Genomic DNA, 57671 nt, shown 5'->3' on the forward strand with positions numbered 1-57671 from the left:
GTAGCCGCAGCGCTCAACCTCAAGGCCCTGCGTGTGGTTGAAACCGGTGGCAACAGCTTCGCCGCCGAACGCGAGCAGTGGGACGACGGCAACAACGTGGTCGCCGTGGAGCCTGGCGTGGTGATCGGTTACGACCGCAACACCTACACCAACACCTTGCTGCGCAAGGCCGGTGTGGAAGTCATCACCATCAGCGCCGGTGAACTCGGCCGCGGCCGTGGCGGCGGCCACTGCATGACCTGCCCGATCATCCGCGACCCAATCGACTATTAAGGAGATCCATCATGGCTTTCAACATGCGCAACCGCAGCCTGCTCTCGCTGATGCACCACACCACCCGCGAGCTCAACTACCTGCTGGACCTGTCCCGAGACCTCAAACGCGCCAAATACACCGGCACCGAGCGTGCGCACCTGAAAGGCAAGAACATCGCGCTGATCTTCGAAAAAACCTCGACCCGCACCCGTTGCGCTTTCGAAGTCGCAGCCCATGACCAGGGTGCCCACGTCACCTATATCGATCCGGTTTCATCGCAGATCGGCCACAAAGAAAGCATGAAAGACACCGCCCGGGTGCTCGGGCGCATGTTCGATGCCATTGAGTACCGTGGCTTCGAGCAGGAAATCGTCGAAGAGCTGGCCAAATTCGCCGGCGTGCCGGTGTTCAACGGACTCACCGCCGAATTCCACCCGACGCAAATGATCGCCGACACCCTGACCATGCGCGAACACAGCGACAAGCCGCTGCATGACATCAGCTACGCCTACCTCGGCGATGCCCGTTACAACATGGGCAACTCGCTGCTGATGATCGGCGCCAAGCTGGGCATGGACGTGCGCATCGGTGCGCCGAAAGCCCTGTGGCCGCACGAAGATTTCATCAAGCAATGCCAGGCGTTCGCCGAAGAAAGCGGCGCACGCATCACCATCACCGAAGACCCGAAAGAAGCCGTGAAAGGCGTGGACTTCATCCACACCGATATCTGGGTGTCGATGGGTGAGCCGGTGGAAGCGTGGGACGAGCGCATCGAGCAACTGCTGCCGTACCAAGTCAACGCCAAGATGATGAAAGCCTCGGGCAACCCACGCGTGAAGTTCATGCACTGCCTGCCGGCGTTCCACAACAGCGAAACCAAGGTCGGCAAGGACATCGCCGCGCGCTATCCGAACCTGGCCAATGGCGTGGAAGTGACTGAAGAGGTGTTTGAATCGCCGGCCAACATTGCGTTTGAGCAGGCGGAGAACCGCATGCATACCATCAAGGCGATTCTGGTGTCGGCGTTGGCGGATATCTAACCCTTAAGTTGGCAATGAGGACAAATGTGGGAGCCGGGCTTGCCCGCGATGCAGGCACCTCGGTCTATCAAGCAGACCGCGGTGATGCTATCGCAGGCAAGCCAGCTCCCACATTGACCGCGTTCCTTCATCAGAACTTTCAGAAGGACACTCTGTATGCGCATCGTCGTAGCCCTGGGCGGCAACGCCCTGCTCCGCCGTGGTGAACCCATGACGGCGGACAACCAACGCGCCAATATTCGCATCGCCACCGAGCAGATCGCCAAGATCCATACCGGCAACGAGCTGGTGATCGCCCACGGCAATGGCCCGCAAGTCGGCCTGCTGTCATTGCAGGCGGCGGCCTACACCCAGGTTTCGCCCTACCCGCTGGACGTGCTCGGCGCCGAGACCGAAGGCATGATCGGCTACATCATCGAGCAGGAGCTGGGCAATCTATTGGACTTCGAAGTGCCGTTCGCCACCTTGCTCACCCAGGTGGAAGTCGACGCCAAGGACCCAGCGTTCCAGAACCCGACCAAGCCCATCGGCCCAGTGTATTCCAAGGACGAAGCGCAAAAGCTCGCCGCCGAGAAAGGCTGGGCAATTGCACCAGACGGCGATAAATACCGCCGTGTGGTCGCCAGCCCACGGCCGAAACGTATCTTTGAAATCCGCCCGATCAAGTGGCTACTGGAAAAAAGCGCCATCGTGATCTGTGCGGGCGGTGGCGGCATCCCGACAATGTACGGCGAAGACGGCAAGCTCCAAGGCATCGAAGCGGTGATCGACAAAGACCTCTGCTCATCCTTGCTGGCTGCGCAACTGGACGCCGACTTGCTGGTGATCGCCACCGATGTCAACGCCGCTTTCATCGACTACGGCAAGCCGACCCAAAAAGCCATCGGCCAGGCCCACCCTGACGAAATGGAAAAACTCGGCTTCGCCGCCGGTTCCATGGGGCCCAAGGTGCAAGCCGCCTGCGAGTTCGCCCGCCAGACTGGCAAAACCGCCGTCATCGGTTCACTCTCGGACATCGAAGCCATCGTCCAGGGCAGCGCCGGTACACGCATCAGCACGGCAAAACCTGGCATCACCTATCTGTGAAGTAGAGGAGAGACGCCTATGGCCACCTTTGAACCCGGTCACTTGCACGTTGAACGTCACGCGCTGAATGCCCAGGACTACAGCTACAACCTGTGCATCGAGTATGAAGTCAGCCAGGACCCCAAGGAAGGCAAGGGGATGCTGTTCACGCTGCATGGCTCGGTGCAGGGCAAGGACCTCAAGGAAGCGTTCTTCCTGCCCAAGGACCAGGCGTTCGACTTTGCGCGGCATGCGATGAATATTGCGCAGAAGTATGGAATGCCCAAGACCGCGGTGTTGAACGGCTCGATGCACAAGCAGTACGACTTGATGTTCGAGGATGTGCGGCATCAGCTGGATGTGAAGCCGGGTGATCCAGTCAAGCCCGAGCACCTGGAGTAACAACACCGCAAATCCCCTGTGGGAGCTGACTGGCTTGCTCCCACATTTTGATCTCCATCATCTCCAAGGCATACTGGCCACCCTCCGCACTCCAGAATCAAGATCCGCCCCATGCGTATCCACGTCAGCTTCATCGACCGCGTCGGCATCACCCAGGAAGTCCTGGCCTTGCTCGGTGGGCGTAATCTCAACCTGGATGCGGTGGAAATGGTGCCGCCTAATGTCTACATCGATGCGCCGACCCTGAGCGCTGAGGTGCTGGAAGCGCTGCGCGACGCCCTCTTCCGCGTGCACGGCGTACAGGCGGTCACGGTGGTGGATATCCTCCCCGGTCAACGCCGCCACCTGCAACTCGATGCCCTGCTGGCCGCCATGACCGACCCGGTGCTGGCCCTGGATAGCGCCGGCAAGATTCTGTTGGCCAACCCGGCACTGATCGCCCTGTATGGCCGCGAACCGGCCGGGGAAAGCATCAGCGAGCTGTTCAACGACCCGACGCTGCTGGACACGTTGCTGGAACACGGCTTTCGCCTGCCGCTGCGTGAGATCAGCGTCAACGGCCAGACCTTGCTGCTGGACGCCACGCCGATCACCGACGCCGGTGCCCTGCTCACCCTCTACCAACCCAACCGTATCGGCGAACAACTGTCGGCGCTGCACCACGACCATGCCGAAGGGTTTGATGCGCTGCTCGGCGAATCCCCCGTCATCCGCACGCTCAAGGCGCGCGCGCAGCGGGTGGCGGCATTGGATGCACCGCTATTGATTCAAGGCGAAACCGGCACCGGCAAGGAGCTGGTGGCACGTGCCTGCCACGCCATCAGCGCGCGTCACAGCGCGCCCTTTCTGGCATTGAACTGCGCGGCGCTGCCGGAAAACCTCGCCGAAAGTGAACTGTTCGGTTATGCACCGGGCGCCTTTACCGGCGCGCAACGCGGCGGCAAGCCGGGGCTGATGGAGTTGGCCAACCAGGGCACGGTGTTCCTGGATGAGATCGGTGAGATGTCCCCGTACCTGCAGGCCAAGCTGCTGCGTTTTCTCAATGACGGCAGCTTCCGTCGCGTCGGTGGCGACCGTGAAGTGAAGGTCAATGTGCGCATCCTCAGCGCCACCCACCGCGACCTGGAAAAGATGGTCAGCGAGGGCACCTTTCGCGAAGACTTGTTCTACCGCCTCAATGTGCTCAACGTCGAAGTACCGCCGCTGCGCGAACGCGGCCAGGACATCCTGCTGCTGGCGCGCTATTTCATGCAGCAGGCTTGTGCGCAGATCCAACGTCCGGTCTGCCGCCTGGCGCCCGGCACTTACCCGGCGCTGTTGGGCAACCGCTGGCCGGGCAATGTGCGCCAGTTGCAAAACGTGATCTTCCGCGCCGCCGCCGTCTGTGAAAGCAGCCTGGTGGACATTGGCGACCTCGACATCGCCGGCACGTCAGTAGCGCGCCAGGGCGACGGTGAAGTCGACAGCCTGGAACAGGCCATGGAAGATTTCGAGCGCAGCCTGCTGGAAAAGCTCTACAGCAGCTACCCCTCGACGCGCCAACTGGCCAGCCGCTTGCAGACTTCCCACACGGCGATTGCCCATCGCCTGCGCAAGTACGGCATTCCCAACAAACCCTGACTGAACAAACGCAGTCTCAATGGGGGAGCTGGCTGGCCTGCGATAGCGGTGGGTCAGCCGGCCCATTTGGGTTTGATGGACCGCCATCGCAGGCCAGCCAGCGCCCACAGGACCGTATTGCAAAAGTTGGTCTGAGAACGACATCGGCTGTACTGAAAGCGCTACAGCGGAACGATATCGCTACAACCTTGTTTTTTGCGCGCCATGCAAGGCTTTGATCCGCATAGGCTTTTTTCTGCGCGTCGGAGTGTAGCGAAATCGCTACAGCCAAATGCCCTATCGTCATAACCATTTTTTATTAAACCCTTGATTTAAAAGGCTTTAACAAGCTTGGCCGCGATATTGCTAAGTAACTCCCCATTATTCCAATCCCGTCCACCAGACGAATCTGGCCCCGAGGAGTTTCCATGAGCGAGTTGCGTTTCACTGAAGATCACGAATGGCTGCGCGCCGAAGCTGACGGCAGCGTCACCGTGGGGATCACCGCTTTTGCGCAGAACGCGCTGGGTGATGTGGTTTTCGTGCAACTGCCGCAGTTGCAGGCTTACGACAAGGGCGCCGAAGCGTCTACCGTCGAGTCCGTAAAAGCCGCCAGCGGCGTGTACATGCCTTTGGACGGTGAAGTGCTCGAAGTGAACGAAAAACTCGATGGCAACCCGGAACTGGTCAACGAAGACCCGATGGGCGAAGGTTGGTTCTTCCGCTTTAAACCGGCCGACGCCGAGGCGGTAGCTAAACTGCTGGATCAGGACGCGTACGACCGCCTGATCAAAGCCAACGCTGAAGCCTGAGGAGCGCGCCATGACGATCAACTTGAGCACTGCCAACGAATTTATCGCCCGCCACATCGGCCCGCGTCAGGAAGACGAGCAGCACATGCTGGCCAGCCTGGGTTTCGACTCCCTGGAAGCCCTGAGCGCCAGCGTGATCCCGGAAAGCATCAAGGGCACCAGCGTGCTCGGCCTGGAAGACGGCCTGAGCGAAGCCGAGGCCCTGGCCAGGATCAAGGCCATCGCCGGCAAGAACCAATTGTTCAAAACCTACATCGGCCAGGGCTACTACAACTGCCACACGCCGTCGCCGATCCTGCGTAACCTGCTGGAAAATCCGGCCTGGTACACCGCCTACACGCCGTACCAGCCAGAGATTTCCCAAGGCCGCCTGGAAGCGTTGCTGAATTTCCAGACCCTGATCAGCGACCTCACCGGCCTGCCGATCGCCAACGCCTCCCTGCTCGACGAAGCCACCGCTGCCGCCGAGGCCATGACCTTCTGCAAACGCCTGAGCAAGAACAAGGGCAGCAATGCCTTCTTCGCCTCGATCCACAGCCACCCGCAAACCCTCGACGTGCTGCGCACCCGTGCCGAGCCGTTGGGTATCGATGTGGTCGTAGGCGATGAGCGCGAACTGAACGACGTCACCCCGTTTTTCGGCGCCCTGCTGCAATATCCAGCCAGCAACGGTGACGTGTTCGACTACCGCGAGCTCACCGAGCGCTTCCACGCCGCCAACGCACTGGTCGCGGTAGCCGCTGACCTGCTGGCCCTGACCCTGCTGACCCCACCGGGTGAATTCGGCGCCGACGTGGCCATCGGCAGCGCGCAACGCTTCGGCGTGCCGCTGGGCTTCGGTGGCCCGCACGCGGCGTACTTCTCCACCAAGGATGCGTTCAAGCGCGACATGCCGGGCCGCCTGGTAGGTGTGTCCGTCGACCGTTTCGGCAAGCCGGCCCTGCGCCTGGCGATGCAGACCCGCGAGCAGCATATCCGCCGCGAAAAGGCCACCAGCAACATCTGCACCGCCCAGGTGCTACTGGCCAACATCGCCAGCATGTACGCCGTGTACCACGGCCCCAAAGGCCTGACCCAGATCGCCCAGCGCGTGCACCAGTTGACCGCGATCCTGGCCAAGGGCTTGACCGCCCTGGGCCTGAAAGTCGAGCAAGCCAACTTCTTCGACACCATTACCCTCAACACCGGCGCCAACACCGCCGCCCTGCACGACAAGGCCCGTGCCCAGCGCATCAACCTGCGTGTGGTGGACGCTGAGCGTCTTGGCGTGTCGGTGGACGAAACCACCAACCAGGCGGATATCGAAACGCTGTGGAGCATCTTCGCCGACGGCAAGCCGCTGCCAGCCTTCACTGCCAACGTTGACAGCGCCCTACCGGCCGCACTGCTGCGCCATTCGCCCGTCCTCAGCCACCCGGTGTTCAACCGTTATCACTCGGAAACCGAGCTGATGCGCTACCTGCGCAAGCTGGCCGACAAGGACCTGGCGCTGGACCGCACCATGATCCCGCTGGGCTCGTGCACCATGAAGCTCAACGCCGCCAGCGAAATGATCCCGGTGACCTGGGCCGAGTTCGGTGCCCTGCACCCCTTCGCCCCGGCCGAGCAAAGCACCGGTTACCTGGAGCTGACCTCCGACCTGGAAGCCATGCTCTGCGCGGCCACCGGTTACGATGCAATCTCCCTGCAGCCGAACGCCGGCTCCCAAGGCGAGTACGCGGGCCTGTTGGCCATCCGTGCTTACCACCAGAGCCGTGGCGATGAACGCCGCGACATCTGCCTGATCCCATCGTCGGCCCACGGCACCAACCCTGCCACCGCCAACATGGCTGGCATGCGCGTTGTCGTCACCGCCTGCGATGCGCGTGGCAACGTCGATATCGAAGACCTGCGCGCCAAGGCCATCGAGCACCGCGACCACCTCGCCGCGCTGATGATTACCTACCCGTCCACCCATGGTGTGTTCGAAGAAGGTATCCGCGAAATCTGCGGCATCATTCACGACAACGGCGGCCAGGTGTACATCGACGGCGCCAACATGAACGCCATGGTCGGCCTGTGCGCACCGGGCAAGTTCGGCGGCGACGTGTCCCACCTGAACCTGCACAAGACCTTCTGCATTCCCCACGGCGGTGGCGGCCCGGGCGTCGGCCCGATTGGCGTCAAGTCGCACCTCACGCCGTTCCTGCCAGGCCACGCAGCCATGGAACGCAAGGAAGGCGCGGTCTGCGCGGCGCCGTTCGGCAGCGCAAGCATTCTGCCGATCACCTGGATGTACATCAGCATGATGGGCGGCGCGGGCCTCAAGCGCGCTTCGCAACTGGCGATCCTGAATGCAAACTACATTTCCCGTCGTCTGGAGGAGCACTACCCCGTGCTCTACACCGGCAGCAACGGCCTGGTAGCGCATGAATGCATCCTCGACCTGCGCCCACTCAAAGACAGCAGCGGCATCAGCGTAGATGACGTGGCCAAGCGCCTGATCGACTTCGGCTTCCATGCGCCGACCATGTCGTTCCCGGTCGCGGGCACGTTGATGATCGAGCCGACCGAGAGCGAATCCAAGGAAGAACTGGACCGCTTCTGCGACGCCATGATCGCCATCCGCGAAGAAATCCGCGCCGTGGAAAACGGCACCCTGGACAAGGATGACAACCCGCTGAAGAACGCGCCGCACACCGCAGCCGAGCTGGTGGGCGAGTGGACACACCCGTATAGCCGTGAACAGGCTGTGTACCCGGTGGCTTCGTTGATCGAAGGCAAATACTGGCCGCCGGTTGGCCGGGTCGACAACGTGTTTGGCGATCGCAACCTAGTGTGTGCATGCCCGTCGATCGAGAGCTACGCATAACTGAGGCTGTGCTCGATTAGATGTGAAAGCTGGCTTGTGTGGGAGCTGGCTTGCCTGCGATAGCCTCACCTCGGTCTGCCAGATGGACCGAGGTGCCTGCATCGCGGGCAAGCCCGGCTCCCACACACACCTCTTCCACAGTTGAATCGAGTACCTCCCACACATAATAAGAAACCGGAGAACAACCATGTCCCTTAGCGTGTTCGACCTGTTCAAGATTGGCATCGGCCCCTCCAGTTCCCACACCGTCGGCCCGATGCGCGCCGCAGCCCGGTTTGTCGAGGGCTTGCGCCGTGACAACCTGCTGAGCGCCACCACCACCGTCAAGGTGGAACTCTATGGATCGCTGGGCGCCACCGGCAAAGGCCACGGCAGCGACAAGGCCGTGCTGCTCGGACTGGAAGGCGAACACCCGGACACCGTCAACACCGAAACCGTGGCGACGCGCCTGGCGCAGATGCGCAAGGACGGCTGCCTGAATTTGCTCGGCGAACACAGCATTGCGTTCAATGAGAAAGAACACTTGGCGATGATTCGCAAACCCCTCACCTACCACCCCAACGGCATGATCTTTCGTGCCTTTGACGCCGCCAACATCCAGATCCGCAGCCGCGAGTACTACTCGGTCGGTGGCGGGTTTGTGGTAGATGAGGACGCCGCAGGCGCTGACCGGATTGTCGAAGACGCCACGCCGCTGACCTTCCCCTTCAAACACGCCAAAGACCTGCTCGGTCATTGCACTACCTATGGGTTGTCCATCAGCCAGGTGATGCTGACCAATGAAAGTGCCTGGCGCCCCGAAGCGGAGACCCGCGCAGGCCTGTTGAAAATCTGGCAAGTGATGCAGGACTGCGTCGACGCGGGCTGCCGCAATGAGGGGATTTTGCCGGGTGGCTTGAAGGTCAAGCGGCGCGCTGCTGCGCTGCATCGCCAGCTGTGCAAGCACCCGGAATCGGCGCTGCGCGACCCGTTGTCGGTGCTGGATTGGGTCAACCTTTACGCCCTGGCAGTCAACGAAGAAAACGCCAACGGCGGGCGCGTAGTCACGGCGCCGACCAACGGCGCGGCCGGGATCGTGCCAGCCGTACTGCATTACTACATGCGCTTTATCCCCGGCGCGAACGAAGACGGCGTGGTGCGTTTTCTGCTCACCGCCGCTGCCATCGGCATTCTGTACAAGGAAAACGCCTCGATTTCCGGCGCCGAAGTCGGCTGCCAGGGTGAAGTAGGCGTGGCCTGTTCGATGGCGGCGGGCGCGCTGTGCGAAGTATTGGGTGGCAGCGTCTCCCAAGTGGAAAACGCCGCCGAGATCGGCATGGAACACAACCTCGGCCTGACCTGCGACCCGATTGGCGGGCTGGTGCAGGTGCCCTGCATCGAGCGCAATGCCATGGGTTCGGTCAAGGCGATCAATGCGGTGCGTATGGCCTTGCGCGGCGACGGCCAACATTTCGTCTCGCTGGATAAAGTCATCCGCACCATGCGCCAGACTGGCGCCGACATGAAAAGCAAATACAAGGAAACCGCCCGTGGCGGTTTGGCGGTCAACATTATCGAGTGCTGACGCCTAACGGCGCGCCAGCACGTTTTTCAGGAGCTGAATATGTCCACCGAAACCCTGTTGAAAACCCCACTGCACGCCCTGCACATTGAGCTGGGCGCGCGCATGGTGCCCTTCGCCGGCTACGACATGCCGGTGCAATACCCTCTGGGTGTGATGAAGGAACACCTGCACACCCGTGATCAAGCCGGGCTGTTCGACGTGTCCCACATGGGCCAGATCCGCCTCACCGGCGCCAATGCGGCCAAAGCCCTGGAAACCCTGGTGCCGGTCGACATCATCGACTTGCCGGTGGGCATGCAGCGCTACGCGATGTTCACCAATGACCAGGGCGGCATTCTCGACGACCTGATGGTGGCCAACCTGGGTAACGACGAGCTGTTCCTGGTGGTCAACGCCGCCTGCAAGGATCAGGATCTGGCGCACCTGCGCCAGCATATCGGCGACCAGTGCAGCATCGAACCGCTGTTCGAAGAGCGTGCATTGCTGGCCCTGCAGGGGCCGGCGGCGGTCAAGGTACTGGCACGCCTGGCACCGGAAGTCACCAAGATGACCTTCATGCAGTTCACCACCCTGCGCCTGCTGGGTGTGGACTGCTACGTCAGTCGTTCGGGCTACACCGGTGAGGACGGCTTTGAAATCTCCGTGCCGGCCGCCAACGCCGAAAGCCTGGCCCGCAGCCTGCTCGCTGAGACCGAAGTACAGGCCATCGGCCTGGGCGCCCGCGACTCGCTGCGCCTGGAAGCCGGCCTGTGCCTGTATGGCCACGACATGAACACCGACACCACACCCATCGAAGCCAGCCTGTTGTGGGCGATCTCCAAGGCCCGCCGCGCCGACGGCGCGCGTGCCGGTGGCTTCCCGGGCGCCGACAAGGTCTTCACCCAGCAGCAAGCCGGCGTAAGTCGTAAACGTGTTGGCCTGTTGCCACAGGAGCGCACGCCAGTGCGCGAAGGCGCGGAAATCGTTGACGAACACGGCACAGTGATTGGCAGGGTGTGCAGCGGTGGTTTCGGTCCGACGCTGGGTGGCCCGCTGGCTATGGGTTACCTGGACAGTGCATTCATCGCGCTGGATACCGAAGTGTCTGCGCTGGTGCGTGGGAAAAAAGTGCCACTGCGTGTAAGTAAAATGCCATTTGTGCCGCAACGTTACTACCGCGGTTGATTGACTGTTTCTATAAGTAACGCGGTTGCGCCAGCGTGCACTAATCTGTAACGCAACCGCCACAAAACAGTGCATCACCGATAGTCTTTATTAAGTGTTTAAACCCATAACAAGTGACCAACTCTATCGAATAAGTCGACGCCTCATTATTCGCCAAAGCGTCATAAAGCCCAGCAAACACGGGGCATTTGCCAGGACTTGTTTTTTATCTATTAGTTGGCGTAGAGTTTGCGCACTGTGTTTGCATGGGTCGCTTGGAACCTGGACCTGGGCAGTAGCTGAAGTAGTTGTGCTACAACCCGTTCGACGTCTCTTACTTTCCTGCAACCCAGCCCAGTGCTCTTTCATGTGAAAGAGGCTGTCATTAATTTTAGCGTCAAGGAAATAAGAAAATGTCTGAACGTCAGAGCGGTACCGTCAAGTGGTTTAACGACGAGAAAGGGTTTGGTTTTATCACGCCAGAAAGCGGTCAGGATCTGTTCGTGCATTTCCGCGCCATTCAGGGCAACGGCTTCAAGAGCCTGAAAGAAGGCCAGAAAGTGACGTTCGTTGCTGTGCAAGGCCAGAAAGGCATGCAGGCTGACGAAGTACAAGCAGAAGGCTGATCCCAACTGCGACAAAAAGCCCCTGATGCTGACATCAGGGGCTTTTTTATGTGCGATTGCTCGTAAAATGGCTTTTTCCATTAGAGAGCCCTGCCATGTCGAAACCCCTGCTGAGCCCCACAGGCGATTTCCCCGCCGTTGGCCTGGGCCGTCGCTTGGCAGCGATGTTCTACGACTTCCTGTTGTGCACCGCGCTGCTGATCGTTACTGCGTTCTTCTACAAGCTGATCTGGATCGCGTTTATGGGCGAAGCCAGGATGCGCACGCTCACCGAGTCCGGCGCACTGGATGGCGATCCGCTGCTGTCGACGATTCTGTTGTTTGTGCTGTTTGGTTTCTTCGCCAAGTTCTGGACACATTCCGGGCAGACCCTGGGCATGCAGGTGTGGGGCGTGCGCGTGCAGAACGCCGACGGCTCGCGGATCAGCCTGTGGCAGGCGCTGTTGCGCTTTGTGGTGTCGATTGCGTCGTGGCTGTGCGTGGGGCTGGGGTTTATCTGGTCGCTGTTCGATAAGCAAAAGCGCAGCTGGCACGATATCTATTCGGATACGCAACTGGTGCGGGTTCCGAAGCAGAAGAAGTAATTGCAGACGACACACATCAACTGTGGGAGCTGGTTTGCCAGCTCCCACAGTTTGACAGTGTTCACAACGGGGTCAGGCGTTGCCGGCCAGCTTCAGGCGCGCAGCCTGGGTGAAGTCCAGCATGCGCTTGAGCGGGCGCACCGCATGCGGGATCACCGACGGCTCGACGAAGATCTCGTTGCTACCCTCACGCAGGCACTGCAGCGTGCGCTCCAGCGTGTTCATCGCCATCCACGGGCAGTGTGCGCAACTGCGGCACGCGGCGCCGTTGCCGGCGGTAGGCGCTTCGATAAAGACTTTGTCCGGGCACAGCTGCTGCATCTTGTAGAAGATGCCGCGGTCGGTGGCGACGATAAAGGTCTTGTTCGGCAAGCGTTGGGCAGCCGCGATCAGTTGGCTGGTTGAACCCACGGCGTCCGCCAGTTCAATCACCGCCGTCGGCGACTCCGGGTGCACCAGAATGGCTGCATCCGGGTACAGCGCCTTCATGTCTTCCAACTGCTTGGACTTGAACTCTTCGTGGACGATGCAGGCACCGTCCCACAACAGCATATCGGCACCGGTCTGGCGCTGGATGTAAGTACCCAGGTGCTTGTCCGGGCCCCAGATGATCGTCTCGCCGTTGTCCATCAGGCTTTCGACAATTTCCAGCGCACAGCTGGAGGTCACCACCCAATCCGCTCGGGCTTTGACCGCCGCCGACGTGTTGGCGTACACCACCACGGTGCGCTCGGGATGCTGATCACAGAACGCCGAAAACTCCTCCACCGGGCAACCCAGGTCCAGGGAACACGTGGCTTCCAGCGTCGGCATGAGAATGCGTTTTTCGGGCGTAAGGATTTTGGCGGTCTCGCCCATGAAGCGCACACCGGCGACCAGCACGGTCTTGGCCGGATGCGCGGCGCCGAAGCGGGCCATTTCCAGGGAGTCGGAGACACAGCCACCGGTTTCTTCGGCCAGGGCCTGGATCACCGGGTCACAATAGAAGTGGGCAACCAGGACGGCGTCTTGAGCTTTGAGCTCAGCAGCGATGGCGGTGCGCAGGCTCGCCTCTTCATCGGCGCTCAGGGCCTTGGGCTGCTTGGCGTCGAGATGGGCTTGGACCAGAAGGCGTTCAGAAATTTGCGTCATGTTCGCAAGACCTGCAGGCGCAGTAGCGCGAAAGTCGAGTGTACCACCGGCTCTGGAGCCCTTCGGGCGCCGCCGGACGAAGTGATTGTGTTCATCAAGCACGGGTAAAGGTGAAGCTCGGCAAGGCTACAGAATATCGAATGGATTCAAAAGCCTAATCTGGCATCTGCGGGCGCGTCTGTAGGGCAAAAAACGGGAAACCCCAGGGCGGGGCTGCCCGTTCTCGCAAGCGGTGTCAGCGCACCAGTGCAGATGGGTCTTCCTGCAACATCACCGAGGCATGCACGTCGGCCAGGGCATCTTTCAATGTGGACGCCTGCAGTGCATCTTTGGACTTCTTGCTTTCCTTGGCCGCGTATTCGAGAAGGACGAGGTAATCGCGCTTGACTGAGGCGTCTTTCGGCACAGTGGTGTCCTCCGTCAGCTTGCCCATCACATACTTCTGCGTACGAGTGTTCTGGCTGGCACTCTGCTCGACGGATGCGTTGACCAGCAGGCCGTCCTTGTAGGAGAGATTGGCCGAACTGCTGGCCTTGTCCTGCACTTGCACATAAAGATAGTTCTGCGACTCCAGGCTGCCATCCAGGGCCGGTGCCTTTCCACCCTTAAGGCCTTTATGGAAACTCGCGGAGAGGCTCGACTGCTGGTCCTGGCTGACGTTGCGGTCCAATGCGCTGCCGCCGCCGACGCGGGTCTTTTGCGACACTTGATAGGCAAAGCCGTCCACCTCGGACGGGCGCATCGGGTTGGGTGAGTCAGCGGCCTGCTTGATCGACGCCTTGAAATCAGCAAGGCCGGTCAGCAGTCCCTGGTCGGTCGGGTTGCGGATCAGCGCTTCCGGCAGGGAAATGGCCTGTGGATAATGGCTGTTCATGGCGCGGAACGCGTCCTTGAACATCGCCATCAACTCCGGCTTGGCGCTGCCGCGTTCCTGCGCGCGATCAAACTGGGTGAGGTAGCTTTTCAGCGCATTGGCCTGCTGCTTGGCATCGCCCAGGATCGCGCTGTTTTTCAGGTCAACTGCCACGTTAAGTTCGCCCAGCGGGCCACTCATGCGTGTAGTACGGCTTTGACTGTCGGCGTGGAAGGCCAGGCTCAGGTCCTGACCGTCCAGGCCCTTTAGCGTGGCGTTGAGGTTCACCGAGGCCAGCAGCTTGGAATCAAACTGCGTCAGTTGGCTGAGGTCGAGCTTCGGCGGCGTCGCAGTCACCCCGTCTACGGCGGCCTGGAAGGCGCTGCCCAATTTGCCGACCGCCTCGAGCTCGTCATCGCTCAAGGTGCCGCCATCCACCGTGGCCTGCACACCCAGGCCATCGGCCTGGCTGGAGAGGCTGAAGGTCACGGTCTTGCCGCTGGCGGTCTGGATGCTGAGGCTCAGCAGATTATCGGCCTTGGTGTGCAGCAGACTCTGATCGATCTTGAGTTCGCCAGCGTTTTGCGCCCGATCCGCACTCGCGTACAAAACAGACTGGGAAACCCCCACCCCGCCGCCCTTGACGAATTGCGCAACCAGGCCGGTGCCGAGGCCACTGAAGCGGCTGGCTGTGGACAACGAGTTGAAGTTGGTATTTAGGGTTTTGCTGAGCGCATCCTGGCTTTCGCTCTCCCAGGCACGCACGGTCTCTTGACCCGGTAATTGCCCCCGGCGGGAATACGTGTCAGCAAGCGTATCGGAGACAACATTGCCCAGGCTGACGACCAGGGACGGTCGCTTTACGCTGACGTCCGTGCTTTGCGCCAGAGTGGCGCTCGGCGCTTCTGCCGGACGGGGAACAAGCGTAGTGGCGGAGGTGATAGGCGAAAGCATGGTCATGACGGTCCTTGTCCTGAGCTGTATAGCACTCAATCTACTCGCGGTTCGGATCGTTTGACAACAAACGGGGAGAAAAAGCCTTGCCCCTGTGACGCTTGCCGTCGAACAGATACAAAAATGCCCCAGGCTTCTTGTCCGCCTGGGGCTTTGGGTATGTTCAAACAGGCAAAAAAAAACCCGGAAATCCTCACTTGCGTGGGCCTTCCGGATTTTCTAAACCGCCAAATATGGTGGGTCGTGTGGGATTCGAACCTACGACCAATTGGTTAAAAGCCAACTGCTCTACCAACTGAGCTAACGACCCGCTGTGTGGTGGCGCGTATAATACTGATTTCTAAGGATTATTCAACACCTTATTTGAAATAAATCAGAAATAACGCGTTGGGTCAGCAATTCCGGCCGCTTGGAAGCCTTCTGCACGCAGTCGGCAGCTATCGCATTTCCCACAAGCACGGCCGTCATCGTCTGCCTGATAGCAGGAAACAGTCAGCGAATAATCAACGCCAAGCCCTACGCCAGCCTTGACGATATCGGCCTTGCTCAGGTTTTGCAGCGGCGCGAGGATGCGGAAGCCCTGCCCCTCTACACCGGCCTTTGTTGCCAGGTTGGCCATGCGCTCGAACGACTCAACGAACGCTGAGCGGCAGTCCGGGTAGCCGGAGTAATCCACCGCATTGACGCCGATAAAGATGTCACGGGCGCTGAGCACTTCTGCCCAGCCGAGGGCCAGGGACAGGAACACGGTGTTACGTGCAGGCACATAAGTCACCGGGATACCTTCGCTGGGCGCTTCCGGTACATCGATGCTGCTGTCGGTCAGCGCGGAGCCGCCGATGCCGTTGAGATTGAGGCCGATCACCTTGTGCTCTACCACGCCCATCTCACGAGCGACGCGGGCGGCGGCGTTCAGCTCGGCACGGTGGCGCTGGCCGTAGTCGAAGCTCATGGTGTAGCAGCTGTAGCCTTGCGCTTGTGCCATGGCAACCACTGTGGCGGAATCAAGGCCACCGGAAAGCAGGATTACCGCGCGCTTTTGATCCATTGTTTGTTCTGTCATATCAGCGTCCTGGCTCGTCGTTCCAAAGGTATTTATGCAACTGCAATTGCAGGCGGACCGGTAGATTGTCCGCCACGACCCAATCGGCAAGGTCACGCGCGTTCAGGTCATGGTGGCTTGGCGAGAACAGCACCTCACCCGCGCGACGGTCCAGGCCATATTGAATCAGCTTGGAGTTTGCCCAGTCGTAATCGTCGCGGGAACAGATAACGAACTTGACCTGGTCGTTCGCCGTCAGCAGGTCGATGTTCTCGTAGCGGTTGCGATGTGCTTCCTTGGAGCCTGGAGTCTTGAGGTCGACCACGCGACTTACACGGGGGTCAACCGCAGAGATGTCCAGAGCGCCACTGGTCTCCAGCGACACTTCATAGCCGGCATCACACAGCTGCTTGAGCAAAGGGATGGCATTGGGCTGGGCCAGCGGCTCACCGCCGGTCACGCAGACGTAGCGCGGTTTATAACCGGCAACCTGCTCCAGGATGTCATTGAGGGTGCGCACCGTTCCGCCACTGAAGGCGTAGGCGCTGTCGCAGTATTGGCAACGCAAAGGGCAACCGGTCAGCCGCACGAATACTGTGGGCAGGCCGGCCGTTCGCGTTTCACCCTGCAATGAGTAAAAAACTTCGGTAATTCGTAATGTGTCTTGCATAGTCGCCACGGGCGTAACAGCTAAACAGGCTGTCCGCCTCCGTCAGGCACCTCAAGAGACCCCGCCAACGCGTAGACCCCAGGAAGCGTGTTTCATAAAAGGGCGTGGATTCTAACGAAAAAACCCGCGCCAGGCGCGGGTTTCTTCTAAACGGGCGGCATTGCTTACAGGCGTTGCAGGTCCCGCTGGGCCAACTGGGCAGCTGAAGTACCCGGATATTGGGCGACGACCTGCTGCAGAATACCTTTGACCTTGTCGGTATGACCCAGGCGGCGTTCTACGTCAGCGAGTTTGTACAGCGAATCCGGCACCTTGGCGTGCTTGGGGTACAGCTGGCTGACCTTCGCAAATGCCTGGCCTGCACCCTGCACATCACCTTTGGCCAGGTTGACTTCGCCCAACCAGTATTGGGCGTTGCCCGCGTACTGGCTGTTCGGGTATTTGCGCAGGAAAGCGGTAAAAGCCTGGCTGGCCTTATCGAAATCTTTGGCCTTGATCAGGTCGAAGGCTGCATCGTAGTACAGCTTTTCCTTCGCCGGATCAACCGGTTCGCTGCTGACAGGGGCTTGGCTTGCAGCCCCCGCTGCGGCACCACCGGCAGCAGCGCTAGGCGCGCCACCGGCAGAAGAATTATCAGGAGTGGCGGCAGGTGAAACACCGGTTCCAATACGTCGATCAAGATCCTGGTAACGCTCCAGGCCTTCTTGCTTCAGCTGGTTCACTTGATTCTGCAGTACTTCAATGGTGCCTTGTTGCTGCGCCAATTGATCCTGCATGCGTTGCAGCTGGTTGAACAGTTCGCCCTGTGCCGAGGGAGCGGACGTAACCGCTCCCCCCGCATAGGCGCCGTTCGTACCATAACCCGCTGGTGGATAGCTGCTCCCGCTATTGTTATAGCCTGAGTTGCTATCTTCCACAGGAACCGCAGCCCACACCGCAAGCGGTGCGAGGCTGAGAGCCAATACAGTTAGAGCACGACGGCACGTTCGCATGACGAATTACTTACGCAGTTCGACGCGACGGTTTTGAGCCCAGGACTGCTCATCGTTACCGGTGGCAACTGGACGCTCTTTACCGTAGGAAACCAGTTCCAGTTGGCCTGGAGCAACACCTTGCAGTACCAGGTAGCGCTGAACGGCTTTCGCACGACGCTCGCCCAGTGCCATGTTGTACTCACGAGTACCACGGGCGTCAGTGTTACCTTCCAGAACAACGCGAGCGCCGTTAGCTTTCAGGTCCTTCGCGTGAACGTCCAGAGCGCGCATGGCCTCTGGTTTCAGGTCCGAACTGTCGTATTCGAAGTAGAAAGTGGTGATCGCGCGCAGAGCAGCTTCTTCGCTCAGGGAGCCGTCAACTGCACCAGTGTTAGCGCCGTAACCAGCGTTTGGATCAACAGCTGCGCCTTCACCGGCATTGTCGCCGCCTTTAGACGAGCAACCAACAGCTACGGACAGAGCCAGAGCCAGAGCAGCAAACTTACCAAACTTCAGCATTTCCATCGTGAAACTCCTAATGAACCCCAGTGTGTTAAGTACTTCTTTTTGTAGCGCCGCGTCAGTTCAGGTAAGGGGACCAGGATGGTTCTCTGACTTCGCCTTGTGCGGTAGGAAGCGGGAGCCTTACGCGTCCATTAATGGACACGAGCATCAAGACTCCCCGGCCCTGCTGGCGGGTGGCGTAGATTACCATGGTGCCGTTGGGCGCAACAGTGGCTGACTCATCAAGGTTGGTATCTGTGAGGATTTTTACGGTTCCGCGCTGCAAATCCTGGGCCGCAACCCGGAAATTAGTGAAACCATCCTGACGGTGAATCATCACCAACGTCTTTTCATCGGCCGAAAGCTTAGGGTTGGCGTTGTAGTTACCAATAAAGGTCACACGTTCCGCACCGCCGCCATTCACGTTTGCCTTGTAGACCTGTGGCTTACCGCCACGATCAGAGGTGAAGTAAATGGTCGAACCATCCTTACCCCAGAACGGCTCGGTATTGATGCCAGGGCCATTGGTTACGCGGCTGAGCTGGCGCGAAGCCATGTTCATCACGTAGATATCCGGGTTGCCATCTTTGGACAGCACGAACGCCAGGCGCGAACCATCCGGCGACCACGCGGGTGCACCGTTGAGGCCTTCAAAGTTAGTGATCTGCTCACGACGGCCAGTATCAATGTGCTGCACGAAAATCCGTGGGCGGCGCTGCTCAAAAGACACATAGGCAATACGCTTGCCGTCCGGCGCAAAGCGCGGCGACAGGATTGGCTCACGCGATTGCAGCAGGGTCACTGCGCGTGCACCGTCGTAGTCCGAGCGCTGCAGCGTGTAGCGCGTGTTATCCACGGAAAAACGTTCAGCCGTTACATAAAGCAGACGCGTCGAGAACGCACCCTTGATGCCGGTGAGTTTTTCAAACGACTGGTCCGAGATGTAGTGGGCCATGTCCCGCAGTTGTTCGGTGGTGCCCGAAACGCTGCCGGTCAAGACCTGCTGCTCGGTCGCCACGTTGAACAAAGTGTAGGTGATTTGCAGGCGACCGCCGGCCGGCGTGATGTTGCCGACCATCAGGTATTGGGCGCCAACAGCCTTCCAGTCTCGGAACACAACTTCGCTGGCCTGGTTCGGCTGGCTGATCATGTTGCCCTTTGGAATCGGTGCGTAGTAGCCGGAGTTGCGCAGGTCGTCACCGACGATCTGGGCCATGTCGTCCGGCAGCACGCTGCCGCCCTGCCAGCCGAACGGTACTACCGCGATCGGGGTGGCCCGATCGCTACCGCTGGTGACCAGGATGTTCTTTTCATCCGCCGCCGCTATCCCTGCCATACAGCAAATAACGACAAGCATTCCTCGAAGAAGGTTTCTCACAAGGCTAGATCCTCAGGTGTGAATGTCATCTTGAATGATCGATAGGGAGCGAAGTCGCTTGGTTTCATTCCCTGCATCTCGGTCAACCGGCCAATATTCTTGACCGCGGCAACCGCCGAACTGTCGAACGAACCGTCACCACTGGACTTGGCCACGCTGACCGAAGTCACCGTACCGTCCGGCAACATGCCGATCTGCAGCACTACTGTCATGCCTTTACGCGCCGAAGGTGGACGTGTCCAGCCTTCTGCTGCCCGCGCCCGAATCAGGTCGTCGAAACTGCCCGCGACATCATCGCCTTGCTCATCGGCCAAGGCTTGCTGACGCTGAGGCGTGTCGGAAAGCAAATCAGCCAAGGCCTGGGCCTTTTTCTCTTCGGCGGATTTACGCGCTGCTTCCTGGGCCTTTTTCTTGGTGGCGTCGGCGGCAGCTTTCTTCTTCGCGTCGTCGGCGATTTTCTTCTTCGCCTGGTCTGCTTCAGCTTTTTTCTTGGCGTCTTCGGCGGCTTTTTTCTTCGCGTCTTCGACTATTTTCTTCTTAGCGTCTTCAGCGGCCTTTTTCTTGGCCTCTTCTTCAGCAGCTTTCTTGGCTTCTTCTTCAGATTTCTTCTTGGCTATATCAGCCAATTGTTTCTCTTCAGCCTTTTTAGCTTCGGCAGCTTTCTCGGACTTCTTGGCTTCATCCGCCTTTTTCGCCTCGTCAGCTTTCTTGGCTTCGTCAGCCTTTTTCGATTCCTCGGCCTTTTGAGCCGCCTCTTCTTTCTTTTGTTCCGCAGCAGCCTTCACCGCTTCCTGCTCGACCTTCTTCTGTTCCATCTGTTCGACTTCAGTCTGGCGCGCAGCCGACTTCTGGGCCTCACCCGCAATCTTCTGATTGGTCTGGGTGGTGGCCTGACTTTTCGATTTCAGCTGATACAGGGTCGCCTGCACGATAGGCTTGGCTGGCGGCAGGTCCGGGGTCATGGCAAAGCTGACGAACAGCATGCCAAACACCAGGACGTGCAGGGCAATTGCCCAGACGCTAGGCCAGAAGAAGCTTTCCGAGGCGGACGGCTCTCGCTGTTGCTGCATCAGGGCGCCTCGGTAATCAAGCCAACGTTACCGACGCCGGCCTTCTGCAGCCCGCCCATGGCGCCCATGACGGAGCCGTAGTCGACCGACTTGTCACCGCGAATGAAGACCTGGGTGTGCTTGCCGCCTTCGTTGCCGGAGCGAATGATCTTGGTCACAGCGTCAGTCATCGCTGGCAAGGTGAGGGCCTTGTCCTGCTGCTTCTGGGTGTCGACTTCGCTGCCAAGGTTCCAGTAATAGGTCTTGTCAGCCTTGATCGAAATGGTCAGGACCTGAGTGTTGTTGTCTTGCGGCAAGGCTTCACTGGAAACCTTGGGCAGATCAACCTTCACGCCCTGGTTGAGCATCGGCGCGGTCACCATGAAGATAACCAGCAGCACCAGCATCACGTCGATGTAAGGCACTACGTTCATCTCGGCGACCGGCTTGCGCTTTTTGCGAGCTCGAGCGATTAAAGCCATTGGGAATTACCTGCTTATTCTTCGCTGGTGTGCACTTTACGGTGCAGGATCGCCTGGAACTCATCGGCGAAGGTGTAGTAACGGCCAATCAACGTTTCGCTGGTAGCGGCGAAACGGTTGTAGGCGATTACTGCCGGGATCGCAGCGAACAGGCCGATCGCGGTGGCGACCAGGGCTTCAGCGATACCCGGGGCAACGGTGGCCAGGGTCGCTTGCTGGGCCTGGGCCAGGCCGCGGAAGGAATTCATGATCCCCCACACGGTACCGAACAGGCCGATGTATGGGCTCACGGAACCGACGGTGGCGAGGAACGGCAAGCTCTGCTCAAGCTTCTCTTCTTCACGGGAAATGGCGACGCGCATGGCGCGGGCCACACCCTCCATGACCGCTTCCGGGTCCACGCCTGGCTGCTGGCGCAGACGGGAAAATTCCTTGAAGCCCGCGCGGAAGATCTGCTCGACGCCCGAATCCGGGTCCGGGTTGCTACCGGCCTGGCGGTACAGCTTGGACAGATCGATACCCGACCAGAAGCGCTCTTCAAAGCTCTCCAGGGCACGTCGACCGGCACGCAGCAGGTTGCTGCGCTGAAAAATCATGACCCAAGAGGTAACCGATGCGGCTACCAGGGTCAGCATCACCAGTTGAACCACAACACTGGCATTACTGACCAGGCTCCACATGGAGGAATGGTCGACGACGGTAGGTTCCACGCTAAATCTCCTGCTTTGATTGTTTACCCGCGCCGCTTACGCCGGCAAAGGCCGCACGTAGAGCTTCGGGAATGGCCCGGGGTTTCAAACTATTGGTGCGCACACAGGCCACCAGGAACTGCCCCTCACAGAGCAGCGTTGCATCCGTTGCCCGCCTGACCTGCTGTTTGAAACGCAGGCTGACACGGTTCAATTCGATTACTTCAGCGCTTACCAGCAATTCATCGTCCAGCCGCGCCGGCGCGTGATAGCGCGCCTCGCTGGAATGCACGACGAATAACAGGTCCTCCCCTGCCAGCTGGGATTGGGCAAAGCCCAGCTCCCGTAGCCGCTCGGTTCGAGCCCGCTCCATGAACTTGAGGTAATTGACGTAATACACGATGCCGCCCGCATCGGTGTCCTCGTAATAAACGCGACAGCGATGAGCGAACGACTGATCCCCGTTTTGCGCGCGCATACTCTAGTGCTTACTCCTCAGGTTGCCAATCCGGCCAGGCAACTGTTTTTTCATTCTCTGAAACATATCCAGTGACTGAAAGACGACGCCAGCCACTAGGACAGCACAAACATCGAATAAATCGACTTTCGTGAAGCTTTTAATCGTCCACTGCATCAAGGAATTCGTCTACCACGGGCATCTCACCCAATCGTGACGGAATGTTTAATCCGAAGTGCAGGTAGGCATGGCGCGTCACGACGCGGCCCCTCGGAGTGCGCATGATATAACCCTGTTGGATCAGGTACGGCTCCAGCACATCCTCAATGGTATGGCGCTCCTCGCTGATCGCCGCCGCCAGGCTGTCGACGCCCACCGGCCCCCCGTCGAACTTCTCGATCATGGTCAAGAGTAGACGTCGATCCTGGTGATCAAAGCCGTGTTCATCCACATCCAGCAGGTTCAAGGCCAGGTCGGCCACGGGCTTGGTGATATGGCCCTTGGCCCGCACTTCGGCAAAATCCCTCACGCGACGCAGCAAGCGGTTGGCAATCCGTGGCGTACCACGGGCGCGACGGGCGATTTCAAACGCGCCTTCCGGGTCAAGCGGCAAGCCAAGAATGCCTGCCGAACGGCTGACGATGGTCGCCAAGTCTGCGGTGCTATAGAACTCTAGACGTTGAACAATGCCAAAACGGTCTCGCAGCGGGTTGGTCAACATGCCGGCGCGGGTGGTGGCGCCGACCAGCGTGAAAGGTGGCAGGTCGAGCTTGATCGAGCGCGCCGCAGGGCCTTCGCCGATCATGATATCGAGCTGGAAGTCTTCCATCGCGGGATACAGCACTTCCTCGACAATCGGCGAGAGTCGGTGGATCTCGTCGATAAACAGCACATCGTGCGGCTCAAGGTTGGTCAGCAATGCTGCCAGGTCGCCCGGACGCTCCAGCACCGGGCCGGAGGTCGACTTGATCGACACGCCCATTTCCTGGGCAATGATGTTGGCCAGGGTGGTCTTGCCCAGACCCGGCGGGCCGAAGATCAGCGTGTGATCCAGGGATTCACTGCGTCCGCGCGCGGCCTGGATAAACAATTCCATCTGCTCGCGCACGGTAGGCTGGCCAATATAGTCCGCCAGGCTCAGTGGACGGATGGCGCGGTCCTGGATTTCTTCACGGTCGCGCGGGCCGGTGGCCGCGATCAGACGATCAGCTTCAATCACTTAAATCATTCCCTTCAGGGCACGGCGGATCATGTCTTCACTGCTCAGGTTCTTGTCCTTGATGGCCGATACGGCCTTGCTGGCTTCCTGCGGCTTGTAGCCCAGGGAGATCAGCGCACTGACCGCATCACTTTCGGCGCTGGCGACCTGCCCCGCCGGCATATCCGGCTGGTTCGGCACCAGCGCAAACATGCTCGGCACGACTTCCCAGGCCTTGAAGCGGTCCTTGAGTTCCACCAGCAGGCGCTCGGCGGTCTTTTTGCCGACGCCGGGCACCTTGGTCAACGCAGAGGTATCCTGGGCCGAAACAGCTCGCACCAGTTCATCCACTTCCAGGCTCGACATCAAGGCCAGGGCCAGTTTCGGCCCCACACCATTGAGGCGGATCAGCTCGCGGAAGAAGTCACGGTCGCGCTTGCCAATGAAACCATAGAGCAGTTGTGCGTCTTCGCGCACCACCAAATGAGTGTGCAGTGTTATCGGCTCACCGACCGACGGCAGGCGATACAAGGTGGTCATGGGCACTTCCAGCTCATACCCCAACCCATTTACATCCAGAATCAGGTGCGGCGGCTGTTTCTCAGCCAGGGTGCCGCGCAAGCGTCCAATCACGGTTCGTTCCTTAAAGCTTGGGGTCAGATCAAGGCCTGACCGGAAATAACGATTGCGCTGATGCTATCAGAGACGCAGGCGCCCGCCACGACTGCGTGCCGTACCGAGGCCGTGCGGTAGGAGACTGGATCGGGTGTGCGCATGGCAAATGGCGATGGCCAGGGCGTCGGAGGCGTCAATCTGCGGCTTGGCGGTGAGTTTGAGCATGTGCATGACCATCATCTGCACCTGTTCCTTGTTGGCCCCACCGGTGCCGACCACGGCCTGCTTGACCTGCGTCGCGGTGTACTCGGCAATCTCCATGCCCTCCTCCGCGCCGGCCACGATGGCCGCGCCACGGGCCTGGCCAAGCTTAAGGGCTGAGTCGGCGTTCTTTGCCATGAACACCTTCTCGATGCCCATGGTCACCGGCCCGTACGTCTGGATCACCTCACGCACGCCGCGATAGACAATCTGCAGGCGCTCGGCCAACTCGCCCGCGCCGGTACGGATGCAACCCGAGGCGACATAGATGCAGCCGCGCGGGGTGTGTTGCACCACGCCAAAACCGGTGATGCGCGAACCGGGGTCGATACCTAGGATTAAAGTCATAGCGCCTGCAGGTTGGGTAAAACAATTTTCGATACAGAGGAGATCCAATGTGGGAGCGGGCTTGCTCGCTCCCACATTTTGATCTACGTCACCCATCAGCCTAGCTGTGCGGCAACTTCTTCCGGGATATCGGCGTTCGAATACACATTCTGCACATCATCCAGGTCTTCGAGCATGTCCAGCATCTTCAGCACTTTCTGCGCACCGTCCAGATCCAGCTCGGCGCTGGTGGTCGGCAGCATCACGATTTCCGCGTCAGTGCCTTTGAAACCAGCGGCTTCCAACGCATTGCGCACGGCATAGAACCCGGCAAACGAGGTGAACACGTCGATGGAGCCATCGTCGTTGGTCACCACGTCGTCGGCATCCGCCTCCATCGCGGCTTCGATCAGTGCATCTTCATCCACACCCGGTGCAAAGGAAATCTGCCCCTTGCGCTCGAACAAGTAGGCCACCGAACCGTCAGTACCGAGGTTGCCGCCGCACTTGCTGAACGCATGGCGCACAGCCGCTGCGGTGCGGTTGCGGTTGTCGGTCATACACTCGACCATCACCGCCACCCCGCCCGGGCCATAGCCTTCGTAGCTCAGCTCGACCATGTCGTCGGTATCGGCGGCACCGGCGCCACGGGCCACGGCGCGGTCGATGATATCGCGGCTCATGTTCGCACCCAGGGCCTTGTCCAGCGCCAGGCGCAGACGCGGGTTGGAGCCAGGGTCACCACCGCCTTGGCGGGCAGCGACGGTCAGCTCGCGGATCCACTTGGTGAAGATCTTGCCTTTCTTGGCATCTTGACGCTCTTTGCGGTGCTTGATGTTCGCCCACTTGGAATGGCCAGCCATAACACAACTCCGAAATTCTGTAGAAACCTTAACAATCCCACCCCAGGTGGGACTTCCCTCTTTAAAGCACAGCCCTTGTAACGCAAAGGCGCATCCGAAGATGCGCCTTTTTAGACTGCGTAAACCTCAGTGCGCTTTCACGCTGCGGCCTTACTCAGCTTTCGGCGTCTCACGCAGACGAATGTGCAGTTCGCGCAATGCCTTGGCATCCACCACACCTGGAGCCTGGGTCATGACGTCCGCAGCACTCTGGGTTTTCGGGAAGGCGATCACTTCACGGATCGACTGGGCGCCGGTCATCAGCATCACCAGGCGGTCCAGGCCGAAGGCCAGGCCACCGTGGGGCGGTGCACCGTATTTAAGGGCGTCGAGCAGGAAGCCGAATTTCTCTTCCTGTTCCGCTTCATTGATACCCAGCAGACGGAAGACCGACTGTTGCATCTCTTTGCGGTGGATACGGATGGAGCCGCCACCCAGCTCAGTACCGTTCAACACCATGTCGTAGGCACGGGACAGAGCGCCAGCCGGATTGGCTTCCAGCTCTGCCGGCGTGCACTTCGGCGCGGTGAACGGGTGGTGCAAGGCGCTGAAGCTGCCGTCGTCGTTCTCTTCGAACATCGGGAAGTCAACAACCCACATCGGTGCCCACTTGCAGGTCAGCAGGTCGAGGTCGTTGCCCAGCTTGATGCGCAGTGCGCCCAGCGCTTCGCTGACGATCTTGGATTTGTCGGCGCCGAAGAACACGATGTCGCCATCGACCGCACCGACGCGATCGAGGATCGCGTTCAGGTTGTCCAGCGGGATGTTCTTGACGATCGGCGATTGCAGACCCTCAACGCCATTGGCGCGCTCGTTGACCTTGATGTATGCCAGGCCCTTGGCACCGTAGATGCCGACGAACTTGGTGTAATCGTCGATCTGCTTGCGCGGCATGCTCGCGCCGCCAGGCACGCGCAGGGCGGCGATGCGGCATTTAGGATCGTTGGCCGGGCCGCTGAACACCTTGAAGTCGACCTCCTTGAACTGGTCGGCCACGTCCACCAGTTCCAGCGGGTTACGCAGGTCTGGCTTATCGGAACCGTAGCGGCGCATGGCTTCTTCGAAGGTCATGTGCGGGAATTCGCCGAACTCCAAGTCCAGCACTTCCTTGAACAGGTTGCGGATCATTTGCTCGGTGAGGTCCATGATCTCTTTTTCATCGAGGAAACTGGTCTCGATGTCGATCTGGGTGAATTCCGGCTGGCGGTCGGCGCGCAGGTCTTCGTCACGGAAGCACTTGGCGATCTGGTAGTAACGGTCGAAGCCGGCCACCATCAGCAGTTGCTTGAACAGCTGCGGCGATTGCGGCAAGGCGAAGAAGCTGCCGGCGTGGGTACGGCTAGGCACCAGGTAGTCACGCGCGCCTTCCGGGGTGGCCCGGGTCAGGATCGGCGTTTCAACGTCCAGGAAGCCGTTTTCGTCGAGGAAGCGGCGGATGCTGGTGGTCATGCGCGAACGCAGGCGCAGCTTCTCGGCCATTTCCGGACGACGCAGGTCCAGGAAGCGGTAGCGCAGGCGGGTTTCTTCGCCCACGTCGGAGTACTCGTTGAGTGGGAACGGCGGGGTTTCCGACTCGTTCAGCACTTCCAGCTCGTAGCCCAGCACTTCGATGCCGCCGGACGCCATGTTCTTGTTCACAGCGCCAGCGGGACGCAGGCGAACCTTGCCGGTGATCTTCACAACGTATTCGCTGCGCACGCGGTCGGCGGCGGCGAAGCTCTCGGCGCGATCCGGGTCGAACACCACTTGGGCCAGACCATCACGATCACGGATATCGAGGAAGATGACCCCGCCGTGGTCGCGGCGACGGTGAACCCATCCGCAAAGGGTGATTTCCTGACCTTCCAGGGTCTCGTTCAGTTGGCCGCAATAGTGGCTGCGCATCATGGTAGTGGTTTCACTTCTCGTAATTCGAAATTCGGTGGAGGCCCGCCTCGTCACCGTACATTAAAGCAAGGGACGGATAATGCAGGAGCCTGCGCGTAGAGTTCAACTCAGTCTGCTTTGTCGCCGCCGGCCAGGTTCTTCTTCGAGCCGGTCTTGAAGTCGGTCTCGTACCAGCCGCTGCCGCTCAAGCGGAAGCCCGGCATGGACAACATCTTCCTGAGCTCCGGAGCCTGGCAGGCAGGGCAATCGACCAACGGCGCGGCGCTTATCTTCTGAATGGCTTCCAACTGATGACCACAGGAAGCGCATTGATAGTCGTACATGGGCATGGAGATGTCTCGGCGATCAGATCGTTACTGCGCCACGCCTGCCCTGCGGGTTCGCAGCATGCGTAGCAAAGCGCGTGATTATATCTGGTAAATCGAGGCAGCGCAGCCGGCTTTCTGTCCTGAGCCTTACCCACCTCAGCTCATACATGGGCCGACCCCGGTGCCCGGTGACTACCCCGGTGAGTATGAAGGTTCAATACGCCCTTTCAAGACGTGAACCACGCACACCACCCTGACCAACCCACTGAAGTTCTTCACACCGCCATAACGCAAGTGCACTTCCCGATCGACGTAAGACAGCAACGCACTGACTGAACAGGCGTTGATCCTGGCTATTTCCGTGAGGATATTCCAATAGATCTGCTCCAGCCGCAGACAAGTGGAAAACCCGTTGAGCCTCACCGACCGGGACAATGGCTTGGCCAGCCCCATATCGAACCCTTTTGCAAAAGGGTCGACCTGTATCTTATGAAAACCACCGGTTTCCATCACTCCATTACCGACTCCACGTGACATACACCTGACACTCCATTGCCAAACAGCAGCCCACGGGATATCCCCTTGGGCAATGGCCCTATAAAACAGCAGCGAGCAGCGGGCAGCCAGAAGACGTGGGAGTTGATCGGCGTAGGACAACGCCAGGAAATGCGCGGAAACAAGCGAGCGGCGCCAGGACGGCGCCACTCAGGGTCGGCGTTTACTGATTTTCGAGCAGCGAACGCAGCATCCATGCGGTTTTCTCGTGAACCTGCATACGCTGGGTCAACAGGTCGGCCGTGGGCTCATCGCTGACCTTGTCGAGCAATGGGAAGATGCCGCGCGCTGTGCGAGTGACGGCTTCCTGACCGGCCACCAGTTGCTTGATCATCTCTTCGGCACTGGGTACGCCCTCTTCTTCCTTGATAGAAGAAAGACGGGCATAGATCGAATACGCACCCGGCGCCGGGAAACCCAGGGCGCGGATACGCTCGGCAATGGAGTCCACCGCCAGGGCCAACTCGTTGTACTGCTCTTCAAACATCAGGTGCAACGTACGGAACATGGGGCCCGTGACGTTCCAATGGAAGTTGTGGGTCTTCAGATACAGTACGTAGGTATCGGAAAGCAGTCGTGAAAGCCCATCGACGATGGATTTACGATCTTCTTCACTGATACCGATATCGATTGCCATGTTTATCCCCTTCAATTGACAAGCATTTATTGATCAGGTGCAGGACCACTCTAGCAAGAGTGCCGGTGATGCGCAGCCCGGAGCGGCAATTCGCCCCGGTGTAACCTGCCAAACGGCGCAGCCGCAGCCGTCGAGCCATGTGGGAAATATCTCTACCAGCCGTGTGAAGGGCCTGTACGTGTCTAGGACAAGCGTTTGACGCAGAAATGCCGTCCTCCTTGCAACACCCCGAAATGCTTGATTTGAGTAGCCACAGCCTTTGCTGTTAAATAGACGGCGTGTCGTCGCCGTTACTTTCTGCGGCAGCGACATAGGCTGATACCCGCGCACGTGCCCAACGCCTCCCATTGTTCAGAAGCGAACCGTGCCAGTCAGCTCTTCCTCGTGATCCGTCTTAACGTGAGTTAATCAAAATGTTGAAAATCGTCCACCTGCTAACGGGCGTTGCAGCTTTGCTGCTGTCCTTTATACCGAGCTTGCAACAGGGAAGCCCTCCCTACCTGGAACAACACGACGCTCTGTACCTGGCCTTGTTCGGCCTTCTTAACCTGACGCTGGCACCCGCGATCCCTTACTGGAACAAAGGCACACGTCATCAACTGCAAAACCTGGTCAGCGCGCTGCTGGTGCTGACCGTTGTCGTACAAACCCTCACCCTCCTGGCCCCCATGCCAGAAGTCGGCGGCCACCCGGCCATCCTGCTCAGCCTGGTGATTGCTGTGGTCGCCATCGTTCTTCACTTGGCCATCAGCTTCTACCGTTCGTCTCCTGCGGCCTCGTCGCCAACCTACGACATGACCAATCGGGATACCGGTACCGTCAAGTGGTTCAACACGTCCAAAGGCTTCGGCTTTATTTCCCGCGATTCGGGCGACGATATCTTCGTCCACTTCCGGGCCATTCGCGGCGAAGGCCATCGCGTCCTGGTGGAAGGCCAGCGCGTGGAATTCTCCGTCATGAATCGCGACAAAGGCCTGCAAGCCGAAGACGTGATCGCTGCACTGCCGCGTCGCTGATACGCGCCTTCGAAGCAAAAAAAACCGCGAGCCAGCATTGCTGGATCGCGGTTTTTTTATGCGCGGCTATTAATAGTGAGGCGGCGGTGCTTCTTCTTCCGATGTCTCGAATTGGCCGCCCATCTCTTCCTGGCGCTTGAGCAGCGCGGTCATCTGCAACTGCAGGCGCTCGACCGCACGCTGCTGCGTGACCAGAATGTCGTTAAGGGTCTCGATCGTGTCATCCTGGAAGGCCAGCCGGCTTTCCAGGTCGGTAACGCGGTCTTGCAAATCCATAATTCAGCCCTGGGTAAAGATGAAATCGGCAGGCAGCAGCTCACGCAGACGAGCGCGGATGGCTGTCACTTGCTCATCGGTGTAAGGCTGGGCCGGATGCCTGCCCCACACCGGCGCCGGCCAAGCGGCGTCGTCGCGTTTGCGCACGATCACGTGCACGTGCAACTGACTGACTACGTTGCCCAGTGCGCCGATATTCATCTTGTCAGCCGCAAGGCCTTCATTCAGCAATTGCGCCAAGGCGGTGGTTTCTTGCCATAAGCGCTGCTGGTCGGTGACATCCAGTTGAAACATTTCGCTGATACCGTTGATACGCGGCACCAGGATGAACCAAGGGTAGTTCGAGTCATTGGACAGCAGCAGGCGACAGAGGGGGAAATCCCCAATGACCAGCGTGTCTTGTTGAAGGCGTTGATCTAAAGCGAACACCGCAGGCACTCCGTTCGGCAGGACAGGTTCAAGGCCGATAGCATACCTGCGAATCGGTACTGCTTCACGCCGCGCCATATGCGCATTTGCAACGCATGGTAAAAAGAGGCGCACCATTTCGAGACAGTCGAATTTTTCGACTACGCTCAATGACCACTACTTCAGCGATTGGCCAGATGCTGGTCGAACCATTGCGACGAGACCCTCGGTACAGAGGCCTCAACACGCAAAGGCATTGAGCCATCACTGCAAACCGAGCCATGAGGGTTATTGCACCAAAATGACCCACTCATGCCTCAAAGCGAGCCTCCGTCTACCCACCGAATGGGGTGAACGGGTAACGTTTTTGCAAGGTTAAGGATTTATGCACTCGCGAACAGCCAAAGAGCATGGGCATCACGGCCTAACCAATCGGCGTAAAAACCCCGTGTTTGTGCGGTTTTCACGAAGCTGTAACGTTTTTCACGAAAAAATGACATTCAATTTTCGGTTTGGGCGCGCTTGTTGCATTCATCCCCCTATCGTCGGCAACGGCACCTGAAGGGATCCAGGTGTTTCGCGATGAAAACAACAGCGGTTCAGTGTGCACCAGGGAAGATTTCAAACTTTAAAATCACGTTTTCTACGCGCTTTTAACGGTATGGACACAGCATTGAAGTTGTCAGTCTCGTTACAGTGAGGCTGTGAAATTGCGACATGGATCTAGCAATTTACGACCCGCTCGTCGCTCGTAAAGAAGCTGAAAGGAAAGTGGGGCAAGTATCGCCAACATTGTCAGCGTGATATAACTTTGCGCCGACACAAAAAGAAAGAGCCGCCCAGACAAAAATACAGGTGGGACGGCAGTACTCTTCCTAAAACCAAAGGAGCAAATCACGATGCGCGTGATGAAGTGGAGCATGATCGCCCTGGCTGTTTCAGCAGGCACTACGCAGTTCGCAATGGCGTCTTCTCAAGACGAATCCAAGGGTTTCCTCGAAGATCAAAGCCTCACGGCCAAGTCTCGCATGGAATACATGAACCGTGATTACAAGAATGGCGCGAGTAACCCTTCTTCGGGCACAAGCGGCTATCGTCAAGATACCGGTATCAGTGAGCTGCTCCAATACAAGTCCGGCTTCACGCAAGGTACCGTTGGTGTTGGCCTTGACGCATTCGTGATGGGCTCGGCCAAGCTGGATGGCGGTTCGGGCCGTCGCGGTAACGGCCTGTTCGCCAATGACAGTGATGGCAACCCTGAACGGACTCAGTCCAAGGGCGGCGCGGCCATCAAGTTCCGTATTTCCGATACTGTTTTGAAATACGGTCAACAAACCGTCGCCAGCCCTGTGTTCTCGACTGATGACAGCCGCCTGCTGCCTGAAATCGCTACGGGCACTATGATCACCTCCACTGAAATCAAAGGCCTGGAGCTGAGTGCAGGTCGCTTCACCGCCCTGAGCAAGCAAACCGGCATGGGCCGCGACAGCATCAGCGGTGTTTCCGACGGCTTCGACAATGGCAAAGGTCTGACCGCAGCCAATATCTTCGGCGCAACCTACGCATTTACCGAAGGCCTTACCGGCACTTTCGCAGCGTCGGATGTTGATCAGTACTTCAAGAAGCAGTATGTCAATCTGAACTACACCTTTCCGATGAGCGACACCCAATCGCTGAACTTCGATCTCAACGGGTACCGTACCCGGGGTGACAAGCGTGGTGACCAGGTCGATATGATCGGCGACGGTACTCGGGGTGTAGACAACAACCTGTGGAGCTTGCAAGCCGCCTACAGCATTGGCGCTCACAAGTTCACGATCGCTCACCAACGCTCCAGCGGTGACAACGGCTACTACTATGGCGTCGACGGTAACGGTACGATCTTCGTCTCCAACTCGATCCAGATATCCGACTTCGTGGGTCGCGACGAACGTTCCTGGCAGGCTCGTTACGACATCAACATGGCGAGCTATGGTGTTCCTGGCCTGAGCTTCATGACCCGCTACGTCAAAGGTGACAACATCAAGACCAATGGCTTGGGTGAAGGCAAGGAGAACGAGTGGGATGCCGAGTCCAAGTACGTTATGCAAAGCGGACCGGCCAAAGACCTGTCGTTCCGCCTGCGCTTCGCCATGTATCGCTCTAACGGTGCCTACAGTGGTTATTCCGCTGACAACAATGACACTCGTCTGATTGTCGAATACCCGTTGAGCATTTTGTAATTAACCGGTAGTTCGATTACCGTTTAAACGCAATAAAAAAACCGCATACCTGTTCGGGTACGCGGTTTTTTTATGTCTAGTTTATTACTGTCAGGGCTTCAAATTACATAGCTAGCAAACTAACCATCACTGAGTCCGACTTTTCGCCCACGTTGCCTTGCAACAATCGTTATTTATTACTTCTCGGAGGTTTCCTGCACCACCCGAATAACCCGCTGCGGAAACGGAATATCAATTCCCACCGCTTTCAAACGGTCACGTGCCAGCTCATTGAACAAGAACACCAAATCCCAGTAATCCGACGTCTTGGTCCAGCAGCGCAGGGACACGGTGATCGAGCTGTCGCCCAAGGTTGAAACCACGGCCACAGCCATCGGGTCCGCCAGCACGCGCGGATCTTTCGCCAACTCCAGCAGCACTTCGCGAGCTTTCTGCAGGTCAGCGTCATAGTCCACACCCACGTCAAACACGACCTTGCGAGTCGGCTGACGATTGGTATTGGTGATGATGCCGTTGGACAGGATGCCGTTAGGTAAGATCACCGTCTTGTTGTCGCCGGTACGCAGCACAGTGTGGAAGATCTGGATGCTGTCGACGGTACCCGAGGTGCCCTGGGCCTCGATCCAGTCACCAATACGGAACGGGCGGAACAACAGAATCAATACGCCGCCGGCGAAGTTGGCCAGGCTGCCTTGCAATGCCAGGCCAATGGCCAGGGTAGCGGCACCGATCGCAGCAACGAACGAGGTGGTCGCTACGCCGATCATTGAGGCCACGCTGACAATCAGCATGACTTTGAGCGCGATGTTCGCCAGGCTGGTGACGAAGTGCTGCAGTGCCAGATCGGCGTTACGGGTGGCCAGCAAGCGCCCTACTCGGTGGGTAAATACGTTGATCAGCCACCAACCAATGGCCAGGGTGATTACAGCGAGCAATACCCGGCTGCCGTATTCCATGATCATCGGGATCCACGACTGTGAGGTCTTGATCAAGTGATCCATTTCAGCGTTCAAATCCATCAACATTCTCCTGGTTACCGGATGTTCGGCGTATTCACGGGCCACAAATGCAATTGAGCCCCGTAGGGCTCAAGAGTGGGCGCAGGTGTCTAGGGCGTGGGACGTCAAAAACGCCCGCTGGTTCCACAATGTGCCATCAGTCGCGGAAGTTATTGAACTGCAGCGGCATATCGAACGTCTTGGCACGCAAGGCCGCGATGGCCTCTTGGAGGTCGTCACGCTTCTTGCCAGTGATACGCACCTGCTCACCCTGGATGGCGGCCTGGACTTTCAGCTTGGCGTCCTTGACGTGGGCAACGATCTTCTTCGCCAGCTCCTTATCGATGCCTTCCTTGAGCACGGCTTCCTGCTTCATCAGCTTGCCGGAGGCGTAGGCATCCTTGATTTCAAGGCACTGCGCATCGATCTTGCGCTTGACCAGCGACAGCTTGAGGATCTCGATCATCGCTTCCAGCTGGAAATCGGCTTCAGCGGTCAGGTTGACGGTCAGGTCCTTTTCCTTGAATTCGAAGCTGCCCTTGCCTTTCAAATCATAGCGGCGATCCAGCTCCTTGACGGCGTTCTCGACGGCGTTGGTGACTTCGTGTTTGTCCAGTTCGGATACCACGTCGAACGAAGGCATGTCATTTCTCCAATATAAGGGGCGGGCTCAGTAGAGATGGAGCGCGCCCGAGCTAAAATGCCGGAGCATTATAGCGGTTCTTTCGCCGCGTTCACTGTGAGCGACCCTACGGAGCACAAACTGATGTCGACCGCCTGGCATATTCTCGGCGCTGGCAGCCTGGGCACACTCTGGGCCACTCGCCTGGCACGTGCGGGCGTGCCCGTAAGGTTGATCCTGCGCGATGAGGCACGCCTGGCCAGTTATCAGGCCGCCAAAGGGCTGACCCTGATAGAACAAGGCGTCGAACACACTTACCCGGTCATCGGCGAAACGCCCGACAGCCCCGAACCGATTCATCGCCTGCTGGTGGCGTGCAAAGCCTACGACGCCCAAGACGCTGTCGCACAGTTGCAACATCGACTGACACCCGATGCCGAGCTGATCCTGTTGCAGAACGGTCTGGGCAGCCAAGACGCAGTGGCCGCGCAACTGCCCCAGGTTCGCTGCATCTTTGCCTCCAGCACCGAAGGCGCATTTCGCGATGGCGACTGGCGCGTGGTGTTCGCCGGCCATGGCTATACCTGGCTGGGAGACGCCAGCCACCCTACCCCGCCACTTTGGCTCGATGATTTGAACGCCGCCAGCATCCCCCACGATTGGAGCACCGATATCCTCACGCGGCTGTGGCGTAAATTGGCCCTCAATTGCGCGATCAACCCACTGACGGTGCTGTACCAGTGCCGCAATGGAGAACTGCAAGCCCATCACTGCGAAGTCGCCACCCTCTGCGCCGAACTCGGTGAACTGCTGGAATGCTGCGGCCAACCCGCAGCCGCGCAGGACCTGCAGCAAGAAGTGGAACGGGTAATCCACGCCACGGCCGCCAACTACTCCTCCATGTTCCAGGACGTGGCCGCCGGCCGACGCACCGAAATCAGCTATCTATTGGGCTATGCTTGCCAGGCAGCCAGCCGTCATCAGTTGAACCTGCCGCATTTGCAACAGCTGCAAGTACGCTTGGTCGAGCAGTTACTCGCGCGCGGATTGCCCCGCGACTGAGCCACGCGCTACCCTGCTCGTCTGTCTATTGCCTGGGAAAACCCTGATGCCGTTGCGCCAGCGTCTTGAAAACTTACCGGTCGGGCAGAAACTGCTGGCCGCCCTGCTGGTGCTGCTGACCACCGTCTTGCTGGTGGCCAACCTGACTTTTATCAGCGCCGCCTACTGGATCTCCCAGGAAAGCATGGCGCCCCAGGCGTTGCAGGCTATTGGCCGCCTGGTGTCCAACCCCGCGCTCGCCGCCGAGGCCCTTGAGTCGCCCGCGAAAGCTGATGCCCTGCTCAATGAGCTAACCAGCTATTCCCCCCTGCGTGCAGCCGCCCTGTACGACGGTGCTGGCAACCTTTTGGCGCAGATGCAACACGGCGACCGCCTGCACCTGCCGGACCACTACCGGCATATCGAAGCCTGGCGTGTCACCGAGTTTCGCAGCAATCAGATCATCACCCTGCCCCGTGCGGGCCAGCCGTCCGGGCATCTGTTGCTGGTGGCCAGCAGTGAATTGCCGGTGGCGTTCTATACCGGCACGCTCACGGCCAGCCTGGGCATCCTGATTTTCAGCGTGCTGCTGTGGCTGGTCATTGCCCGCCAGATCAAACGCCTGATCACCCGTCCGATCCACGAACTGGAAGAACTCTCGCGCCAAGTCACCCGCGAAGAGAACTACGCCCTGCGCGCCGGCCGCGGCAATCACGATGAAATCGGCAGCCTGGCCGAAGCCTTCAACACCATGCTGTCGCGTATCGAAGCGCGCGAGCAGCAACTCAAGCGTGCGCGTGACGACTCCCAGGCCGCCTATGACCAGGCCCAAGGCCTGGCCGAAGAAACGCGCCACACCAATCGCAAGCTCGAACTGGAAGTCCAAGTTCGCAGCAAGATCGAGAAAAAGCTCACCGGGTTTCAGAACTATCTGAACAGTATCATCGACTCGATGCCCTCGGCGCTGATCGCCCTGGATGAACAGCTCTACGTCACCCAATGGAACCAGGAGGCCAGCGCCCTCTCCGGCACGCGCCTGGATGAAGCCCTGAACCAGCCGATTTACCTGGCGTTCCAGCCGCTCAAACCGTACCTGCCGCAGATCAGGGCAACCGTCGAACAGCACACCGTGGAACGCATCGAGCGCGTCACGTGGTTCAAAGACGATGAACCCAAGCACTATGCCCTGACCTTCTACCCGCTGATGGGGGGCGCTGGGCGTGGCGTGGTGATCCGGATCGATGACATCACCCAGCGCCTGTCCCTGGAAGAAATGATGGTGCAGTCGGAAAAAATGCTCTCTGTGGGTGGCCTGGCCGCTGGTATGGCCCATGAGATCAACAATCCGCTGGGGGCGATCCTGCATAACGTGCAGAACATCCGCCGCCGGTTGTCTCCCGACCTACCCAAGAATCTGGAGCACGCTGAACAGGCTGGCATCGAACTGGACACGGTCAACCGTTACCTCGAGGGCCGCGACGTGCCACAACTGCTCGATGGTATTCAGCAGGCCGGAGCCCGGGCGGCGAAGATCGTCACCCATATGCTCAGTTTCAGCCGCCGTAGCAACCGGCAAATGGCGCCTTGCGATTTGCCGGCGCTGATCGACCAAGCCGTGGAAATCGCCGGTAACGACTTCGACCTTGCCATCGGCTTTGACTTCAAGGGTCAGGCGATCACCCGCCAGTTCGACCCCCAACTGGGCCCGGTTCCGGGCACTGCCAACGAGTTGGAACAGGTGCTGCTCAACCTGCTGAAAAATGCCGCCCAGGCCATCCACCTGCGTGCAGACGGCAGTGAGCCGGGGCGCATTATCCTGCGTACCCGTCTCAACCCGCCGTGGGCGGAGATCCAAGTGGAAGACAACGGCATCGGCATGAGCGAGAACGTGCGTAAGCGCACCTTCGAACCGTTCTTTACCACCAAGGAAATCGGCCAGGGCACCGGGCTTGGGCTGTCGGTGTCCTATTTCATCATCACCAACAACCACAAAGGCCAGATGGAGGTGCACTCCACCCTCGGCCAAGGCACCTGCTTCACCCTGCGCCTACCCTTGGCCGGCAGCCAACTGCCCCCCTACGAATTGAACCAACTGGAGCACTGACCATGGGCTTTCGCCTGTCGAAGATCTACACCCGCACTGGCGACACAGGCGAAACCGGCCTGGGCGACGGCCGCCGCGTGCCCAAGGACCACCCACGGGTGGAAGCCATTGGTGAAGTGGATACGCTGAACAGCCAGCTGGGGTTGCTGCTGGCCAATCTTGAAGAGCAAAGCGGCAAGCACCCTGAGTTGATGGATGTGGTTGAAGTACTCACGCCTTGCCAGCATCGACTGTTCGACTTGGGCGGTGAGTTGGCGATGCCGGTGTACAAGGCATTGAATGCGGCAGAAGTGGATCGGCTGGAAGCGGCAATTGATCGCTGGAATGAGGAAGTGGGCCCGCTGGAGAACTTCATCCTGCCCGGTGGCTCGGCGTTGATCGCCCAGGCCCATGTATGCCGCAGCCTGGCACGCACTGCGGAGCGGCGGTGTCAGCACTTGAATGCGGTGGAGCCGTTGGAAGGGGTCGGGTTGGCGTATATCAATCGACTGTCGGATTTGTTGTTTGTGGCGGCGCGCGTGATTGCCAGGCGTCAGGGTGTTGCTGAGGTGTTGTGGCAGGCAGCGGCCAAGCCTCACTGACAAACCCTCGCGTAGCAGCTGTCGAGCTCAAGCGAGGCAGCTGCTACGGTGGAGTTTCATGCCTCGGGCCAGAACGCCCTGATCCCAGCGACACCTTGAGCCCCAGCCTCCCAAGCCTTTTCCCGCTCAGCAGGCCCAACCCCACCCAACAGAAACACCGGTTTGCTGAACCCGCTGATCAACTCAGCCGCCTGCTCCCAACCCAACGGCTGTGCATCAGGATGAGTCTGCGTCGGCTGCACTGGCGACAGCGTGACAAAATCCACGTCCATCATTTCCGCCAGCGCCAACTCCTCGGCATTGTGGCAAGACGCCGCCAACCAGCGATCTTTAGGCAGCGGCCGGCCTTTGCTCGCATATTTACGCAGTTGCGCCGAAGTCATGTGCCAGCCCGCCGAAGGAAAATCCCCCAACCACTCAAATGGCCCCTTGAGCATCAACTGAGCCTTGCCCGCACACAAACCCACCGCATCCACCGCAAGATCGCGGTATTTGGGGTCGTAGCCGTTGGGTGCGCGCAGCTGAACCAGCTTGATGCCGCCGGCGATGGCTTGCTGGATACCGCGCAACAGTGTCGGGGTTTCCAACTCGCCAGGGGTGATCAGGTATTCAGCCGGCAAACGCGCAGCCGCCACAATCGGCGCATTGGCTGCCGGGAACTCATAGTTGAGCAGGTCCCGAGGGGCAACCCATTCCAGCGGCTGCCCTTCGGCGCCGTGGGGTTCGCCGGTAAAGGCCGAGACTTCCCAGACATCCAGCAACACCTGCTTGTCCGGGTAATCATGTTGCACCTTGATCAGCGGCCGCGCCGTGGTGACCTGGATGCCCAGTTCTTCCTGCAATTCGCGGGACAGTGCGCTGGCGACCGACTCATCGGCCTCCACCTTGCCTCCAGGAAACTCCCAGAGGCCGCCCTGATGCTGGGTATCGGCGCGGCGCGCCAGCAGGATCCTGCCGTCGACACCGCGGATCACCGCTGCTGCTACATGCACTCGTTTCACCGCGCTTTTCCTTTTTTTGCTATCAGGTACGGTATTCCGCGTTGATCTTCACGTACTCGTGGGACAGGTCGGTGGTCCAGATGGTTTCGCTGCACTCGCCGCGACCGAGCTCGATGCGGATGGTGATTTCTTCCTGCTGCATCACCGCCGAGCCTTGGGCTTCGGTGTAGGTCTCGGCGCGGGCGCCACGGCTGGCAATGCACACATCACCGAGAAACACGTCGATCTTGCTCACGTCCAGGTCTGGCACGCCGGCACGGCCGACTGCTGCCAGGATACGGCCCCAGTTAGGGTCAGAGGCGAACAATGCGGTCTTGATCAGTGGCGAGTGAGCCACGGTGTAACCGACATCCAGGCATTCCTGGTGGTTGCCGCCGCCGTTGACTTCAACCGTCACAAACTTGGTCGCGCCCTCGCCGTCACGCACGATGGCCTGGGCCACGTCCATGCACACTTCGAACACTGCCTGCTTCAAGGCCGCGAACAACGGGCCGCTGGCCTCGGTGATTTCCGGCAGGTTGGCCTGGCCGGTGGCGATCAGCATGCAGCAGTCGTTGGTCGAGGTATCGCCATCGATGGTGATGCGGTTGAACGACTTGTTGGCGCCGTCCAGGATCAAGCTGTGCAGCACGTCGCGAGAGACTTTGGCGTCGGTGGCGATGTAACCGAGCATGGTGGCCATGTTCGGGCGGATCATGCCTGCGCCCTTGCTGATGCCCGTCACGGTGACGGTCACGCCGTCGTGCACGAACTGGCGGCTCGCGCCTTTTGGCAAGGTGTCGGTGGTCATGATGCCGGTAGCCGCTGCCGCCCAGTTATCCACAGACAGGTCATCGAGTGCGGCTTGCAGTGCGCCTTCGATTTTTTCCACGGGCAGCGGCTCACCGATTACGCCAGTGGAGTACGGCAGCACTTGGCTGGCGTCGACGCCGGTCAACTGGGCCAGCTTGGCGCAGGTGCGAGCAGCAGCAACCAGGCCAGGCTCGCCGGTCCCGGCGTTGGCATTGCCGGTGTTGGTCAGTAAGTAACGGATGGTGCCAGCCACGCGTTGCTTGGCCAGGATCACCGGCGCGGCACAGAACGCATTGAGGGTGAACACCCCGGCGACGGTCGAGCCTTCGGCGCAACGCATCACCACCACATCCTTGCGACCCGGGCGCTTGATGCCGGCCGAAGCGATACCCAGTTCAAAACCGGCAACCGGGTGCAATGTGGGCAAAGGACCAAGACCAACAGCCATGAATGCGCTCCTTAAAAATGGGTGATGTCTGTACCGTCATGATCGACGGCGAAATTAATGGCAAAACGCCGCGACGGCAGAGGCCGGTCGCGGCGCAGGGTGTTGCAGCGTCAGGCAGAAATCTTATTCGATCTGGCCGTGGCAGTGTTTGAACTTCTTGCCCGAACCGCAATAGCACAGCTCGTTGCGACCCAGCTTCTGGTCGTTGCGAACCGGGGTTTGAGCCAGGGCCACATCAGTCTCTTCGGCCAGTACTTCAGGGGCTTCCAGACCTGGCGCCTCGTCATGCTGGAACTGCATGCGTGCCGCCAGTGCCTCGGCCTCCTCGCGCAGGCGGGCCTCTTCCTCGATCGGGTCTTCGCGACGCACCTGAACGTGGGACAGCACGCGGATCGAATCGCGCTTGATCGAATCCAGCAGTTCGGAGAACAACGTGAACGACTCGCGCTTGTACTCCTGCTTCGGGTTCTTCTGGGCGTAGCCACGCAGGTGGATGCCGTGACGCAGGTGGTCCATGGTCGACAGGTGGTCTTTCCACAGGTCGTCCAGCACGCGCAGTACGATTTGCTTCTCGAACGTGCGCAGTGCTTCGGCACTCGCCTGCTCTTCTTTCTCGTTGTACGCAGCCAGCAGCTCGGCCATCAGTTTCTCGCGCAGCGTCTCTTCGTACAGGTGATCGTCTTCGTCCAGCCATTGTTGAACCGGCAAGTCGACACCGAAGTCGCTCTTCAATGCCGCTTCCAGGCCGGCAACATCCCACTGTTCTGGCAGGGATTGTGGCGGGATGTGAGCGCTGACGGTGGCATTGAGCACGTCCTGACGGAAGTCAGCAATGGTCTCGCCAATGTTGTCGGCGGCCAGCAACGTGTTACGCATGTGATAGATCACTTTACGCTGTTCGTTGTTGACGTCATCGAACTCGAGCAGTTGCTTACGAATATCGAAGTTACGCCCTTCAACCTTGCGCTGTGCCTTCTCGATGGCGTTGGTCACCATACGGTGCTCAATCGCTTCACCGGACTGCATGCCCAAAGCCTTCATGAAATTCTTCACGCGGTCCGAGGCGAAGATGCGCATCAGGCTGTCTTCCAGCGACAGGTAGAAGCGGCTGGAACCGGCGTCACCCTGACGACCGGCACGACCACGCAGCTGGTTGTCGATACGACGCGATTCGTGACGCTCGGAAGCGATCACCTGCAGTCCACCGGATTCCAGAACGGCCTGGTGACGTTTCTGCCAATCCGCCTTGATCTGCGCGATCTGCTCTGGAGTCGGGTCTTCCAGCGAAGCCACTTCCACTTCCCAGTTACCGCCCAACAGGATGTCGGTACCACGACCGGCCATGTTGGTGGCGATAGTCAGCGCGCCTGGGCGACCCGCCTGGGCGATGATCTCGGCTTCTTTTTCGTGGAACTTGGCGTTGAGGACCTTGTGCTCGATGCCTTCCTTATTGAGCAGGCTGGACATGTGTTCGGACGTTTCGATGGTGGCCGTACCCACCAGCACTGGACGGCCGTGAGTCATGCATTCCTTGATGTCAGCGACGATCGCTGCATATTTCTCGTCGGCAGTCAGGAACACCAGGTCGTTGTAGTCCTTACGCGCCAGCGGCTTGTTCGGCGGGATAACCATCACCGACAGACCGTAGATCTGGTGGAATTCGAACGCTTCAGTGTCGGCCGTACCGGTCATGCCGGAGAGTTTGTTGTACAGACGGAAGTAGTTCTGGAACGTGGTGGAGGCCAACGTCTGGCTTTCGGCCTGGATGTTGAGCACTTCCTTGGCTTCGATAGCCTGGTGCAGGCCCTCGGACAGACGACGCCCCGGCATGGTACGGCCGGTGTGTTCGTCAACCAGAACGACTTGGCCGTCCTGCACGATGTATTCGACGTTGCGATGGAACAGCTTATGGGCGCGCAGACCGGCGTACACGTGGGTCAACAGGCCCAGGTTGTGCGCCGAGTACAGGCTTTCGCCTTCGGCCAGCAGGCCGATCTGGGTGAGCATGTCTTCGACGAACTGGTGACCGCCTTCGTTGAGTTCGACCTGGCGGGTCTTCTCATCGATGGTGAAATGACCTTCTTTGGTCACTACGCCTTCCACTTCTTCGATGTGCTGCTCCAGACGCGGGATCAACTTGTTGATCTCGGTGTACAGGCGCGAGCTGTCTTCGGCCTGGCCGGAGATGATCAGCGGGGTACGGGCTTCGTCGATGAGGATGGAGTCGACTTCGTCGATCACGGCAAAGTTGAGTTCGCGCTGGAATTTCTCATCCATGCTGAACGCCATGTTGTCGCGCAAGTAGTCGAAACCGAATTCGTTGTTGGTGCCGTAGGTGATGTCGGCAGCGTAGGCGGCACGCTTCTCTTCCGGCGGCTGGAACGGCGTCACAACGCCGACGGTCAGGCCGAGGAATTCATAGAGCGGGCGCATCCAGTTGGCGTCCCGGCGAGCCAGGTAGTCGTTCACCGTTACAACGTGCACGCCCTTGCCGGACAGTGCGTTGAGGTAAACGCCCAGGGTGGCCACGAGGGTCTTGCCTTCACCGGTACGCATTTCGGCAATCATGCCTTCATGCAAGGTCATGCCGCCGATCAACTGGACGTCGAAGTGGCGCATGCCCATGACACGCTTGCCGGCTTCGCGGGCGACCGCAAAGGCTTCGGGAAGCAGCTTGTCGAGGGTTTCACCTTTGGCTATGCGGGCCTTGAACTCTTCGGTCTTGGCGCGCAATTGCTCGTCCGAAAGGGCAACCATCTGCTCTTCGAAGGCATTGACCAGCTGCACCGTCTTGAGCATGCGTTTGACTTCACGCTCATTCTTGCTTCCAAAAAGTTTCTTTAACAAAGGCGCAAACATATCGGCAGGTTCTTCCACACATAGGGATGGAGGGCGCACCGTGAGTGGCCCGAGCAGCCCTCACGGCCGCATGCGAACGCGCATTCTACCCGGATTCGTGGGTGAGGAAAGTGGCGTTGTTCCGCGAGGCTGGCATGGCGCCGTGAGAGGGCACGTTTAAAATAAGGGCTTTTGCTGGAACTTCAACCCATGGAGCGAAGAAGTTACTGATTGATTTCACGCACAAAACCCACGAAGGCATGGCCTGGGGGCATACAAGCGCTTTCTGCTAAGATGGCCGCTCTGTTACTTAAGGTGTCCAATAATGGCATTTCGCCCCCTAACAGCCCGCGCGCCTGCCGTGTTGCTGCGCGAAGCCAAGCCGTTGAAAGCTATCTTTGGCCATGCGCAACGCTTGGGCCATCTGCAACGCCTTCTCGAAAGCCAGCTGCAACCCGCCGCGCGCGAACACTGCCGCGTGGCGTCGTGGCGTGAGGGGAACCTGCTGCTTATTGTCACAGATGGTCACTGGGCAACGCGTTTGCGTTATCAGCAAAAACGCCTGCAGCGTCAATTGATGACCTTTGATGAGTTTGCGGGTTTGACGCGCGTCCAATTCAAAGTACAACCGCCCACCCCCCTACCCGGCGTGGAGGGTCATACCCTGGACCTCTCGACAAATGCGGCCGAAACCATTCAGGCAACGGCCGACGGGATCAGCGACCCCGGCTTGCGCGCGGCGCTTGAGCGGCTGGCTGCCCACGCCAAACCCAAACCCTGATTCGCTATTTGCGCTTGCTCCCGCCCAATAACGACCCCAATAAACCACGCACCAGTTGCCGGCCCATCTGATTGGCGGCTTGCTGCATCGCTGATTTCAGCGCTTTGCCCGCCGTCGTGCCGAGAAACGCCCCGGCCCTGTCGGTAAAGCTTGGCTCATCGGTGGCCGGTGCGGCCTCTTCGGTCGGCCCAAGCTCCTTGCGTGCCATCAGCACTTCATAAGCGGATTCCCGATCGATCGGTTTGTCATACCGGCGCTGCAAGGGCGAACTGGCGATCAAGGCTGCGCGCTCGGTTTCGCTGAGCGGCCCGATCCGTGATTGTGGCGGTGCGACCAGTACGCGCTGGACCACCTCCGGCGTGCCCTTTTCCTGCAAGGTGCCCACCAAAGCCTCACCCGTGCCCAGTTCGGTCAATACCGACAACGCGTCAAAGGCCGGGTTTGGCCGGAAGCCGTCCGCTACGGCGCGCAAAGACTTCTGTTCTTTAGTGGTAAACGCCCGCAGACCATGCTGGATGCGCAGGCCGAGTTGGGCCAATACGCTGTCCGGCAGGTCGCCTGGCGACTGGGTGACAAAATACACGCCAACGCCTTTCGAACGAATCAGCCGCACCACCTGCTCCAAACGCTCTTGCAACGCCTTGGGCGTGTCGGCGAACAGCAAATGCGCTTCGTCAAAAAACAGTGCGAGCAGCGGTTTGTCGGCGTCACCGCGCTCGGGCAGTTGCTCGAACAATTCCGCCAACAGCCACAGCAGGAACGTCGCGTATACCTTCGGCGCTTCGTGCACCAAGCGGCTGGCGTCCAGCAGGTGGATGCGCCCGCGCCCGTCGCTGGTGGGCTGCAGGATATCTTCCAACTGCAAGGCCGGCTCGCCAAACAAGGCTTCGGCGCCCTGCTGTTCCAACACCGCCAGACGTCGTAACAATGCCTGGCTGGAACCAGTGGTCATCAGCGCTGCGTCTTCGCCCAGCAATTCCGGGTGATAGCGCAGATGGTTAAGCAGTGCCTTGAGGTCTTTGAGGTCCAGAAGCAACAGGCCTTCGCGATCCGCCACCTTGAAGGCTGCGTAGAGGGCCGACTGTTGGCTGTCGGTAAGCTCCAGCAGGCTACCGAGCAACAACGGCCCCATTTCGCTGATAGTGGTGCGCAACGGATGGCCAGACTGCCCGTGGATGTCCCACAGCGTGACCGGATAAGCCTTGGCCGTGTAATTCAGGAAAGGCATGCCGGCGATACGCTCGGCGACCTTGCCTTGGGGGGCCGCCGCAGCGCCCAGGCGGCACAGGTCACCCTTGATGTCGGCGGCAAACACTGCCACGCCGGCATCACTGAAGGCTTCGGCCAGACGTTGCAACGTGACGGTCTTGCCCGTGCCGGTGGCGCCGGCGATCAACCCGTGACGGTTGGCCAGGCGCATGGCCTGGGCGATAGGCTGGCCAGTAAGGTCAGCACCGATAAGGAGTTGCGTAGAATCAGGCATTTCGTCACCCATGGTTAATCTTTACTGTCGTCAGGTCGATACAGGGCTATGTGAGACCCATAAAGTCTAAAAATAGGTCAGATAGTTCCTACAGGGACCCACAGAGCTATCAATCGGATTATTACACCTTTTTTGACGCTACCATTTTGCGCATCCCACGAGGACGCGCCTCGGATATCAAGACCATAGCGGACCCTACAAGCCATGAATAAAAATCTGCGTTTCAGCCATAAAATCCTGCTTGCAGCCTCCCTTATCGTCATCGCCGCTTTCGCGCTGTTTACCCTCTACAACGATTACCTGCAACGCAACGCGATTCGTGACGACCTCAACAACTACCTGCATGAAATGGGCGATGTCACCGCCAGCAACATTCAAACCTGGCTGACCGGGCACATTGCCCTGGTGGAAAATGCCGCGCAAAACATCGCCATTAACCCCGAGCCTGCTGCCGTTGCCAGCCTGCTGGAACAGAAAGCACTGACCTCTTCGTTCATGGCAACCTACGTCGGCGACAGCAAGGGCGCCTTCACCATCCGTCCCGACACCAAGATGCCGGACGGCTTCGATCCGCGTGTGCGCCCCTGGTACAAAGGCGCCCAGAGCAGCAACGGTTCAACCCTGACCGAACCCTACATCGATGCCGCCACTGGCAAATTGATCATTTCCGTTGCCACCCCCAGCACCCAGGGTACCCAGAGCATCGGCGTGGTCGGTGGCGACCTGAGCCTGCAAACCCTAGTGGATAACATTGGCGTGCTGAACTTCGGCGGCATGGGCTATGCTTTCCTGGTCAGTGCCGATGGCAAAGTACTGGTACACCCAGACAAAAACCTGGTGATGAAGACCCTGGCCGACGTGTACCCGAAAAACACCCCGAAGATCAGTGCAGACTTCAGCGAAGTCGAGGCCAACGGCAAAGACGCTATCGTGACCTTTACACCGATCAAGGGCCTGCCCTCGGTGAACTGGTACCTCGGTATTTCGGTAGATAAAGACAAATCCTTCGCCATGCTCAGCGAGTTCCGCACTTCCGCGGTCATCGCTACGATCATTGCCGTGGTGATCATCATCGCCCTGCTCGGCATGCTGATCCGCGTGCTGTTGCAACCACTGCATGTGATGACGCGCGCCATGCAGGACATTGCCGACGGCGAAGGCGATCTGACCCGTCGCCTGAGCATCCACAACAATGATGAATTCGGCACACTGGGTAACGCATTCAACCGGTTTGTGGAGCGTATTCATACCTCGATCCGTGAAGTGTCCTCCGCCACCGAACAGGTCAATGAGGTGGCACTGCGGGTCGTCAGCGCGTCCAATTCGTCGATGGTCAACTCCGACGAGCAGGCCAACCGCACCAACAGCGTGGCGGCCGCCATCAACGAACTGGGCGCCGCCGCCCAGGAAATCGCGCGCAATGCCGCTCAAGCGTCGAGCCAGGCCAGCGACGCGCGGCATTTGGCCGAAGACGGCCAGCAAGTGGTGGAGCGAAATATCAAGGCGATGAACCAACTGTCGGCGATGATCAGCGCTTCCAGCAGCAACATCGAAGCGCTGAATAGCAAGACAGTGAATATCGGCCAGATTCTTGAGGTGATCACCAGTATTTCCCAGCAAACCAACCTGCTGGCACTGAACGCCGCCATCGAAGCGGCCCGCGCAGGGGAAGCCGGGCGTGGGTTTGCGGTGGTCGCGGACGAAGTGCGCAACTTGGCTCACCGCACCCAGGAATCGGCGCAACAAGTACAAACGATGATCGAGGAACTGCAGGTCGGCGCCCGGGATTCGGTCAGCACCATGAGTGAAAGCCAGCGTCACAGCCTCGACAGTGTGGACATCGCCAACCTGGCTGGCGAACGCCTGAACAGCGTGACTCAGCGTATCGGTGAGATCGATGGCATGAACCAGTCGGTCGCCACTGCCACTGAAGAACAAACCTCGGTGGTGGAGTCGATCAACATGGACATTACCGAGATCAACACCCTCAATCAGGAAGGCGTGGAAAACCTGCAATCCACGCTGCGCGCCTGTGGCGACCTGGAGCGGCAAGCGTCACGACTGAAGCAATTGGTGGGCAGTTTCCGCATCTGATCCAGGCGAGCGATTACGCGTCCTCGGGATCGGCCTTACCCTGCTCCTGCTCCCACAACTCGACGGCACCGGGAAATTCGGTGCCGTCCTCACTGTCGAGGTCATCCGGGTCATATCGGCTCAAGCACCCTTCCCCCAGGGTCGCCGGGGCTTTTGACGTGGCTTTTTCCAGCGGGTCACTCATGACTCAATCCTCAACAGCGCACAAAGAAAAAAAGGGCCTGGAGCGATTTAACGCCCAGGCCCTTCATTCTTCAATCACAACACGTCGGTCAGAACACGACCGTCTTGTTGCCGTGCACCAGCACGCGGTCTTCCAAGTGGTAACGCAGGCCACGGGCCAGGACCATCTTTTCGACGTCACGGCCGAAACGCACCATGTCTTCAATGCTGTCGCTGTGGCTGACACGCACCACGTCTTGCTCGATGATCGGACCAGCGTCCAGTTCTTCGGTGACGTAGTGGCAGGTCGCACCGATCAACTTCACGCCGCGCAGAGAAGCCTGGTGGTACGGCTTGGCCCCTACGAACGATGGCAGGAAGCTGTGGTGGATGTTGATCACCTTGCCAGCATATTCGCGGCATAGCTCCGGCGGCAGGATCTGCATGTAGCGCGCCAGCACCACAACGTCGGCTTCATGTTGCTTGACAAGGCGCGAGACTTCGGCGAACGCCGGCTCCTTGTCCTGCGGGTTGACCGGCACGTGGCAATACGGGATGCCATGCCATTCAACCATGCTGCGCAGGTCGTCATGGTTGGAAATCACGCAAGCGATCTCGCAGTCCAGCTCATCGCTGTGCCAGCGGTGCAGCAAATCAGCCAGGCAGTGGGATTCGCGACTGGCCATCAACACCACGCGTTTTTTCTGCTCGGTGTCGGTGACGTGCCAGGTCATCGAAAACTCTTCGGCGATCGGCGCAAACGCCTCGCGGAAGGCATCAAGACCAAAAGGCAGCGAGTCGGCACGAATCTCGTGACGCATGAAGAACCAACCGCTGAGATTGTCCGAGTGATGACTCGCTTCGGTGATCCAACCATTGTGGGAGGCCAGAAAGTTACTGACTTTGGCAACGATGCCGACCCGGTCCGGGCAAGCAATCACCAGCCGAAAAGTGCGCATTAGGGGAAAACTCCAGAACTTCGCAAAGGCCGCCATTCTAGCGATTGCGCGAGAAAACTGCAGTATTCGTTGAAGCTTATTCTGATCGCAGGCCCGTACCATGACCCTTAATAGCCTATGGCTTTACCACCTTTATATGAATCTACTGCGTTACCCGATGGGTGTTCCTCGCATGTCAAGCAGGTTATCTTTAGGTTGACGCCCTAGTAATTAACTCGAATGCATAGCAAGGCTACAAACATTCAAAGTAATTCACATAAATACGACCTTAAATGTTTACTTGGGCAAACCGCCTGACTATTATTGGGCCACTGTCCCTGTCAATCAGCGCTCTACATAAGGTAGTCCACATGTCTCTGATCAACGAATACCGTGCCACCGAAGAAGCTATCAAAGAGCTGCAAGCCCGTTTGAAGAATCTGTCCCAAGACGACAAACTGCAAACCGAGCTGGAATTCGAAGGCAAATTGCGCACCCTGATGGGTGAATACTCCAAATCCCTGCGTGACATCATCGCGCTGCTGGATCCAGAGTCGAAAGTTAAAGCACCGCGCGGCGCGGTAAAAACTACTGGCACCAAGCGCGCTCGCAAGGTCAAGCAATACAAAAACCCGCACAACGGTGAAGTGATTGAAACCAAAGGTGGCAACCACAAAACCCTGAAAGAGTGGAAAGCCAAGTGGGGCGGTGACGTGGTTGAAGGCTGGGCTACCCTGCTGGGCTAAGGCTCGCCAGGCCTGCGCCTGATACGCAACACTTTAAAAACGCCAGCCTGCTGGCGTTTTTTATTGCCTGCCTATTTTGTCAAAGTCGACTACAGGTTTACCTTGGCGGCCAGAGAGTCCGCATACTCCTGCCACTGCTCCAGTACCTCAGCCTGCAACGGCGTTGCACTAACGGCAAACTCTTGCCGAGCCTGCTTAAATGCCCTGAGGGTGTTCGGCGCGCCCCACTGCGGGTCAGACAAACGTTGCTGACAGAAAAGTGCCCAGCGTTGTTGCTCCTCATTGTTCAAGGTATCGGGGAAGTTACGCGCGCGGTAGCGAAACAATAATTCAGGCAAACGCTGATCATCAAAAGGCCATTGCTGGCGAGCTAATTGCGCAGGCTCGGCCATCCGGACTTGTTCGCATAAGCGCCGATCACGATCTCCGATAAAACCATCATAAAGCTGTTGCTCCGGGTCTGAACTCGGTACGAAATCTTCCTCGGCGTAAATGGCCGCCAACTTATCGCGCCAAAGTTCCTGTGCGTCAGTTAGCCGCAGCGCTCGTTCCTGATAGATGTTCATATCCAAGTGCAAGCGTTCACGGTCTTCAGCCCGCAGCACATTCAACGGGGCAACCACCGGGCAGCGATTGATATGTACCAACTTGAGCGGTACCGGCAGCTCACCCTCGCCAAGATCGTCACGACGGGTGTAAAGGCGCTGGCGCAAGGCATCCGCATCTAGGTCCAGCAACCCTTGCGGATCAAGCCCAAGATCGCAGACGATCAATGCATTACGGTTGCGCGGGTGCCACGCCAGCGGCAGCACCACACCCAGGTAATGGCGCTCGGCGGAAAAACGCCCGGAGATATGCACCATCGGTTGCAGCAGGCGCACCTGGTCCATCACACGTTGCTTGCTGCGCAGTTGAAACAACCATTCATACAGCTTGGGCTGTTTCTCACGAACCCGTCGAGCCAACGCAATCGTGGCGCGTACATCGGACAACGCATCATGAGCCTGGCCATGGTCGATACCGTTGGCTTCGGTCAGGCGCTCCAGCTTGAGCGTGACACGCCCATCCTGTTGCGGCCATTCAATACCTTCAGGGCGCAAGGCATAGGCCGTGCGGACCACGTCGATTAAATCCCAGCGACTGTTACCGCCCTGCCACTCCCGCGCGTAAGGGTCGAAAAAATTGCGGTACAGGCTGTAGCGCGTCATTTCATCGTCAAATCGCAAGGTGTTGTAGCCGGCGCCGCACGTACCCGGCGCGGCCAGTTCAGCATGCACTCGCGTCATGAAGTCGGCCTCGGCCAAGCCTTTTTCCGCGAGTATTGCGGGCGTGATACCGGTAATCGCGCAGGCGACGGGATGCGGCAGGATATCGTCGCTGGGCTGGCAGTAAAGATTGACCGGCGCGCCAATCTCATTGAGCTCAAAGTCCGTCCGGATGCCGGCTACCTGGAGTGGACGATCGCTACGTGGGTTGATACCGGTGGTTTCATAGTCGTACCAGAAAATGGAGGTCACGGGCTATTCCTGTACTGAAGATCGACAAAGTCTAGGCGCTCAACGGCGTCCGCGACCAGCACCAAATGTACTGTACAAACATCCAGCAAAACCTTGAATGGTTGCTTCCAGCGCCGACACTGCTAGCATCCGTGTCTCCCAGCCTCTGCGCACTGCCAAGGATCGCGATGCCGTCAGCCCCATTGGACACCCGCTACCAGATCGAAACCCCTGAGGGCATCGACCTGCCCCTGCGCCCGGCCGGCCTGGTGCCACGCGTGCTGGCCTTTGCCTTCGACCTTGGTTTGCGCGGGATCGTCCTGGGCATTCTGCTGGTGCCATTGGCCTTGCTCGGCAACGTCGGCATCGGCCTGGGTTCGCTGCTGCTGTTCCTGATCAGTTGGTGGTACATGGTGTTGTTCGAGGTACTGAACCAGGGCTGCTCACCCGGCAAACAGGTCATGGGGCTGCGTGTCGTCCAAGATGATGGCACTCCGGTTGGCTGGTCCGCATCACTGATCCGTAACCTGCTGCGGTTTGTCGACATGCTGCCATTCGGCTACTTTCTCGGCGCGATCAGTTGCCTGCAACACCCTCACTTCAAGCGCCTAGGTGACTTGGCAGCCGGCACACTGGTGATCTACCGGGAACAGCCGTTGGTGCGCCCTCAAATCCCGCAAGCGGCGGCCTTGCGCCTGCCCTTCACCCTGGATTTGAATGAACAGCGGGCCATCCTTGGCTTCGCGGAACGTCAGGGTGAACTGTCCACCGAACGCGTTCATGAGTTGGCCTCTATTCTCGCCGCTCCCTTGCAGGTATCCCCGGCCCGCGCCGTGGAGCAACTCAATGGTGTGGCCCGTGGACTATTGGGGCCGACATGAAACAGAGCCTTTTCGAAAGCCGCCACCAGCCTCAATGGCAAGCCTTTGCCGAACACCTGAAACAGTTGGAGCAGGGCAAGGCCAAAGCCAGTGACGTGGCCGACTTCCCCCATCAATACCGACGATTGTGCCAACACCTGGCCTTAGCCCAGGCGCGGGGCTACAGCAGCTATCTGATAGACCCGTTGCAACAACTGGCCCTGCGCGGCCACCAACAGCTCTACCGTCATCGCAGCCAATTGGCGGCAAATGTGCTCGGGTTCGTACTCGCTGATTTTCCTCGGTTGGTGCGCGAGCAATGGCGTTTCGTGCTGATCGCCAGCCTGCTGTTCTTTGGCAGCCTGGTGGGTATCGCGCTGTTGGTCTACCTGTTCCCCGACCTGGTCTACAGCATCGTCAGCCCGCAGCAAGTGGCCGAGATGCAGGGCATGTATGACCCCGACGCCAGCCGCCTGGGCCGCGCCGCCGAGCGTGCGTCAAGCGAAGACTGGATGATGTTCGGCTACTACGTGATGCACAACACCGGCATAGCGTTCCAGACGTTTGCCGCCGGTTTACTGTTCGGGCTGGGCAGCGTGTTCTTTCTGATTTTCAACGGCCTGGTCATCGGTGCAGTCTCCGGGCACCTGACTGAAATCGGCTACGGGCAGACCTTCTGGTCATTCGTCATCGGCCATGGTGCATTCGAGCTGACAGCGATCGCGCTCGCCGGCGCCGCAGGCTTGCAACTGGGCTGGGCGCTGATTGCTCCAGGGCAATTGACCCGTGGCGAATCACTGCGGCGCGCGGCACGCAAGAGCGTGCAGATGTTGTGCGGCGTCATGATGTTCCTGCTGATCGCAGCCTTTATCGAAGCCTATTGGTCGTCCACCACCGCCATCACCCCTTGGGTCAAATACTTGGTGGGCGCTGCTCTGTGGCTGCTGGTGGCGGCTTACCTGGGCCTTGCCGGAAGGACTCGCCATGCGCCTGAGTGATGCAAGCGTGGTAATCCGCCCACGTACTGCCTGGGAAGCCATGGACCTTGGCGTATTGATGGCCCGCGAATATCGCCTGCTACTGATGGGCAGTTGGGCGCTGGTGAGCCTGCCAGTGTTCGTCTTACTCACTGCACTGCTGTGGCAGTACCCGTCTACTGCACTATTCGTGTTCTGGTGGCTCAAACCGGCCTTTGACCGCTTGCCGCTTTACATCCTGTCCAAGGCCTTATTTGGCGAAACACCCAGCATCAAGCAGGCCGTGCGCCAGTGGCCGAAACTGCTGAAAGGCCAGCTGCTGGCCAGCCTGACCTGGCGACGGCTCAGCCTGAGCCGCAGCTTTTTGATGCCAGTGAGTCAACTCGAAGGCCTGGATGGTCCGGCACGCCAAAAACGACTGGGCGTGCTGCAGCAACGTAAAGCAGGAGCCGCACGTTGGTTGACAACCATCGGAGTGCACCTGGAAATCGGCCTGTGGTTTGGTTGCATGGCACTGCTCTATCTGTTCATTCCCCAGAACGTCGAGATGGAGTGGGACTGGCAACGTCTGGCACTGGCGACAAGCTCGGACAATTTGTGGCTGGAACACCTGAGTAACGCGTTCTATGCCTTGATCCTGGTGTTTTGGGAGCCCATCTATGTCGCCTGCGGTTTCAGCCTTTACCTTAACCGCCGCACCGTACTCGAGGCCTGGGACCTGGAACTGGCGTTCCGACGCCTTCGTCAGCGCCTGAGCAGCGTAGCGCCGCTATTGTTACTGATAATAGGGCTGACGCTGCTGCCATTCAGCCCACCCGCCATGGCCGATGCTTCCAGCCCCGCCAAGCCACTGAACACCCAGGACGCGAGCCAATCCATCAAGTCGCTGCTGGATAAGCCTCCCTTCAAAAATCCGGAAACCGTTACCCGCTATCGCTTTGGCGAAGACAAGACCCCTGTTAAAAACAAGGCTCACAGCGACGGTAAACTCCCGGGCTGGTTGAAGGCGCTGCTGAACAACCTCAACAGCAATACCTTCAAGCACATCGCCCAAGGCTTGGAGGTGCTGTTGTGGGGCCTGCTGATCGGCGTCTTGATCATGCTGGCATGGCGTTATCGCGAATGGTTGAGCACGTTTGTCAGCCGGCGCGGGCCGCGCAAGCCAAACGTCATGAACCCCGTGCCGACACAATTATTCGGTCTCGAACTGGGCACCGAGACCTTGCCCGACGATGTTGCCAGCGCCGCCGAGGACCTATGGGCCACCCAACCAAGGGAAGCCCTCGGCCTGCTGTACCGCGGCCTGTTAAGCCGACTGCTGCATGATTTCAATCTGCCGCTTAAAAGCGCTGACACGGAAGGCCAGGTCCTGGCGCGCGTGCACCAACTGCAACAACCGCAGTTGCTGGCCTTCAGTGACGAATTGACCCGCCATTGGCAAAACCTTGCCTACGGCCATCACCTTCCACCCCTTTCAGCCCAGCAAAAACTCTGCACTGATTGGCGCACCCTGTTCAGCGCTGGGAACAACCCATGAACCGGCCTCTAATATGGGTGGGACTATTGCTGGCGTGCCTGCTTGGCGCGGGTGGTTACTTCGTGTGGAGCAAGGCGATCCCCTACGACGAAGTGGTGGATCGCGGCCCTTCTCCAGAAGCCCTGGCAAACCCCTACCTGGCGGCGGAACACTTTCTAAGCCAACAAGGCCTGTCCGTGGACCATGCCAACAGCGCGGAACGGCTGACGACGCTGCCAGCCAAGGGCCACAGCCTGTTATTGCTTGGCGAGCGCAGCAACATGTCACCACGCCAGGTAGAGCAACTGTTGGCTTGGGTCAAATCCGGCGGCCATCTGTTATTCGTGGCCGAGGCGCTATGGGATGAAGAGACTGGCAAAAGCGGCGACCTGCTGCTCGATCGCCTGGATATCCACCAGACCTTGAGTGATGAACCTGAAGAGCTTGCACCTACAGAGAAGACGCCTCTCAAAAAGAAAGCCCCGGACCTGACCAAACTCTACGTCGACAATGAAACCGCACCGGCTTATGTCAGTTTCGACACGGACTTCAACCTTACCGACCCCAAGCACCTGGCCCAGTTTTCTGCCAACAGCGCAACGTCGAGCCACCTGATGCAACTCGACCTTGGCAGAGGCCGCGTCACGGTGATCACCGACAGTGACCTGTGGAAAACCCCGAGTATTGGTAGGCACGACAATGCCTGGCTGCTGTGGTATCTGACCCAGGGCACAGCCGTGACCCTGCTGTTCAACAGCGACTTCGACGACTTGTTTACCCTGCTGTTGCGGTACTTCCCCCAGGCTCTGGTCGCATTCATTGCTTTGGTCGCCCTGGCACTGTGGCGGGCCGGAATGCGTCAGGGCCCGATCCAGCCTGCCCCACCCAATGCACGCCGCCAGTGGCAGGAACACCTGAAAGCCAGCGCCGACTTCCTGCTGCGCCGCAGCGGCCAGGGCACGCTGCTGCGTGCTCTGCAGCGCGATGTCTTGCGTGCCGCCAGGCGTCGTCACACCGGTTTTGAACACCTCGACAATGCAGAACAGTGGCGGGTACTTGAACACCTGACGCACCAACCCTTTCACGTCATCAGCCAGGCCCTTGGCTCACTTCCGGCAAAACGGCTTTCCAGCGCCGATTTCAGCCGGCAGGTGGCGTGCCTGCAAACCCTCAGGAATGCCCTATGAGCGAAATTCCAAGCGCCACTGCCCTGACCAGCGAAACCTTGCAACGTGCCAGCGGGCAAGCCCAGGCTCTGCGCACTGAATTGCGCAAGGCGGTGATTGGCCAGGACCAGGTGATCGACGATGTCCTGACCGCACTGATCGCCGGTGGCCACGTGCTGCTCGAAGGGGTGCCTGGGCTGGGCAAAACCCTGCTGGTACGCGCCCTCGCACGTTGCTTTGATGGCGATTTCGCGCGTATCCAGTTCACCCCGGACCTGATGCCAAGCGATGTCACCGGCCACGCCGTGTATGACCTGCACACCGAGCAATTCAAATTGCGCAAAGGCCCGGTGTTCACCCACTTGTTGCTGGCCGACGAAATCAACCGCGCCCCGGCCAAGACCCAGGCGGCGTTGCTTGAGGCCATGCAGGAACGGCAAGTCACCCTTGAAGGCGAGGCGCTGCCTATCGGCCAACCGTTCATGGTACTGGCGACCCAGAACCCCATCGAACAGGAAGGCACCTACCCCCTACCGGAAGCGGAACTGGATCGTTTTATGCTCAAGGTGCGCATGGATTATCCCGACGCGCAGCAGGAGCTGGATATGGTGCGCGAAGTAACGCGCTCGTCCCGGGCCGACATGCTGGATATACACCCATTGCGCACCGTGTTGCAGGCCGAGGACGTGCTGCAACTGCAGCGATTTGCCAGTGAATTGGCCCTGGATGAACAGGTGCTCGACTATGCAGTGCGCCTGGCGCGCACCACTCGTAGTTGGCCGGGGCTGACCATCGGCGCCGGGCCGCGGGCCTCCATCGCCCTGGTGCGTTGTGCGCGTGCTCGCGCCCTGTTGCGCGGTGGTGAATTCGTCACCCCGGACGACATCAAGGGATGCGCCTTGGCCGTACTGCGCCATCGGGTGCGTATAGCGCCAGAATTGGACATTGATGGGCTGGAGGTCGACCAGGTGCTCAAGCAAATGCTCGATCAGATTCCGGCGCCTCGGCAATGACTCGCCCATGAAACCGACCCGTCTGCTGCTGAACTGGCTCGGCGTATTGCTGGGCTTGGGCATATTGCTGGGCACCGCAACAGCATTGCAGCTCAAGGTGCCCGACACCTTGCACTCAATCGCATGGGGGTTGCTCCTCGCACTGTTGCTGCTGGCTACGCTGGATGCGATACGTCTGCGTCGGCGTCCATCCCCCCGTGTGCAACGACAGATGCCCGGCAGCCTGGCGCTGGGACGGTGGGGCGAAGTACGGCTGGCCTTGGAGCATGACTTCCCACAGCCGCTGACGGTGCAGGTATTCGATCATGTCCCCGATGGATTGAGTGTCGAGAACCTGCCCCAGTCCATAGCGCTGCGCCCGGGTGAAAGCAGTGAGCTGGGTTACCGCCTTCGCCCTTTGCGGCGCGGGCATTTCAGTTTCAGTTGCTGTGAAATTCACCTGCCCAGCCCCATGGGCCTGTGGTCGGCGCGGCGACTTATCGAAGTGAGCGATGCCACACGTGTCTACCCGGATTTCGCCCGACTGTACGGCGCGCAATTGCTGGGGGTGGACAACTGGCTGAGCCAACTGGGTGTGCGTCAACGTCAACGACGTGGATTGGGGCAGGCGTTTCATCAACTGCGCGAGTTTCGCGACGGTGACAGCCTAAGGCAGATCGATTGGAAGGCCACCGCCCGACAGCGCACGCCCATCGCCCGTGAATACCAGGATGAGCGCGACCAACAGATCGTGTTCATGCTTGATTGTGGACGACGCATGCGTAGCCAGGATGGCGAGCTGTCGCATTTTGACCACGCCCTCAATGCCTGTCTGTTGCTCAGCTACGTTGCCTTGCGCCAGGGTGATGCGGTGGGCCTGTGCACCTTTGCCGGTGACCCACCACGCTACCTGGCACCGGTCAAGGGCAGCGGCCAGCTGAACCTGTTGCTCAACGCCGTGTACGACCTCGAGACCACCCGACGGACTGCCGATTACCAGACCGCGGCAAGTGATTTGCTGACTCGACAAAAGCGGCGCGCGTTGGTGATCGTGGTGACCAACCTGCGCGATGAGGACGATGAGGCACTGCTGACTGCAGTCAAGCGTATCAGCCGTCAGCACAGGGTGCTGGTCGCCAGTTTGCGCGAGGAAGTACTCGATCAACTGCGCCAGGCGCCCGTGCAAACCTTGCCTGAAGCCTTGGCCTACAGCGGCACCATCGACTACCTGAATACCCGCGACGAATTGCATGACCGCCTCGCCGCCCAAGGCCTATCCTTATTGGACACCTTGCCATG

At 59.3% G+C, this 57671-nt stretch carries 55 protein-coding genes, 1 tRNA gene and 1 pseudogene (2 of these 57 cut by a window edge); 26 read left to right on the forward strand and 31 right to left on the reverse strand.

Features of this window, described 5'->3' with window-relative positions; translation table 11 throughout:
- From arcA to AACY52_RS00615, 11 genes are all read left to right on the forward strand, one after another.
- On the forward strand, positions 1-273 hold the 3' portion of the coding sequence (gene arcA, locus AACY52_RS00565; protein ID WP_339417171.1) for an arginine deiminase. 984 nt of this gene lie to the left of the window's left edge; 273 of the gene's 1257 nt are visible here — the last part of the coding sequence; its start codon lies off the left edge, out of view; it ends in the stop codon at positions 271-273.
- A gap of 11 nt (positions 274-284) precedes the next feature.
- On the forward strand, positions 285-1295 hold the full coding sequence (locus tag AACY52_RS00570) for an ornithine carbamoyltransferase (RefSeq protein ID WP_339417172.1): 1011 nt from the start codon (positions 285-287) through the stop codon (positions 1293-1295).
- A 156-nt stretch (positions 1296-1451) separates the two neighbouring features.
- Positions 1452-2381, forward strand: coding sequence for a carbamate kinase (arcC, locus tag AACY52_RS00575; protein WP_339436034.1), 930 nt, complete (start codon positions 1452-1454; stop codon positions 2379-2381).
- Between the two features lie 18 nt (positions 2382-2399).
- Positions 2400-2762 carry a DUF5064 family protein gene (locus tag AACY52_RS00580; protein WP_339417175.1) on the forward strand — a complete coding sequence of 121 codons (363 nt, stop codon included), beginning with the start codon at positions 2400-2402 and terminating at the stop codon, positions 2760-2762.
- Between the two features lie 111 nt (positions 2763-2873).
- Entirely contained in the window at positions 2874-4382 is a 1509-nt protein-coding gene (locus AACY52_RS00585; protein WP_339560160.1) for a sigma-54-dependent transcriptional regulator, read from the forward strand.
- Positions 4383-4789: 407 nt separating this feature from the next.
- Positions 4790-5173, forward strand: a complete 384-nt coding sequence (gene gcvH, locus AACY52_RS00590; protein ID WP_339417177.1) for a glycine cleavage system protein GcvH — start codon at positions 4790-4792, stop codon at positions 5171-5173.
- 10 nt (positions 5174-5183) lie between these two features.
- On the forward strand, positions 5184-8024 hold the full coding sequence (gene gcvP, locus AACY52_RS00595) for an aminomethyl-transferring glycine dehydrogenase (RefSeq protein ID WP_339436033.1): 2841 nt from the start codon (positions 5184-5186) through the stop codon (positions 8022-8024).
- A 187-nt stretch (positions 8025-8211) separates the two neighbouring features.
- Entirely contained in the window at positions 8212-9588 is a 1377-nt protein-coding gene (locus AACY52_RS00600) for an L-serine ammonia-lyase (RefSeq protein ID WP_339417180.1), read from the forward strand.
- Positions 9589-9627: 39 nt separating this feature from the next.
- Positions 9628-10752: a glycine cleavage system aminomethyltransferase GcvT gene (gcvT, locus tag AACY52_RS00605; protein WP_339417182.1), complete on the forward strand. Its 1125-nt coding sequence runs from the start codon at positions 9628-9630 to the stop codon at positions 10750-10752.
- 392 nt (positions 10753-11144) lie between these two features.
- Complete coding sequence (locus tag AACY52_RS00610; RefSeq protein ID WP_339417184.1) at positions 11145-11357, forward strand: cold-shock protein; 213 nt, start codon at positions 11145-11147, stop codon at positions 11355-11357.
- Positions 11358-11452: 95 nt separating this feature from the next.
- Positions 11453-11941: an RDD family protein gene (locus tag AACY52_RS00615; protein WP_339417186.1), complete on the forward strand. Its 489-nt coding sequence runs from the start codon at positions 11453-11455 to the stop codon at positions 11939-11941.
- 72 nt (positions 11942-12013) lie between these two features.
- Here AACY52_RS00615 and nadA read toward each other — a convergent pair whose 3' ends face one another.
- From nadA to AACY52_RS00715, 20 genes are all read right to left on the reverse strand, one after another.
- Positions 12014-13072 carry a quinolinate synthase NadA gene (gene nadA, locus AACY52_RS00620; protein ID WP_339417187.1) on the reverse strand — a complete coding sequence of 353 codons (1059 nt, stop codon included), beginning with the start codon at positions 13070-13072 and terminating at the stop codon, positions 12014-12016.
- Positions 13073-13307: 235 nt separating this feature from the next.
- On the reverse strand, positions 13308-14885 hold the full coding sequence (locus AACY52_RS00625; protein WP_339417188.1) for a lactate dehydrogenase: 1578 nt from the start codon (positions 14883-14885) through the stop codon (positions 13308-13310).
- A gap of 228 nt (positions 14886-15113) precedes the next feature.
- Positions 15114-15189 (reverse strand) — tRNA-Lys (locus tag AACY52_RS00630).
- A gap of 63 nt (positions 15190-15252) precedes the next feature.
- Positions 15253-15927 (reverse strand): 7-cyano-7-deazaguanine synthase QueC, encoded by a 675-nt coding sequence (queC, locus tag AACY52_RS00635; RefSeq protein ID WP_339560203.1) that lies wholly within the window; start codon positions 15925-15927, stop codon positions 15253-15255.
- Positions 15928-15943: 16 nt separating this feature from the next.
- Positions 15944-16591 (reverse strand): 7-carboxy-7-deazaguanine synthase QueE, encoded by a 648-nt coding sequence (queE, locus tag AACY52_RS00640; RefSeq protein WP_339417189.1) that lies wholly within the window; start codon positions 16589-16591, stop codon positions 15944-15946.
- A 164-nt stretch (positions 16592-16755) separates the two neighbouring features.
- Positions 16756-17583: a tol-pal system protein YbgF gene (gene ybgF, locus AACY52_RS00645; protein WP_339417190.1), complete on the reverse strand. Its 828-nt coding sequence runs from the start codon at positions 17581-17583 to the stop codon at positions 16756-16758.
- Positions 17584-17589: 6 nt separating this feature from the next.
- Positions 17590-18090, reverse strand: a complete 501-nt coding sequence (gene pal, locus AACY52_RS00650) for a peptidoglycan-associated lipoprotein Pal (RefSeq protein WP_003193861.1) — start codon at positions 18088-18090, stop codon at positions 17590-17592.
- A 55-nt stretch (positions 18091-18145) separates the two neighbouring features.
- Complete coding sequence (gene tolB / locus AACY52_RS00655) at positions 18146-19426, reverse strand: Tol-Pal system beta propeller repeat protein TolB (protein ID WP_339417192.1); 1281 nt, start codon at positions 19424-19426, stop codon at positions 18146-18148.
- A 17-nt stretch (positions 19427-19443) separates the two neighbouring features.
- Positions 19444-20517, reverse strand: coding sequence for a cell envelope integrity protein TolA (gene tolA, locus AACY52_RS00660; protein ID WP_339417194.1), 1074 nt, complete (start codon positions 20515-20517; stop codon positions 19444-19446).
- A complete protein-coding gene (tolR, locus tag AACY52_RS00665; protein ID WP_161793227.1) occupies positions 20517-20969 on the reverse strand; it encodes a protein TolR in 453 nt (150 codons plus the stop codon). The genes tolA and tolR overlap by 1 nt, the downstream gene beginning before the upstream one ends.
- A gap of 23 nt (positions 20970-20992) precedes the next feature.
- Positions 20993-21688, reverse strand: a complete 696-nt coding sequence (gene tolQ / locus AACY52_RS00670) for a protein TolQ (protein WP_339417195.1) — start codon at positions 21686-21688, stop codon at positions 20993-20995.
- Position 21689: 1 nt separating this feature from the next.
- Positions 21690-22145, reverse strand: a complete 456-nt coding sequence (gene ybgC / locus AACY52_RS00675) for a tol-pal system-associated acyl-CoA thioesterase (RefSeq protein WP_071484353.1) — start codon at positions 22143-22145, stop codon at positions 21690-21692.
- A 139-nt stretch (positions 22146-22284) separates the two neighbouring features.
- On the reverse strand, positions 22285-23343 hold the full coding sequence (gene ruvB / locus AACY52_RS00680) for a Holliday junction branch migration DNA helicase RuvB (protein ID WP_024077146.1): 1059 nt from the start codon (positions 23341-23343) through the stop codon (positions 22285-22287).
- The gene (gene ruvA, locus AACY52_RS00685) at positions 23344-23955 is read right to left on the reverse strand and encodes a Holliday junction branch migration protein RuvA (RefSeq protein ID WP_003175802.1); all 612 of its coding nucleotides are present in this window, start codon (positions 23953-23955) and stop codon (positions 23344-23346) included.
- Between the two features lie 66 nt (positions 23956-24021).
- Positions 24022-24546: a crossover junction endodeoxyribonuclease RuvC gene (gene ruvC, locus AACY52_RS00690; RefSeq protein WP_339417198.1), complete on the reverse strand. Its 525-nt coding sequence runs from the start codon at positions 24544-24546 to the stop codon at positions 24022-24024.
- Between the two features lie 95 nt (positions 24547-24641).
- Complete coding sequence (locus tag AACY52_RS00695) at positions 24642-25388, reverse strand: YebC/PmpR family DNA-binding transcriptional regulator (RefSeq protein ID WP_339417200.1); 747 nt, start codon at positions 25386-25388, stop codon at positions 24642-24644.
- A 150-nt stretch (positions 25389-25538) separates the two neighbouring features.
- Positions 25539-27314: an aspartate--tRNA ligase gene (aspS, locus tag AACY52_RS00700; RefSeq protein ID WP_339560161.1), complete on the reverse strand. Its 1776-nt coding sequence runs from the start codon at positions 27312-27314 to the stop codon at positions 25539-25541.
- A gap of 107 nt (positions 27315-27421) precedes the next feature.
- Entirely contained in the window at positions 27422-27643 is a 222-nt protein-coding gene (locus AACY52_RS00705) for a zinc ribbon domain-containing protein (protein WP_339417204.1), read from the reverse strand.
- 171 nt (positions 27644-27814) lie between these two features.
- Complete coding sequence (locus AACY52_RS00710) at positions 27815-28159, reverse strand: ribbon-helix-helix domain-containing protein (protein WP_065889943.1); 345 nt, start codon at positions 28157-28159, stop codon at positions 27815-27817.
- Positions 28160-28340: 181 nt separating this feature from the next.
- Complete coding sequence (locus tag AACY52_RS00715) at positions 28341-28814, reverse strand: Dps family protein (protein ID WP_003193874.1); 474 nt, start codon at positions 28812-28814, stop codon at positions 28341-28343.
- 413 nt (positions 28815-29227) lie between these two features.
- On the opposite strand from AACY52_RS00715, the gene AACY52_RS00720 reads away from it, so the two are divergent.
- Complete coding sequence (locus tag AACY52_RS00720; RefSeq protein WP_339560162.1) at positions 29228-29830, forward strand: cold-shock protein; 603 nt, start codon at positions 29228-29230, stop codon at positions 29828-29830.
- Positions 29831-29899: 69 nt separating this feature from the next.
- On the opposite strand, the gene AACY52_RS00725 is transcribed toward AACY52_RS00720, so the two are convergent.
- Complete coding sequence (locus tag AACY52_RS00725; RefSeq protein WP_015885618.1) at positions 29900-30106, reverse strand: SlyX family protein; 207 nt, start codon at positions 30104-30106, stop codon at positions 29900-29902.
- Between the two features lie 3 nt (positions 30107-30109).
- Positions 30110-30535 (reverse strand): HIT domain-containing protein, encoded by a 426-nt coding sequence (locus AACY52_RS00730; protein WP_339436031.1) that lies wholly within the window; start codon positions 30533-30535, stop codon positions 30110-30112.
- 878 nt (positions 30536-31413) lie between these two features.
- Between AACY52_RS00730 and AACY52_RS00735 the strand changes: the two genes are divergently transcribed.
- On the forward strand, positions 31414-32736 hold the full coding sequence (locus AACY52_RS00735; RefSeq protein WP_339417210.1) for an OprD family porin: 1323 nt from the start codon (positions 31414-31416) through the stop codon (positions 32734-32736).
- 176 nt (positions 32737-32912) lie between these two features.
- Here AACY52_RS00735 and AACY52_RS00740 read toward each other — a convergent pair whose 3' ends face one another.
- Complete coding sequence (locus AACY52_RS00740; protein WP_339417212.1) at positions 32913-33755, reverse strand: mechanosensitive ion channel domain-containing protein; 843 nt, start codon at positions 33753-33755, stop codon at positions 32913-32915.
- Positions 33756-33891: 136 nt separating this feature from the next.
- A complete protein-coding gene (locus AACY52_RS00745; RefSeq protein ID WP_159955504.1) occupies positions 33892-34377 on the reverse strand; it encodes a YajQ family cyclic di-GMP-binding protein in 486 nt (161 codons plus the stop codon).
- Positions 34378-34500: 123 nt separating this feature from the next.
- Here AACY52_RS00745 and AACY52_RS00750 point away from each other — a divergent pair, with 123 nt between their 5' ends.
- Genes AACY52_RS00750 through AACY52_RS00760 form a run of 3 tightly spaced genes read left to right on the forward strand, consistent with a single transcriptional unit; the run spans position 34501 to position 38082 of the window.
- Complete coding sequence (locus AACY52_RS00750; RefSeq protein ID WP_339560163.1) at positions 34501-35418, forward strand: putative 2-dehydropantoate 2-reductase; 918 nt, start codon at positions 34501-34503, stop codon at positions 35416-35418.
- A gap of 46 nt (positions 35419-35464) precedes the next feature.
- Positions 35465-37501: an ATP-binding protein gene (locus AACY52_RS00755; RefSeq protein WP_339417217.1), complete on the forward strand. Its 2037-nt coding sequence runs from the start codon at positions 35465-35467 to the stop codon at positions 37499-37501.
- A gap of 2 nt (positions 37502-37503) precedes the next feature.
- Entirely contained in the window at positions 37504-38082 is a 579-nt protein-coding gene (locus AACY52_RS00760) for a cob(I)yrinic acid a,c-diamide adenosyltransferase (protein ID WP_339417218.1), read from the forward strand.
- A 56-nt stretch (positions 38083-38138) separates the two neighbouring features.
- On the opposite strand, the gene AACY52_RS00765 is transcribed toward AACY52_RS00760, so the two are convergent.
- The 3 genes from AACY52_RS00765 to secA all read right to left on the reverse strand — a co-directional run bounded on the left by AACY52_RS00765 (position 38139) and on the right by secA (position 43182).
- Positions 38139-39083 (reverse strand): Nudix family hydrolase, encoded by a 945-nt coding sequence (locus AACY52_RS00765; RefSeq protein ID WP_339427474.1) that lies wholly within the window; start codon positions 39081-39083, stop codon positions 38139-38141.
- A gap of 22 nt (positions 39084-39105) precedes the next feature.
- Entirely contained in the window at positions 39106-40323 is a 1218-nt protein-coding gene (gene argJ / locus AACY52_RS00770; RefSeq protein ID WP_065889944.1) for a bifunctional glutamate N-acetyltransferase/amino-acid acetyltransferase ArgJ, read from the reverse strand.
- A 123-nt stretch (positions 40324-40446) separates the two neighbouring features.
- On the reverse strand, positions 40447-43182 hold the full coding sequence (secA, locus tag AACY52_RS00775) for a preprotein translocase subunit SecA (protein ID WP_339436027.1): 2736 nt from the start codon (positions 43180-43182) through the stop codon (positions 40447-40449).
- Positions 43183-43486: 304 nt separating this feature from the next.
- On the opposite strand from secA, the gene AACY52_RS00780 reads away from it, so the two are divergent.
- Positions 43487-43942: a DciA family protein gene (locus AACY52_RS00780; RefSeq protein ID WP_339417222.1), complete on the forward strand. Its 456-nt coding sequence runs from the start codon at positions 43487-43489 to the stop codon at positions 43940-43942.
- A 4-nt stretch (positions 43943-43946) separates the two neighbouring features.
- On the opposite strand, the gene AACY52_RS00785 is transcribed toward AACY52_RS00780, so the two are convergent.
- The gene (locus AACY52_RS00785; RefSeq protein WP_339560164.1) at positions 43947-45425 is read right to left on the reverse strand and encodes a helicase HerA-like domain-containing protein; all 1479 of its coding nucleotides are present in this window, start codon (positions 45423-45425) and stop codon (positions 43947-43949) included.
- A gap of 204 nt (positions 45426-45629) precedes the next feature.
- On the opposite strand from AACY52_RS00785, the pseudogene AACY52_RS32095 reads away from it, so the two are divergent.
- Both AACY52_RS32095 and AACY52_RS32100 read left to right on the forward strand, forming a co-directional pair.
- Positions 45630-46661, forward strand: a pseudogene (locus AACY52_RS32095) (cache domain-containing protein); the annotation flags it as partial.
- 93 nt (positions 46662-46754) lie between these two features.
- Entirely contained in the window at positions 46755-47519 is a 765-nt protein-coding gene (locus AACY52_RS32100; protein WP_370467841.1) for a methyl-accepting chemotaxis protein, read from the forward strand.
- Positions 47520-47532: 13 nt separating this feature from the next.
- On the opposite strand, the gene AACY52_RS00795 is transcribed toward AACY52_RS32100, so the two are convergent.
- The gene (locus AACY52_RS00795) at positions 47533-47703 is read right to left on the reverse strand and encodes a hypothetical protein (protein WP_339417225.1); all 171 of its coding nucleotides are present in this window, start codon (positions 47701-47703) and stop codon (positions 47533-47535) included.
- Between the two features lie 88 nt (positions 47704-47791).
- Positions 47792-48640 carry a formyltetrahydrofolate deformylase gene (gene purU, locus AACY52_RS00800; RefSeq protein ID WP_339417226.1) on the reverse strand — a complete coding sequence of 283 codons (849 nt, stop codon included), beginning with the start codon at positions 48638-48640 and terminating at the stop codon, positions 47792-47794.
- A 350-nt stretch (positions 48641-48990) separates the two neighbouring features.
- Here purU and mvaT point away from each other — a divergent pair, with 350 nt between their 5' ends.
- Positions 48991-49365 (forward strand): histone-like nucleoid-structuring protein MvaT, encoded by a 375-nt coding sequence (mvaT, locus tag AACY52_RS00805; RefSeq protein ID WP_005790963.1) that lies wholly within the window; start codon positions 48991-48993, stop codon positions 49363-49365.
- Positions 49366-49454: 89 nt separating this feature from the next.
- On the opposite strand, the gene sbcB is transcribed toward mvaT, so the two are convergent.
- On the reverse strand, positions 49455-50882 hold the full coding sequence (gene sbcB, locus AACY52_RS00810) for an exodeoxyribonuclease I (protein WP_339417228.1): 1428 nt from the start codon (positions 50880-50882) through the stop codon (positions 49455-49457).
- A 167-nt stretch (positions 50883-51049) separates the two neighbouring features.
- Here sbcB and AACY52_RS00815 point away from each other — a divergent pair, with 167 nt between their 5' ends.
- The 6 genes in view from AACY52_RS00815 to AACY52_RS00840 are tightly spaced (at most 7 nt apart) and all read left to right on the forward strand, a layout consistent with a single transcriptional unit that may run on beyond the window.
- Entirely contained in the window at positions 51050-51742 is a 693-nt protein-coding gene (locus AACY52_RS00815) for an RDD family protein (protein WP_339436026.1), read from the forward strand.
- Entirely contained in the window at positions 51739-52719 is a 981-nt protein-coding gene (locus AACY52_RS00820; RefSeq protein WP_339417230.1) for a stage II sporulation protein M, read from the forward strand. The genes AACY52_RS00815 and AACY52_RS00820 overlap by 4 nt, the downstream gene beginning before the upstream one ends.
- Entirely contained in the window at positions 52706-54235 is a 1530-nt protein-coding gene (locus tag AACY52_RS00825) for a DUF4129 domain-containing protein (RefSeq protein WP_339427475.1), read from the forward strand. The genes AACY52_RS00820 and AACY52_RS00825 overlap by 14 nt, the downstream gene beginning before the upstream one ends.
- Positions 54232-55401 (forward strand): DUF4350 domain-containing protein, encoded by a 1170-nt coding sequence (locus tag AACY52_RS00830; RefSeq protein ID WP_339560165.1) that lies wholly within the window; start codon positions 54232-54234, stop codon positions 55399-55401. The genes AACY52_RS00825 and AACY52_RS00830 overlap by 4 nt, the downstream gene beginning before the upstream one ends.
- Positions 55398-56393, forward strand: a complete 996-nt coding sequence (locus AACY52_RS00835; protein ID WP_339417233.1) for a MoxR family ATPase — start codon at positions 55398-55400, stop codon at positions 56391-56393. The genes AACY52_RS00830 and AACY52_RS00835 overlap by 4 nt, the downstream gene beginning before the upstream one ends.
- 7 nt (positions 56394-56400) lie before the next feature.
- A protein-coding gene (locus tag AACY52_RS00840; protein WP_339417235.1) for a DUF58 domain-containing protein crosses the window boundary here: on the forward strand, positions 56401-57671 show its 5' portion. Its footprint extends 61 nt past the window's final position; 1271 of the gene's 1332 nt are visible here — the first part of the coding sequence; its start codon is at positions 56401-56403; its stop codon lies off the right edge, out of view.

Source organism: Pseudomonas sp. EA_65y_Pfl1_P113, from assembly GCF_963970525.1.
Taxonomy (GTDB): Bacteria; Pseudomonadota; Gammaproteobacteria; order Pseudomonadales; family Pseudomonadaceae; genus Aquipseudomonas; species Aquipseudomonas tritici.

Coding starts and splice junctions, on each gene's coding strand:
- AACY52_RS00785 (WP_339560164.1), bottom strand. CDS start 45,425: ATGCCTGATTCTACGCAACTCCTTATCGGTGCTGACCTTACTGGCCAG.
- AACY52_RS00745 (WP_159955504.1), bottom strand. CDS start 34,377: ATGCCTTCGTTCGACGTGGTATCCGAACTGGACAAACACGAAGTCACC.
- AACY52_RS00760 (WP_339417218.1), top strand. CDS start 37,504: ATGGGCTTTCGCCTGTCGAAGATCTACACCCGCACTGGCGACACAGGC.
- purU (WP_339417226.1), bottom strand. CDS start 48,640: ATGCGCACTTTTCGGCTGGTGATTGCTTGCCCGGACCGGGTCGGCATC.
- AACY52_RS00735 (WP_339417210.1), top strand. CDS start 31,414: ATGCGCGTGATGAAGTGGAGCATGATCGCCCTGGCTGTTTCAGCAGGC.
- aspS (WP_339560161.1), bottom strand. CDS start 27,314: ATGATGCGCAGCCACTATTGCGGCCAACTGAACGAGACCCTGGAAGGT.
- gcvP (WP_339436033.1), top strand. CDS start 5,184: ATGACGATCAACTTGAGCACTGCCAACGAATTTATCGCCCGCCACATC.
- AACY52_RS00795 (WP_339417225.1), bottom strand. CDS start 47,703: ATGAGTGACCCGCTGGAAAAAGCCACGTCAAAAGCCCCGGCGACCCTG.
- queE (WP_339417189.1), bottom strand. CDS start 16,591: ATGCAAGACACATTACGAATTACCGAAGTTTTTTACTCATTGCAGGGT.
- nadA (WP_339417187.1), bottom strand. CDS start 13,072: ATGACGCAAATTTCTGAACGCCTTCTGGTCCAAGCCCATCTCGACGCC.
- AACY52_RS00740 (WP_339417212.1), bottom strand. CDS start 33,755: ATGGATTTGAACGCTGAAATGGATCACTTGATCAAGACCTCACAGTCG.
- AACY52_RS00585 (WP_339560160.1), top strand. CDS start 2,874: ATGCGTATCCACGTCAGCTTCATCGACCGCGTCGGCATCACCCAGGAA.
- argJ (WP_065889944.1), bottom strand. CDS start 40,323: ATGGCTGTTGGTCTTGGTCCTTTGCCCACATTGCACCCGGTTGCCGGT.
- AACY52_RS00755 (WP_339417217.1), top strand. CDS start 35,465: ATGCCGTTGCGCCAGCGTCTTGAAAACTTACCGGTCGGGCAGAAACTG.
- AACY52_RS00695 (WP_339417200.1), bottom strand. CDS start 25,388: ATGGCTGGCCATTCCAAGTGGGCGAACATCAAGCACCGCAAAGAGCGT.
- tolA (WP_339417194.1), bottom strand. CDS start 20,517: ATGCAGCAACAGCGAGAGCCGTCCGCCTCGGAAAGCTTCTTCTGGCCT.
- AACY52_RS00610 (WP_339417184.1), top strand. CDS start 11,145: ATGTCTGAACGTCAGAGCGGTACCGTCAAGTGGTTTAACGACGAGAAA.
- AACY52_RS00625 (WP_339417188.1), bottom strand. CDS start 14,885: ATGACCATGCTTTCGCCTATCACCTCCGCCACTACGCTTGTTCCCCGT.
- AACY52_RS00750 (WP_339560163.1), top strand. CDS start 34,501: ATGTCGACCGCCTGGCATATTCTCGGCGCTGGCAGCCTGGGCACACTC.
- arcC (WP_339436034.1), top strand. CDS start 1,452: ATGCGCATCGTCGTAGCCCTGGGCGGCAACGCCCTGCTCCGCCGTGGT.
- gcvH (WP_339417177.1), top strand. CDS start 4,790: ATGAGCGAGTTGCGTTTCACTGAAGATCACGAATGGCTGCGCGCCGAA.
- AACY52_RS00600 (WP_339417180.1), top strand. CDS start 8,212: ATGTCCCTTAGCGTGTTCGACCTGTTCAAGATTGGCATCGGCCCCTCC.
- AACY52_RS00830 (WP_339560165.1), top strand. CDS start 54,232: ATGAACCGGCCTCTAATATGGGTGGGACTATTGCTGGCGTGCCTGCTT.
- AACY52_RS00615 (WP_339417186.1), top strand. CDS start 11,453: ATGTCGAAACCCCTGCTGAGCCCCACAGGCGATTTCCCCGCCGTTGGC.
- ybgF (WP_339417190.1), bottom strand. CDS start 17,583: ATGCGAACGTGCCGTCGTGCTCTAACTGTATTGGCTCTCAGCCTCGCA.
- ruvC (WP_339417198.1), bottom strand. CDS start 24,546: ATGACTTTAATCCTAGGTATCGACCCCGGTTCGCGCATCACCGGTTTT.
- AACY52_RS00720 (WP_339560162.1), top strand. CDS start 29,228: ATGTTGAAAATCGTCCACCTGCTAACGGGCGTTGCAGCTTTGCTGCTG.
- secA (WP_339436027.1), bottom strand. CDS start 43,182: ATGTTTGCGCCTTTGTTAAAGAAACTTTTTGGAAGCAAGAATGAGCGT.
- tolB (WP_339417192.1), bottom strand. CDS start 19,426: ATGCTTGTCGTTATTTGCTGTATGGCAGGGATAGCGGCGGCGGATGAA.
- gcvT (WP_339417182.1), top strand. CDS start 9,628: ATGTCCACCGAAACCCTGTTGAAAACCCCACTGCACGCCCTGCACATT.
- AACY52_RS00570 (WP_339417172.1), top strand. CDS start 285: ATGGCTTTCAACATGCGCAACCGCAGCCTGCTCTCGCTGATGCACCAC.
- AACY52_RS00820 (WP_339417230.1), top strand. CDS start 51,739: ATGAAACAGAGCCTTTTCGAAAGCCGCCACCAGCCTCAATGGCAAGCC.
- AACY52_RS00725 (WP_015885618.1), bottom strand. CDS start 30,106: ATGGATTTGCAAGACCGCGTTACCGACCTGGAAAGCCGGCTGGCCTTC.
- AACY52_RS00815 (WP_339436026.1), top strand. CDS start 51,050: ATGCCGTCAGCCCCATTGGACACCCGCTACCAGATCGAAACCCCTGAG.
- AACY52_RS00780 (WP_339417222.1), top strand. CDS start 43,487: ATGGCATTTCGCCCCCTAACAGCCCGCGCGCCTGCCGTGTTGCTGCGC.
- queC (WP_339560203.1), bottom strand. CDS start 15,927: ATGGATCAAAAGCGCGCGGTAATCCTGCTTTCCGGTGGCCTTGATTCC.
- AACY52_RS00705 (WP_339417204.1), bottom strand. CDS start 27,643: ATGCCCATGTACGACTATCAATGCGCTTCCTGTGGTCATCAGTTGGAA.
- AACY52_RS00835 (WP_339417233.1), top strand. CDS start 55,398: ATGAGCGAAATTCCAAGCGCCACTGCCCTGACCAGCGAAACCTTGCAA.
- AACY52_RS00710 (WP_065889943.1), bottom strand. CDS start 28,159: ATGTCACGTGGAGTCGGTAATGGAGTGATGGAAACCGGTGGTTTTCAT.
- AACY52_RS00580 (WP_339417175.1), top strand. CDS start 2,400: ATGGCCACCTTTGAACCCGGTCACTTGCACGTTGAACGTCACGCGCTG.
- AACY52_RS00825 (WP_339427475.1), top strand. CDS start 52,706: ATGCGCCTGAGTGATGCAAGCGTGGTAATCCGCCCACGTACTGCCTGG.
- AACY52_RS00715 (WP_003193874.1), bottom strand. CDS start 28,814: ATGGCAATCGATATCGGTATCAGTGAAGAAGATCGTAAATCCATCGTC.
- mvaT (WP_005790963.1), top strand. CDS start 48,991: ATGTCTCTGATCAACGAATACCGTGCCACCGAAGAAGCTATCAAAGAG.
- pal (WP_003193861.1), bottom strand. CDS start 18,090: ATGGAAATGCTGAAGTTTGGTAAGTTTGCTGCTCTGGCTCTGGCTCTG.
- AACY52_RS32100 (WP_370467841.1), top strand. CDS start 46,755: ATGGTCAACTCCGACGAGCAGGCCAACCGCACCAACAGCGTGGCGGCC.
- ybgC (WP_071484353.1), bottom strand. CDS start 22,145: ATGCGCGCGCAAAACGGGGATCAGTCGTTCGCTCATCGCTGTCGCGTT.